We start from the raw sequence: 57100 nt of genomic DNA, 5'->3' as shown, positions 1-57100 counted from the left end.
CTGATCCATTTGATCTATATTCACATCCGCGCCAAACGCGCCTTGGACGAGATGAGGTCGCAGGTTCTCTATCCCGTATCGACCCTGAAATTCGTGATCATGTCGCTTGGGACGCTTGGTTTCTATGCCAATTACTGGTTCTGGCAGAACTGGCGTTGGTTGCGGCATGTGGACGATCAGGATGTCTCGCCTTTCTGGCGCGGGTTGGCTCTTGCGAACATCTGGAACTTCAGTCTTTTCCCGCACATCGCAGAACATGAGCCGGTTGGGCGACGTGCACTGGCACGATTGGCCATTCCTCTAGCCGCGATGTATGTGTTTCTGAATGCGACAGAGCACTTCCTGAACCGGGACGGCGCCTATCCCCTGTTGACGCCCATCGCTCTGATTCTAACGACGCTGGCTGTCGTGCCGTTTCAGCGCGAGGTCTTGCGCAAGAACGCCGAGAACCAGAAATGGGTCGCCCGGAATTCGCGCTTTGGATGGCAGGCGATTGTGACGCTGATCTTTTGGGCACCGATGCTTGTGTTTCTTGGCATTGGCGTATGGGACGGTCTTTAAGGACGTCCCCTTCCAAACGGGAACTGCGGTTCAGAGTGTCAGGTCGGATTTAGATCCCCAACATTGGGCTGCCATCAGGCAGGCTGGTGATCTGCGCGGCACTCATAGCACACGGCGAACGACACCAGCAGGGGGAAGCAATCCAGCGGGTGTTTCCACAGCTTCGGTGGTGTGGTTGAACCAAAACTCCTCGGTCGCTGTGCGGCGGGTGCGGATGCCTTCGGGCATGGTGCGTGTTTCCACTCCAGCCTTGTCCGCAAGAAGCCCAACCAGACGGTCTAACCCTTCTGCGTCTAACCATGCACCGCAATAACTGTGCCCCGCATCGCCAACCAGAACGGGCGCGCCAGCATCGGTATGCATCAAAACGGGCGCGGTGCCGTCCAGTTCTTCAAAGTAGCCCGTCACGGCACCACTGCCGTGAAGTCCGATTGGCATATCCGGGCGCAGGCTTTCTAGCCGCGATACTGTCACGTCCAGCCCGACTATCGCAGGCGGAAGTGGCACGGGGATCTGGAAGCCAGCGTCCCGTGCGCCTGTGCGGGGGCCATAGCAGACGTGGCCATCTGCCTTGGCAAGCGCCGCGCGCAGCCCGTCGGGCAAGTGCATCACGCCGGGGGCCATCACCAGCTTATAGCCTGCGAAATCCGTGTGGCTCGGAGGCACGATGTCCACCGTCACACCTGCTCGGCGCAGTGCCTTATAGTGCTCAAACACCAGCCCAAAGTAACTCAGCCCCGCGCCATGCGGTTGCGTGGCCCACGCCCAATCGGCGTCATAGTCAAAGACCAATGCGACCGGGGCTTGGGCGGGCTGGACATCTGGAACCTCGGCCAACTCTGTCGCGACCTGCTGTGCTTCCGCCATCGCAGGCGCGTCTTTGCTGTCGGGACGCAACAGGCCCGCGTGCAGTTGTTCCTGCGCGAAAGGGGCTTGGCGCCAACGGAAATAACACACGGCCTCGGCGCCGTGGGCGAAGGCTTCCCACGTCCACAGGCGAACCATGCCGGGCAGCGGTGACGGGTTATAGGGCGCCCAGTTCACCGGGCCGGGCTGTTGTTCCATCACCCACCAGCGGCCACGCCCAACGGCGCGATACAAATCGTGGTGGAAGGCTTGAAAATCCGGGTCGCCTTGGCGGGCATAAGCGCGTTGATGGGCGGCGTCTGCGCCCACGCGATCTTCCAGAAACCCCAAGGGATAGCTGTCCCATGTGGCGATCTCTAGATCCGCACCGACTGCGAAGTGGTCGAAATCTGTGATCCGCCCCATATAGTTATGCGACACCGGCGCGTCTGACTGCGCCTTGATCTCGTCCACCTGTACCTTGTTGAACGCCACCACCATGTCCGAGCTGTAGCGGCGGAAATCCTGCACATGGGCGGGGTTGGGTTCGGTCACGGTCAGGTTGGGCAGATCGACCTCGTCAAAGCTGCGATACTCCATCGACCAGAAGATATTGCCCCATGCGGCATTCAGCGCGTCAACGGACTGGTATTTCTGCGCCAGCCAGTCTTGGAACCCGACACGCGCGGCATCAGAATAGGAAACCGTCGTGTCATGGCACCCATATTCATTATCAGTCTGCCATGCGGCCACAAAGGGGGTCGCGCCGTAACGCTTGGCCATTAGGCGGGTGATGCGGCGGCTTTCCTCGCGATAGCCCAGATGACTGAAGCAGTAATGCCTGCGCGAGCCGAATTTGCGCGGGTTGCCGTCTGCGTCCACTGCCAGCATGTCCGGGTGCTTGTCGATCATCCAGCGCGGAGGCGTGGCGGTGGGCGTGCCCAGCACGACCTTCAGACCGGCCTTCCCCAGCACGACAATCGCGCGGTCCAGCCAATCCCAATGCAGGTCGCCGGGGGTCGGTTCGATCTTGGACCACGAGAACTCTCCGATCCGGATCCATGTCAGGCCCGCCTCGGCCATGCGGGCTGCGTCTTCCGCCCACATGTCTTCAGGCCAGTGTTCTGGGTAATAGCAGGTGCCAAGTGTGCGTTTCATGTTGTTCTCAGAGAATGACCCGATGTTCGGGTTGGCCAGTTAAGTTTGTGTCGATGGCAAAGGTCTTGCCTGCCATCTTGTCGCCCGACAGCCCGTCGGCGGCTGTAGTCACATAAAGGGTGCTCAGATCCGCGCCGCCAAAGCAAGGGCAGGATGCTTGCGTCGTGGGAACTGCGCGGGTTTCGATCAGGGTGCCGTTGGGGGCATAGCAGGCTACGCGGGATGCGCCCCATTGGGCATTCCAAAAGTTGCCGTGTGCGTCGATCACTGCGCCATCCGCGCCGAAATCTTCGTCACGCAAATCCAGGTAAACCTGCGGATCGCCCTTCGGCCAGCCCTCTGTGTCCAAAGCCTGCCTCATCACACGCCCGTCTTCGGTGTCGGTGAAATAGGCAGTCGAGCCGTCAGGGCTGAAACAGATCGCGTTCGATATGGTGATCTTGTCAAAAAGCCTGCGCAGCTCGCCGCGATAGAAGCGATGGATCGCTCCGGCGTTGGGTTCGGCGTTGTATCCCATCGTCCCGATCCAGAACCCGCCCTGCGGGTCCGCTCGTCCATCGTTCGAGCGGGTGACGGGTTTGTCAGCCTCAAGATCCACAAGTTTTTCGCGCTCTCCCGCTTCGATGTCGAACCGCCATAGTGCACTGGCACTTGCCATGATCAACGTGTCGTGATCCACCCAGCCAGCGGCAGAGACGCATTCGTCGAAAGCCCACGCCTGCTCTTCATCGCCGACCCGCGTCAGAAGGCGTTTGCCGAGGATGTCGAACCAGAAGAACTGAGCGCGCTCTGGGTGCCAGAACGCGCCTTCGCCAAGCGTGCAGATCGTGTCAGAAAAGACCCGCACGGTCATGACACCGCCGCGTCGTACGAGGCCACAATTTCGGCCGCCAACGCACCCACCTTTTCGGCAGAGTAGCCCGGTTTATAAATGTTCGACCCCAGCCCGAACCCGGTGATGCCAGCGCCCAGCCAGTCTGCGAAATCCGCAGGACCAACGCCGCCCACCGCATAGGTGTTGGTGCCTTTGGGCAGCACGGCGGACAGAGCTTTGAACCCGTCCAGCCCCAGCTTGAAAGCTGGGAAGAATTTCAAGCCATCCGCGCCGGATCGCAGGGCCAAGAATGCCTCGGTCGGGGTCAGGACGCCGGGATAGGACAACATGCCCTGCGCCTTGGTCTCGGCGATGACGTCGGGGTTTGCATCCGGCGACACAACCATCTGCGCACCGATCGAGGCCAGCCGCTGGACCGAAGCCACATCCAACACCGTTCCAGCGCCCACAAGCGCGCGGTCGCCAGCGGCCTGCACCATGCGTTCGATGCTGTCGAACGGGTCGGGTGAATTCAGAGGTACCTCGATCTTAGTGATGCCTGCATCGATCAGGGCGTTCAGAATATCGACAGCCTCGTCCGGCTGGATGCCCCGCAGAATGGCGATGATTTCGCGGCTCATGATTGGGTCCCTTTCACTTGTGCGAAGGCGGCGGTCAGGCCGGCCAATGTCAGTTTTTCAGCGTCCACGCAGCGCACCATGGCCGCCTGTGCATTCAAAGCAGTTTCATATGCGCGGGCGACGGGTCCTTCGCCCAGAATGACCACCTGTTGCCCTAACCAATAGGGCTTGGCTGCCGCCAATTCGGCCCCGATCAAAAGGGCAGACATGCGCGATTTTGCTTCGGCTGCGGGCATGTCGTTCAACAGCCCCTCGGCGCGTAGAGAAAAGAGCTTGGCAGCCAGATCAGCAGGGCGGGACATGGTGTCGGACAGCGCGTTTTTGAACGCAACCTCGTCCCAATCATCTGTGTCGACCGAATGGCGCAACACCGATTGCGAGGCCAGAAGGGCAAAGATCTCGCCCGTCATGAATGTGCGAAAGCTGACGATCTCTCCGGCACTGATATGGACCCATTTGTTGTGGGTGCCGGGCAGGCACAAGATGCCGTCGAAGTCGGGCTCGGACGCCAAGAACCCCGCGATCTGCGTTTCCTCCCCGCGCATCACATCTGCGGGGCTGGTCTGTTTTACGCCGGGCAGAATGCGGACGTTCCACTTGGCGGCGGGAGCAGGCGTGGCGGCTTCGCTTCCGGGCGGTGGGCAGGGCACCGCGACATAGGGCGCTTCGGTCCAACCTTGGCGCGATCCGGCCATACCGCAGACGATTACTGGCAGGGGTGTGCTGGCGGTGACATCGGACAGCAGTTCGTCCAACACAGGTTCGAATTGATCCTGAGATAGTCCACCCATACCCTTGTCGCAGTCGCGCCGGTCCAGAACACTCCCGTCCTGTGCCATCAGCCACGCCCGCATATGCGTCGTGCCCCAATCTACGGCGATCCAGTCTGGTGTCTGTCCCATGTGCTTCATCCTGTAACGACCACGCCCCCGTCCACGACCAGCGCTTGGCCTGTGATCATCCGGCTGGCCTTCGAGGCCAGAAACAGCACCGAGGACACGATGTCTTCTGGGTCCAGATGCTCTTTCAGGCATTGGCGTTCCAGATGTGCTGCAAGGGCTTCGGGCTCGGCCCACATGTCCAATTGCTTTTGGGTCAGAACCCAACCCGGTGCCAGCGCATTCACCCGGATCTTGTCTGGTCCAAATTCACGCGCCAAAGAGCGCGTCATGCCGTTGATCCCGCTGTTCGCGGTCGTGTAGGCCGGATAGCCGGAGTTCCCCATCATATAGCTGATCGAGGTGAAGTTGATGATCGCGCCGCCGCCTGCGGACTTCATGCCCTCCATCACCGCCTGACAGGCAAAGAAGTAAGCCTTCAGGTTGATGGCTTGCGCCCAGTCCCAGAAGTCTTCGGTCACTTCTTCGGTCGAGTGGCGCTGATCATTTGCGGCATTGTTCACCAGCGTAGTGATTGGGCCGTTCAAAGCCGCGCATTCAGCCATAGCCGACTTCAGCGCGGGAATGTCGGTGATGTCGCATTGCACAAAGTGAGGGCGGCTGCCGGTTTCAGCCTCCATCCGGTCAACAAATTCGGACGCATCCGAACGGCCCACAAAGCCCACCTTGGCGCCTTGACGCAGGAAGCCTTCGGTCAGCGCGGCGCCAATGCCTGACCCGCCGCCAGTGATGAAGACGGACGCGCCGTCGAGGTCATGAAAGGTTGCGATACTCATCAGTGGCTCTCTCGTGTGACGGGGCGGGTGTCTTTGCCCACAAGGAAATCAAGGTCCGCGCCATGTTCGGCCTGCATGACGGTGTCGATGTACAGCTTGGCATAGCCGCGGGTATAGTGCGGCTCGTCCGGTTGCCACGCCGCGCGGCGGGCGTCCAGTTCGGTGTCGTCCACCAATAACTCTAACGCCCCTTCCGAGGCGCTGACGCGGATGCGGTCCCCGGTTTTGACCAAGGCCAGTGTTCCGCCGGCTTGTGCCTCGGGCGAGACGTGCAAGATCACCGTGCCAAATGCCGTACCGGACATGCGCCCGTCCGAGACGCGGATCATGTCACGAACGCCTTCGCGAACCAGCTTTGCAGGGATTGGCATGTTGCCAACCTCGGGCATGCCCGGATAGCCTTTGGGTCCAGCGCCTTTCAGCACAAGGATCGTGTCAGGGGTTACTGGCAAGTCATCGCGGTCAATATTGGCTTTCATGTCTTCGATGGTCTCGAAAACATAGGCTTCGCCTTCGTGCTCCAAAAACGCATCGGTCGCGGCCGAAGGCTTAACGATCGCACCGTTGGGCGCAAGATTTCCGCGCAATACGCGCAGACCTGCCGCAGGTTTCACCGGGTCATCGAACGTCTTGATGACATCATCATTGTAGCATTCAGCACCGTCTGCATAAGCTGCGATATCCCCGGCAAGAACCGTCTTGGCGCTGCGCAGATGACCAGCCTTCGCCAACTCGTTCAGCACCACAGGCATCCCGCCCGCGTAACAGAAATCCTCCATTAAATACTTGCCCGAGGGCATGCAGTTGACCAGCAAGGGGATCTCGCTGCCCAGCTCAAAATCAGCAAGGTTCAGGTCAACGCCTACCCGCCCAGCCATTGCCAGAAGATGCACCACCGCGTTGGTCGAACCACCGACCGCAGCGTTGGCCAGAATGGCATTTTCAAACGCCTCTTTCGTCAGGATGTCCGAGGGCTTCAGGTCCTCGTCCACCATTTCGACGATCCGCTTTCCGGTCAGATGCGCCAGCGCCATGCGGCGAGCATCAACGGCAGGCAAAGCCGCGTTGGTCGGCAAGCTCATTCCCATCGCTTCGACCAGCGATGCCATGGTCGACGCCGTGCCCATTGTCATGCACACGCCTTTCGAGCGGCTCATACCACTTTCTGCTGCCATGAAATCCTGAAGGGTCATGTCACCCGCGCGCACCGCTTCCGAGAACTTCCAAACGTCTGTGCCAGACCCAATGTCCTTGCCCTTCCATTTGCCGTTCAGCATCGGACCCGAGCTAACCACAATGGACGGAAGATCAACGGATGCCGCACCCATCAACTGACCGGGGGTTGTCTTGTCGCACCCACCCAAAAGAACGACGCCATCAATACCATAGGCGCGGATCGATTCTTCGACATCCATCGCCAGTAGGTTGCGAAACAGCATGGCGGTGGGTTTCATCTGTGTTTCGCCCAGCGACATGACGGGGAATTCGACCGGGAAGCCGCCTGCCTCCCACACGCCGCGTTTCACACCCTCGGCCAGATCACGCAGACCCGAGTTGCAAGGCGTCAGTTCCGACCATGTGTTACAGATGCCAATCACCGGGCGGCCGTCAAACGCGTGATCCGGGAACCCTTGGTTTTTCATCCAGCTTCGATGGATAAACCCGTCTTTGTCCAGCTTTCCGTACCAAGCACGGTTGCGTCTGTCCTTCGTCATAGCTTTGTCCCTTCGATCACCCACATGTTCAGCGGGAATTGCCACGGCAGCGTCAGGCCGTGGTTCATAAGATACTGGCCGCTCAGTTCAACCGGGCCGGATTTCAGCGCCGGATTGCCGCGCGACAAAGCGGGTGCATCATCTCGGTTCACCAGCTCGATACGATAGGTCACATCCGGGGAAAGCCGGGTCAAGCACAACGGGCGCGGCGTGATTTGGGACGAAGTGTCAGCGACGCCCGCGAACACAACAAATCGGTCCCCGCCGTCTGACAATTGCTGTTCGGCGATCATCGATGGATCGGCGCTGTCCAGCCGCAGGATATCGGCGCGTGTCATCCAGTCACGATTGGCTTTCCACCACGCGGTCGCGTCGGTCAGAACGCGGGTTTCGTCGGCGGTCAGCTCGCGCGGGTCCATCTCGAACCCCATGTGCCGCTTGGCTGCCACCCAAGCGCGCATACGGATGTCGATCACCCTGCCTGACGTATGACAGTGACGCGGGCCAACATGGCTGCCGGTCACAGCCAAGGGCAGGAAAATCGCCGCGTTGTGCTGGATGCGCAGCCGTTCCAGCGCGTCGTTGCTGTCGGACAGCCAGACACGGTGGGTGCGTTCCAGAATGCCGAAATCAATCCGCCCGCCACCCGAGGCGCAGCTTTCGATCTCGACCTTTGGGAAGGCCGCACGCAGCCGGTCGATCAGCGCGTAAGAGCCACGAGTCTGCGCCGCGTCCGGCATCGGCAACACGCGGTTGTGGTCCCATTTGATATAGTCGATGTCGTGGGCGGACAGCACTGCACTGATCCGATCAAACAAGAAATCGCGGACTTCCGGCAGGGCCATGTTCAGCGCCTTTTGCTGACGGCCAAGGATTTGATCTTCGCCGCCCAGCGCCCAGTTGGGATGGGCGCGGTGGATGTCGCTGTCGGGGTTGATCATCTCGGGTTCAAACCAGATGCCAAAGCTCATGCCCAAACCGTGGACATGCTCGATCAGAGGGTTCAGACCGTCCGGATATTTGCGTTTGTCCACTTCCCAGTCAGACAGCGCGCGCGTGTCATCGTCGCGATTGCCGAACCATCCATCATCCAGCACGAAGCGTTCCGCGCCAAGCGCGGCGGCGCGGTCAGCGATCTCTTTCAACTCGGGCAAGTTGTGATTGAAATAGACCGCTTCCCAGCAATTGTAATGCACCGGTCGCGGGCGGTTTTTATCCGGGAAATCAACGATCTGATCGCGCAAATGGCGCTGGAACGCGACGGCACAACCGTTGATACCGTCATCCGAGAACATCGCGTAAAGCGGGGCAGACTTGAATTTCTTCTGGGCCACATGTTCCATCCGAGCGGCGTCGCCGAATTGGATCTGGCGGCGTCCATCGGGCAATTCCTCGGCCACCATTCGGTGCCCACCGGACCAACCATAATGAAACCCATAAGCATTACCGCGCGTGTTGGTCGCGCCGCGACAGGGCACGATCAGGCCGGGGAAGTGTTCATGGCCGGTGCGACCTGTGCGGTTCTCGCGATACCGGATGCCAGCCGACCACGGGGTGCGGTTCATCTGAAATTCGCCACACCAGCGGCCGGAAAAGTCGATGACCTCGTCTGATTGCTGCGGCCCGGGAAAAACCGGCGCAGAAAGCCAATGCAGGTGCAGGTCGTGATCAGCCTCGATTTCGGACTGAGCAACGATCATATGGGTCAGCGGGTTGATGGAAAACCGCGCCCGGTAGGTTAGCGTATTGGTCACGTCGCGATAGGTCAGAACAAGTCTGTCCTGACCTTCTTCAGCGCCTTCAAAACAGAACTTCGGCAGAAGTGGTGTCCCGTTCCCGTCACGCAGGATTAGCCCCGGCTGGCCGGGAAAGGTCCGGGTGGCCTCGGGGCAGATCGACAGTTCAGGGTTCTGGTCCAGCATTCCTCCGGTTACGTCCAGCATATGGGCTTGGGCGAGCGTTTCGAGGTCTTCGCCATCAGGCAACCGCGGCCCCCAATAGACGACCTCGGGAAGGTGTTCGCGATCAGCGGCCAGGACAAGGCTTTGGCGCCCGTCCTGAAGCGACCAAGTTCGGATCATTTAACGGCTCCAAGTGTTAGGCCTGCAATGAAGTGGCGCTGCATCAAGAAGAACATGGCAACGGGCGGCAATGCGGCCACGATGCTGCCAGCGCTCATCAAGTGATATTGCGCCACGAATTGCGAGTTGAAGGATGTGATGCCAGCGGTCACGGGCTGTGCGTCAGGGCCTTGGGTCAGCACAATCGCCCAGAAATAGTCGTTCCAGATGAAGGTGAAGATCAGAACCGACAGCGCCGCGATTGCGGGTTTCATCAGGGGCAGGACAATGTACCAGAAAATGCGCCATTCTGCGATGCCTTCGACGCGGGCGGCTTCGATCAGCTCGAAGGGCAGCGCGCGGATGAAGTTGCGCATGAAAAGCGTACAAAACCCGGTTTGGAATGCGATGTGGAACAGGACCAGACCCAGTTTGGTATCATAAAGACCCGCCGACACGGTCAGGTCGCGCACCGGCACCATCAGGATCTGGAAGGGCACGAAGTTGCCCGCGATGAACATGAAGAAGATCAAGAGATTTCCGCGGAAGCGATAGATGCCCAGTGCGAACCCGGTCATGCAGGACAGGGCCACCGCGCCGATCACCGTCGGCACCGTGATCAGGACCGAGTTCCACATGTAACGCGGCATATCGCTTTCAAGGAAAACCTTGCCGTAGTTCGTGAAGAACTCGACGGACGAAGGCATGCCCCAATAGTTGCCGTTGGTAAAGTCGGCCAACGGGCGGACCGAGAACAGCGCAACCGCCAGCAAAGGCAAAAGCCACATGATCAGCGCGAAAGGCACCAGCGCCTGATAGGTAATCTGCGCCCCGCGCGACCGTTTTTCGATTGGTGTAGGAAACATCGTCTTACCTCCGCGCTGCTTTTTCGTCTTGGTACATCGACCACAGGAAGTAGCCGATGAAGACCAGCATGATCAGGAACAGAACCACCGCAATGGCCGAGCCATAGCCCATGCGGAACCCATATTCGGACAGCGCCTTTTCAAACATGTAGAAGGACAGGACGCGGGTCGATCCGAACGGACCACCGTTTGTCATGATCGAGATCAGATCGAAGGACCGAAGCGCACCGATGATCGTCACCACGAAGGCGATGAAGGTGGCAGGTTTCAGTTGCGGCAGGATGACATGCCACAACATGCGCCAACCCTTGGCACCATCCAGTCGCCCGGCCTCGATCTGTTCAGGGTCCACGGCGTTCAGGCCCGTCAGATACAGGATCATGCAGTAGGCCGTCTGCGGCCACAGACCTGCAGCAATGATACCATAGGTGGCTGTGTTCGGATTGCCCAACACGCCGCCGCGAATATCGATGCCGAACAGCCCCGTAATGATGTCGAACAGCCCGTCATTGGGCAGATAGAACCAGCTGAACACCAGCCCCACGACCACTTGGCTAAGGACGAAGGGAAAGAAGAACAGCGACTTGTACAGGCGGATACCCACGATGGTCTGGTTCAAAAACAGCGCAATCAACAGCCCCGCCGGAATGGCCAGCAGGTACAGGGCCAGCCATTTGACGTTGTTCCAAAGCGAGATCTCGAACGCGCGGTCCGTCAATAGCTCTTGATAGTTGCCAGTGCCAACAAAGGTCGCCTCGCCCAGCCCGTCCCATTCATAGAGCGAAATGTTGAAGCTTTGGCCGATCGGGATGATCACATAGACCAAAAAGAACAACACGCCCGGCAACAGGAACATCAGCGGCGTCAACGTCATCCGATTGCGCCGAATCCAAGTCATTTCTGCATGTGCAGTTGTCATATCGCTCCTCCCGTGGACACGTCATGGGGAAACCCATTTGGGCTTGCCAATAGCGTGCAGTGTGAAAAAAAGGAGGGTGCCCCACGCATAGTAACGCGCAGGGCACCTTGGGGGATTACTTGTAGATACGCTTACGTGCGTCTTCCAAGCGGTTCAGGATGTCTTCCAGATTGTCCGGGAACACCATGAATTCCTGCAATCCTTCCATGCCGACAGAAGCCATTTCAGCGGGGAAGTCACGGTCGAAGAACTGAGCGATGCCGCCCGTTGCGTTCTGCGACAGCATCTCGAAGCCCTGCTGAAGGAATTCGTCGTCACCTACGGATGCGTTGGCGTTGATCGGCAGCTGGCCAAGGCCGTCTGCTGCGTTGATCTTCGACTGCACGTCGGGCGAAGTCACATACTGAAGGAAGGCGCGAGCCGCCTCTTTGTTCTGCGCACCCGATGCGATGTGGAACGTGTCAGTAGGGGCATCTTCACCCATCGGCACGTCTGCGATCTTCGGGAACTGATAGAAGTCGATCTGCTCGTCGGTCAGGCCAGCTTCACGCAGATGCGGTACCACGAAGTTGCCCATCAGGTAAGCAGTGGCTTCCCCGTTCACGAAGAAGGGCAAAGCTTCTTGCCAGCTATAGGTCTGGTGATCGTCGATGAAGGCGCCCATGTCGATCAGCTTGCGCCAGTTGGCAAAGGTCGCTCGCACCTCGTCCGAAGTCCATTCGGCTTCACCGGTGGCCAGCTTCATGTGGAAGTCAAAGCCGTTGGTGCGCATGTTCATGTAGTCGAACCAACCGCCAGCGGTCCACAGGAACTTCGACCCGATCGAGTAGCACTTGCGGCCCGAATCAAGGATCTTCTGACAGTTTGCGATTTCCTCGTCGAAGGTAGCGGGCTCGGTCAGGCCCAGCTCGTTGAAGATGTCTTCACGGTAATAGATGCCCCACTGATAGTAGGTATACGGAACGCCGTACTGCTTGCCGTCGATGGTCATCGCACCCTTGACCGAGTCCAGACCCGGCAGGTCGCCACCCTCGTACATGTCCGAGATATCTTCAAACAGACCAGCGTTCACATAGGGGGCCATACGGTTGGCCGCGTACCAGTTGATCACGTCGGGCGCATTTGCCGTAAGTGCGTTGCGAATCTGGCTTTTCCAGGCTTCGCGGTCCACCACTTCCAGCTCGACCGTCAGGTCGGGATGCATGGCGTCAAAGTCGGCTGCAAGACCTTCCATGATCGCGCGCGGTGCCGGGTTCGACATGTCCGAGATGATGCGCAGCGTGCCGGTTAGGTCAGCTGCAAAAGCGGACGTTGCCAGACCGGCGGTAACAGCAACTGCCGCAACAGATGCTTTCATTGATTTCAGCATTGGTTTCCTCCCAAGGGTTCTAGTCATTTTCAAGTTCCAAATAATGAAACTATCGTTCAACTATTGAAACTATGCGAAGCCTTCGCTACAGATGTCAATAGTTTCCTGCTGAGGACAGGAAGCAGGAGGAGATATTGATGGGCTCGCTTGAGACACCACCAGAAGCCGCTGGCGGCACGGTAGGAAAGGCATTGCATGTGCTGGATATGGTCGCAGGAAAGATGCGTCCGGTCCGGTTCAACGATGTGCTGGCCGAATCCCCCTATCCCAAAGCCACGCTGTATCGCCTGCTGCAAACCCTGACCACACAGGGGCTGCTCAGCTATGATGAAGAACGCCAGACCTATGCGCCGGGGATGCGCCTTGTACGCTTGGCGCATTCGGCGTGGCGCCAAAGCTCTCTGGCCCCGGTGGCACGTCCGTTCCTAGACGCTCTGTCGCGCGAGGTCGGCGAGACCATCCACTTGGCTCAGATCGACCGCGGCCAAGTGCTTTACGTCGACAAACGGAACGCCGACTTGCCAGTCGAGATGTTCTCGCAGGCGGGCAAGGTTGGGCCAGGCTATTGCACCGGCGTTGGCAAAGCCATGATGGCCTTTCTGAAGCCCGACGAACAAGACAGGGCCATCCAGAATCAGTCCTTCTTTAAGCACACGGAACACACGCTGGCTGACGCAGACGCCCTGCGCGCCGAGCTTGCCGAAATTCACGAAGACGGCGTGGCCTATGACCGGGAAGAACATGAACCCGGGATTATCTGCATTGCCGCGCCCATCCTGTCTTCGAATGCCCGCGTGATCGGGGCGATTTCGATCACAACCACCACTCACAAGTACTCGTTGGAATCACTGGACGATCTGCGTCCAGTGATTCTGAACACTGCAAATGAAATCGCCAAAGCTGCCGAAAACTGGCAGTTCCCAAGCTCGTAATCAGGAGAGTTCACCATGTCAGGCGTAACGCTCAAGAATGCCATTAAGAAATATGGCGACGTTCAGGTCATCCACGATATTGATCTGCAAATCGACAACGGCGAGTTCTGCGTCTTTGTTGGCCCGTCAGGCTGCGGCAAGTCCACGCTTTTGCGGATGATTGCGGGACTGGAAGAGACCACAGGTGGTGAAATCAGGATCGGCGAACGCGATGTAACCCATGTGGATGCGTCCGAACGCGGCGTGGCGATGGTGTTCCAAACCTATGCGCTGTACCCGCATATGTCGGTTGAAGAGAACATGGGGTTTGGCCTGAAGATGAACGGCCATCCCAAGGATGAAATCAAAGCCAAGGTCGGCGAAGCCAGCCGCATCCTAAAGTTGGACGACTATCTGAAACGCAAGCCCAAGGCGCTGTCCGGCGGGCAACGTCAGCGTGTTGCCATCGGGCGTGCCATTGTGCGCGGACCCGAGGTCTTCCTGTTCGACGAACCCCTGTCGAACCTAGATGCCGAGCTGCGCGTGGACATGCGTGTGGAAATCGCCCGCCTGCACAAGGAAATCGGCGCGACGATGATCTACGTGACCCACGATCAGGTCGAAGCGATGACGCTGGCCGACAAGATCGTCGTGCTGCGCGCCGGCCTGATCGAGCAGGTCGGAAGCCCGATGGATCTGTACAACGATCCCGACAACAAATTCGTCGCGGGCTTCATCGGCTCGCCTGCGATGAACTTTCTTGAAGGTGTCGTAAAGGACGGCGGCGTTGTGTTGGACAGTCTGGGCGGGCGTGTGGTGAACACCTCGGTCGCGCTTCCAGGCGACGGGTCGAAAGTTCTGGTGGGTGTGCGTCCGCAGCACCTGACCATCGAAGCAGGCGACGGCGGCGCGCGCCTTGATCTGCGCGAGCGTCTGGGTGGGGTGTCCTATGATTATCTGATCACCGGCAACGGCGAGAAGATCATCGTGGAAAACCGCACCGAAGACACGCTTCCCGAGGGCAGCAACGTGATCGTCGGCTTCGACGACGCGGATGCGATGTTCTTTGACGCAGGCACCGAACAGCGCCTGCGCTAAGCGCTAATCTTCAGGGCGGGCCTGAACGGGTTTCAGATCGCCCTGATAATGCACCAGCAAACCGCCCGTGAAGGGTGCGTGAAGCTTGACGTCAAAGTGGAACCGCCCATCACGCTCATACTCGCGCGCGTCCGAGATCGGCAGTAAAACGCGAGGCAAGGGCAGGGGACCGAACCGCCCTGACCGCACTGGATAATGCAGTGCGTTTTTGTCCACCCGGAGCCCTAGGAGAAAGCTGAACAGTCCAAAGCTTTCGGTCATCCCATCGGGCGTGGCCGCCAGACGCGATTTGAACCTGCTGGGTCCGAACCGGCGCACCCATGTCTCGCCCTTTGTGGTTCTGGTCTTGATGACCTCGACCTCGACGCTCTCTGAGGCTGCAGGGAACCCGAAGAACCATCCCAGAAACCCGGCCCAAACCCCGCGCCCACGTGTGACCGAGGCTTGCCCGCGCCAATGGCTGGCGTCTGTTGTCACATGGGTTGCGCGGACGGCGATGGGCAAGCGCTCGAAATCCGTTCCCAGAACCTGTTTGAAGATCGGCGCAGTGTCATCCGGCGCGAAATTGATGTCAGTCCCCGGATTGCTCATCGCAGCAGCCGTTTCTGGAACGCTGGATTTGGCAGTGCGCACATGTCGCCCCGCCCAAACAGGCGATAGCGGTTACGGGCAATGCGTCGGTACAGCCAATTGCGACCGGGCTTGGGCAGGACCTGCAAGACGCGGACCAACTTGCCCCAGCCGCCAAACGACGATCCCGCATGTAGGACGGCCTCGAAATCGACAAAGGCGTGCCCGCCTTCGATGAACATCCATGTGTCGGGATCTTTTGGGTCCAACCCATAATGGCGCATCAATGCAGCCCCAAGCGGCGTCTGAATGGGGCAAATCCGGACCACGCCCGAGCGATCCAGCCGATGGATCATCCGCGCCCCCCAGCTGCACAGCGCACATTCTGCGTCCATAACAGCGACCGGCGTGCTGTCGTCAAAATCCGGGACATTCGGATCGGATTGGTAAGAGTATTGCGTGGGCATGACCTTTCAACCATCGGCAATGAGACATCGTTCTGCAACAGGAAAGCACGCCAGAGATTGCGCAAAAAGGACGCAGTATGTCACGTGTCCTCTGGCCAAATCATGGCTGCACAGAACCTGCACATCTTGTGCAGATGGTCTGCATTTCGACCCGCCAGAGTGGTGCCAATCGAAAGGGAGACTGTGAATGCCAAAAGAGCTCGTTTTACGTGGAGTGCCCCACTCAATTGCAAATGATGGCTGGTGGCTGGCCAGCGAGACCACCGGGCCTTCGGGCGGGCGCCCCAGCGCCACAAACCCATGCCAAATGGCCGAGCTGCGGCCGTCGTGGGTGGCCAGTTTGGCGTTTCTAATCGGCTTGGGCGACGTTCTTTTCTGGGGCTATCTGCCGGGCGTTTCGGTGATCATCTTCGCGTGGGCCATCTTCGGCGTCTCGGTGATGCTTCGTCCCCTAGAGCGCCGGGTTCATCAGCCGATGGCCCTGTTGTTTTTGGCAAGCCTGCCGATGTTTGAACATGTGCAAGTCTTGTCATTTGCCTTTCTCGCCGCCGGGCTGGTTGGGGCTGTGGCATGGTTGCGCATTGCCCCGGGTCGCGCGCGCGAGTTATTGGCGATAGCCGCTTTGCGATTGGCTGCATCACTGCCAATCAAAGGGATGAAGGACCTAATCTGCTTTCTGCGCGCGATGGCCAAAGATTCAGGATCCCGAAGCTGTCCCTTGTGGTGCTCTGCCCCTCAGCTTTGGCGAAACTGGGCCTTCCCGCTTGGGGGCACATTGGTGCTGTTCGTTCTGCTGATCAACGCCAATCCCGTTCTTGAACGCACCCTATTGCAGGCGCTTCAAATCGACATCGACCTGTTTTCAATCGTGAAGCGGATCATGTTCTGGCTGGGTCTTGGGCTGCTGATCTGGCCCTTCTTGACCGCAACTGCCCCAAGTTCCGCCAATAAGACCAAAGCGGTGAAGACCCGAATAGGCTTCGGCCTGAACGCCGGATCAGTCTTACGTGCGTTGATCCTGTTTAATCTGTTGTTGGCAGTGCAAAGCATCATGGATGTCTCGATCATGCTGGTGGGTGCACATCTGCCGGATGGTATGAGCCACGCTTCATATGCCCATCGTGGTGCTTACCCGTTGTTGATAACCGCAATGCTGGCCGGAGCTTTCGCCTTGGCGGCGCAGCCCTTTTTGGCAGAACATCGGGCCCTGAAGCCTCTTATGCTGTTGTGGCTCGTTCAGAATGTGTTGCTAACGGTCTCGGCGCTGTTGCGGCTGGATCTTTATATTGACGCCTATGGGCTGACCTATATGCGCCTTTATGCGCTGATTTGGATGGGAGTGGTGGCGCTGGGTCTGGCGATGGTCGCGTGGCAAATCATGCGTGGGCATGCGTCGCAATGGTTGCTTCTGCGCTCGGCGATTTTAGGTGTGGGAGTGCTGTACATCTGCACGTTCATCAATTTCGCGGCGATTATTGCCACGGATTTCATGGAGCGTGCATCCAGCCATCGTCATTATGAGACACAGGATTGGCTGTATGTGTGCAGCCTTGGCCCAACGGCCTCGAAAGCCATTACCCTAGGATTGCAGGACGAAAGTGCCACTTGGGCCCCAGAGTGGTTTCACAGGTGTGCAAACCCGCAGCCTGTCGCCATGAACTGGCGGGAATGGGATTATCGCACGAGCCGCATAAATGGCTATCTTGCCAAGCACGTTGACCCGTGAAGACGCTGGATTTTTGACAAGATGGCGGGGGCTTATGACCCTAATGACACCCACAGCACTTTCGCATCTTCTTCGCTGGTTGAAATCAGCCCATGTCCCATCCGCGCGTCGTAATAGACGGAATCCCCAGCCTTCATTTCCAGCGGGCGATAATGCTCGGTCACCAGAACCAACTCGCCTGATAGGACGAACATGAATTCTTCACCGTTGTGGCGGATCCAGTCGTCGTACTCGGACACCTCGCGCGCCGTGACGGTCGAGATATAGGGCACCATACTTTTCGACGTCAGCTCGTTACACAGCAATTCATGTGTATAGGTTGGCGTTTTCTTGATTTCGCCTTGGCCAGCGCGGGTGTAATCTCGCCGCCCCGAGATGTCGGACTTGGCCGATTGCAGAAACAGTTGCGGGGTCTCAAGCCCTAAGGACTGCATCAGACGTCGGATGATGTCGAAGCTGGGCCGGGTCTGGTTGTTTTCGATCTTTGACAGGGTCGAGCGTCCGATGCCCGCGTCCCGCGCGACATCCTCCAGCGTCATGCCCTTGGCCTTCCGGGTCTCTCGAATCATGCGGCCCATAGCCTCGCCATCGGGGGCGTCTGTACGGTCATTCGCCCCTTGCGAGGGGCCGTTTGTGTCGCTGTCCACGCGTGTCTCTTTCACGTTTTATGTGTTTCCTACAGCTTAGTTACGGTCCCGAAAGCTGTCAAAGTATCCCGACGCACACTTTTCTTGCGGTACTGTAAAGGGTTTCCTATAAGAAACACAACATCCCTAATAGGAAACTTAGCCACAGGAGGCGCGGCCATGACCGACACCCCCAAACGCACCCCGCTTTATGACCTTCACGTCGAACTTGGCGGCAAGATGGTTGATTTCGCCGGCTGGGAAATGCCCGTCCAATACCCGATGGGGATCATGGGCGAACACAAACATTGCCGCGAGAAAGCCGCGCTGTTTGATGTTAGCCACATGGGGCAGGTGATCCTGAAAGGCGACGACATCGGGACGAAGCTGGAAAGCATCTGCCCGCAGGCCTATGCGACGCTGAAAGAAGGCAAGGCGCGCTATGGTTTCTTCACCAATGAAGACGGCGGCATCATGGACGACTTGATCGTCGCGAACGCGGGTGATCACTTCTTTGTCGTGGTGAATGCATCCATGCGTCATCAAGACATCCCGCATATGGCTGCTCATTTGGACGGTGTGGAAGTGACCGAGATCTTTGACCGTGCGCTGGTTGCCGTACAAGGTCCTAAGGCCGAGGACGTGGTGGGCGATCTATGCCCAGCCGCCCGTGATTTGACCTTCATGGAAACCACCGACGCCGACATCAACGGCGTCGAATGCCGAATCTCGCGTCTGGGCTATACCGGCGAGGATGGGTACGAGATTTCAATCCCGGAAGCTGATGCCGAAGCTATTGCGCGCGCATTCCTGGCCCATGACGATTGCGAACCCGCTGGTCTTGGCGCCCGCGACAGCCTGCGTCTGGAAGTCGGTCTTTGCCTTTATGGCAACGATATTGACCAGTCGACCTCGCCGATTGAAGCAAGCCTTGGCTGGGCCATCCAGAAGCGTCGAAAAGAAGAAGGCGGTTTCCCGGGGGCAGATCGCATCCAGCGCGAGCTGGCAGAAGGGCCCGCGAAAAAGCTGGTGGGCATCAAACCCGATGGCCGCGCGCCAGCCCGTCAGCATGTGGAAATTCAAAGCCTTGATGGCACCACAATCGGCGAAATCACCTCGGGCAGCTTTGGCCCAACTGTCGGTGGCCCGGTTGCTATGGGCTATGTCGCGAAGGGACATGGCGAGATTGGCGAAAAGGTGAACCTGATCATTCGCGGCAAGGCCCAGCCTGCCGAAATCGTATCGCTGCCTTTCGTGCAGCAGAACTACAAACGCTAAGACAAGGGACGTCCTGATATGACAACCTATTACTCGGAAGAGCACGAATGGATCACCGTGGAAGGCGACGTCGCCACCATCGGCATCACTCAACACGCAGCTGACCAACTGGGCGAGATCGTCTTCGTTGAACAACGCGAAACCGGCGACACGTTCGAAAAAGGTGACGAGATCGGCGTGATCGAAAGCGTGAAAGCCGCGTCTGAAATCTATGCGCCGGTCGATGGCGAAGTGATCGAGGCCAATGGCACTCTGGAAGACAATCCCGGTGGTTTGAACGAAAACCCCGAAGGCGACGCCTGGATCTATAAGGTCAAGCTGTCAAATGCTGGTCAGCTTGATGACCTGATGGATCTGGATGGCTATAAAGCCTTTATTGGTTAAGACCTGACCACCCGCCGGGCATTTGGCGGGTCATACCCACTGCACGAGGATCGCAAGATGGCGTTCAAACTGACCGATTACGAAGCCTATGATTTTGCCAACCGACGTCATATCGGCCCGTCTCCGACCGAGATGCGCGATATGTTGAAAGTCATTGGTTTCAAGACGCTTGATGAACTGATCGATGCGACTGTCCCGCCTTCGATCCGGCAGAAAGAGCCGCTGGACTGGGGTTCGGCCATGTCCGAGCGCGACGCGCTTTTCCACATGAAACAGGTGGCCTCAAAAAACAAGGTTCTGACTTCGCTGATCGGGCAGGGGTATTACGGAACAACGACGCCCGCGCCGATCCTGCGGAATATTCTGGAAAACCCGGCGTGGTATACGGCCTATACGCCCTATCAGCCCGAGATTTCGCAAGGCCGTCTTGAGGCATTGTTGAACTTCCAGACGATGGTATCGGACATGACCGGTCTGGAAGTGGCCAATGCGTCATTGCTGGACGAAGCCACTGCGGCGGCCGAGGCGATGGCCATGGCGCATCGCGGCTCGCGGTCGAAAGCCAACAACGCGGCGTTCTTTGTCGACAAGAACTGCCACCCACAGACCATTGCTGTGATTAAAACCCGTGCAGCGCCTTTGGGCATTGACGTTCAGGTGGCAGATCCCGACGCGCTGGACGCGGGCGCCGTGTTCGGCGCGATCTTTCAGTATCCGGGCACCGAAGGCCACGTGCGCGACTTCACCAACGAAATCGCTGCTCTGCACGAACACAAGGCAATTGCAGTTGTGGCCGCAGACATACTGGCGTTGGCGCTTTTGAAGTCGCCCGGCGAAATGGGGGCTGATATTGCAGTGGGTTCGACCCAACGTTTTGGCGTTCCCATGGGATATGGCGGCCCACACGCAGCCTATATGGTGACGACCGACAAGCTGAAGCGCGCCATGCCGGGGCGGATCATCGGCGTATCCATCGACGCGCGTGGCAACAAAGCCTACCGTCTGGCCCTGCAAACCCGCGAACAGCACATCCGCCGCGAGAAGGCAAATTCGAACGTCTGTACGGCGCAGGCTTTGCTGGCGGTTATTGCGTCTATGTACGCTGTGTATCATGGCCCTGATGGCATCAAAGCGATTGCGCAATCGGTGCACCGCAAGACCTCGCGATTGGCTGTGGGTCTGGAAGAGCACGGCTTTAAGGTCGAGCCCGAAGTGTTCTTCGACACCATCACTGTCGATGTCGGCCCGCTGCAGAAAACCGTCATGGAGGCGGCTGTCGCACGCGGCGTGAACCTGCGCAAAGTTGGCGAAACTCGTGTGGGTATCAGCCTTGACGAGCAAACCCGCCCTGAAACGTTGGAAGCGGTCTGGGGTGCATTCGGCATCGAGAAGAAAAACGACAAGTCGGATGTGTATTATCGCCTGCCGGACTATGCGCTGCGCGAAACGCCGTATCTGACCCACCCGATTTTCCACCTGAACCGCGCCGAGGCCGAGATAACCCGCTATATGCGTCGTCTGGCTGATCGCGACTTGGCGCTGGATCGCGCGATGATCCCGCTGGGGTCCTGTACTATGAAGCTGAACGCGACGATCGAGATGATCCCGGTCACATGGCCTGAATTCAGCAACCTGCACCCTTTCGTGCCGGTTGATCAGGCGCAAGGGTATCACGAGATGATCGCGGATCTTAACGACAAGTTGTGCCAGATCACAGGCTACGACGCGATTTCGCAGCAGCCGAACTCGGGCGCGCAAGGTGAATATGCTGGGCTTCTGACCATCCGCAACTATCACGCGGCGCGTGGCGAAGGGCATCGTAATGTCTGCCTGATCCCAACATCGGCCCATGGGACCAACCCGGCCACCGCGCAGATGGTGGGCTATAAGGTCGTGGCTGTGAAATCGGATGATGAAGGCAACATCGATCTGGGTGATTTCCGCGCGAAGGCCGTGCAGCATTCAGACAACCTTGCAGCCTGCATGATCACCTATCCCTCGACCCACGGTGTGTTCGAAGAAACCGTGCAGGAAGTCTGCCAGATCACCCATGATCACGGCGGTCAGGTCTATATCGACGGGGCCAATATGAACGCCATGGTCGGGCTGTCCCGTCCGGGTGACATTGGAGGTGACGTCAGCCACCTGAACCTGCACAAGACCTTCTGCATTCCGCATGGCGGGGGTGGCCCCGGCATGGGTCCGATCGGTGTGAAATCCCACTTGGAAGAACACCTTCCGGGTCACCCGGAATATGGCACGGCTGTTGGTCCGGTTTCGGCGGCGCCGTTTGGCTCGCCTTCGATCCTGCCGGTCAGCTGGGCCTATGTCCTTCTGATGGGCGGCGCGGGCCTGACGCAGGCTACGAAAGTTGCGATCCTGAACGCTAACTATATCGCGGCGCGTCTGAAGGACGGGTACAACATCCTCTATACCTCGAAGACGGGCCGCGTGGCGCATGAATGTATCCTCGACACTCGCCCGCTTGCGGACGAAGGCAACGTGACGGTGGATGATGTGGCCAAACGTCTGGTTGATAGTGGCTTCCACGCACCGACCATGTCATGGCCGGTTGCTGGTACGCTGATGGTCGAGCCGACCGAAAGCGAACCCAAGGCCGAGCTGGATCGTTTCTGCGACGCCATGCTGTCGATCCTGGCCGAGGCGCAGGACATCATCGACGGCAAGATCGATCCTGAAAACAACCCACTGAAGCACGCGCCCCACACGGTACGTGACTTGGTAGGTGAATGGGATCGTCCCTATACCCGCGAACAGGCTTGCTTCCCTCCGGGGAACCTTGGCGTGGACAAGTATTGGCCGGTGGTGAACCGCGTGGACAACGCTTACGGCGACCGCAATCTGGTCTGCACCTGCCCACCGATGGACGCTTACGAGGACGAGGTATAAGAACTTCTCTGCCTGCGAGGTTTTGAGCCAACTGCCCCAGCTATGCCGTTTCGCGGCCTAGCTGGGGGTTGGTGCAGGTTTTGACCAACTCAGCCACCCGCGCGGCATTGTCCTTCGCAACAGACCCGTCCGCGTGCTGGCGCGAGTTCTCGAACCCGATCCGACATTTTCCGCCTGCATGAACAGCGCGCAGAAGTGCGGGGGTTTCATTTTGACCAAAGGCGCAGACCGCCCAGTCGGGGGTCAGGCCGGTTTCTTTTAGCCAATTCAGGAATGGGTCTAGGTCCGCCGGATTTGATTTCTGTCCGACCGCGTAGCGACCCAGCACGAAGATCAATTGCAGGTCAGGAGCCGTCAGAAGGCCGTCGTCCAACACGTGGGTTAGAAGCTCGGCGTCCTCGACATTATAAAGGATGTGCTGCACCGCGATGCCGCGCTGGGCGCAGTCTTCATAGAACGCCCGCGTCACGTTATGCTCGTCCCGACACAGCTCGCGCACAGAGGCCGAAACCATGTTTGCGCCTGCGTTCAGCGCCACGTGGCGTTGGTGATCCGGTTCGTACATCCCGACGGCCTCGGTCGTGATTTGCACTGGGAAGTCGGGCATCTCGGCCTTGAACAACTTCAGCGCGTCGGCATAGGCATCTGCATCCAGAAGGTGCTGCCCCTTGGCGTCCCGCAGATGCAGATGCAGCCCGTCCACGCCCAATCCCTGACAGGCCTGTGTGGTGTCGAGAATCTCGGCTGGAGTCATCGGCAGGGCAGGGTGGTCAGCCTTGGTCAGACGCGCGCCGTTTGGGGCTAGCATGAGCTTCGGAAGCGGCGTCACAGGACTTGCTCCAACGACTTAGACAGTTTGCCCACCAGTTCGTCGATCTGATCGTCTGTGATGATAAAGGGCGGAGCCAACAACACGTGATCGCCATTCTGCCCGTCAATCGTACCGCTCATCGGGTAGCAAATTAAGCCGTTCTGGAACGCCTGTTTCTTCAGGCGACCAGCGGTGCCACGCCATGGATCGAAAGGCGTTTTGCTGTCGCGATCGGCCACGATTTCCAGACCACGGAACATGCCGCGTCCGCGGATGTCTCCGATATGTGGGTGCTGGCCGAACTCGGCGTGCAGGGCATCGTTAAGACGATCTCCCATCATGGCGGCACGCGCTACCATGCCACCTTCGGTCAGTTTGCGGACCACGGCGTCGGCGGCAGCAGCGGCCACCGGGTGCCCGATATAGGTGTGCCCGTGTTGAAAGAACCCGCTGCCCTGTTCAATCGCGTCATAGATTGCACCCGTGCACAGCATTGCGCCTATCGGCTGATAGCCCGCGCCAAGCCCTTTGGCGATGGTGATGATGTCGGGCGAAATCTCGTCTTGCTCACAGGCAAACAGAGTGCCCGTGCGCCCCATCCCGCACATGACTTCGTCAAGGATCAGCAGCACGCCATACTCGTCGCAAATCTCGCGGATCCGTTTGAAATACTCTTTGACGGCGGGCACTGCGCCTGCTGTGGCACCCACCACGGGTTCGGCAAGGAAGCCGATCACGGTTTCGGGCCCGACACGCAGGATCTCGTCTTCCAAGGTATTTGCGGCACGCAGGCCGTATTCCTCTTCCGTCTCGCCCGGCTCCCGCAGACGGTATTCATAGCACGGGTCGATATGGCTGGCCGACATCATCAGCGGATCAAATGGCTCGCGTCGCCACATGTTGCCGCCGGTGCCCAACGCGCCCAGCGTGTTGCCGTGATAGCTTTGCTTGCGGGCAATAAACCGGGTGCGTTGGGGTTGCCCAGTTTCGATCATGTACTGGCGTGAAAGCTTTAGCGCGGCCTCGACCGCTTCCGAACCGCCTGACACCAAATAGACTCTTTCGATTCCTTCAGGCGCGTGTGCAGCCAAACGGTCGGCGAGTGATTCTGCAGGTTCCGAGGTCAGAAAACCCGTATGTGCGAAGCTGAGTCTGTCGATCTGGTCATGCATCGCCTGCGCCACATCTGGGTCTGAATGGCCAAGGCAGGACACGGCCGCACCGCCCGACCCGTCAAGGTACTTATTCCCTTCGGAATCAATAATATAAATCCCATCCCCGCGCGTCGCGACGGGTGGATTTGACTTGCAGTGCCTTGGGAAAATATGTGACATGCCGCCCTCTGGATGTCTGCTGGATACTGTTCACATTGAAACAAAAAAGACAAAGTTTGACAATCCATGAAACAAAAGGAACACTGATCAGGTCCAAGCAGGGAGGCATCTGGACGTGAGCACAAGCGACAGCTTCGAACAGAGGCTTGCAGTGGCCTATGGCGACCTCAGCGGCGCATTGCGTTCTGCTGCGGATTATCTTGTGGCTAACCCGCTGGATGCTGTGTCACGCCCGCTGCGCACAGTCTCGCGCACCAGCGGCGTGTCGCCGGCGACGTTTTCAAGGCTGGCCAAGGCGCTGGACTATCCAAGTTTTGACGTGTTGCGCGATGAAATGCGCGACAAGATTGACCGTAAAGTGAACAATTTCGCGAATCGGGCCGGCCAGCTTCAGAAAGAGCATGGCGACGGCGCGTCAAACTTCCTTCATGCGCATTTCGCCGCCTGTCAGAACAACCTAAAGCTGACAATGGCGAATCTGAATCCCGACGAAATCGCGGCCGTTTCCGACGTTTTGTCGGGTGCGCGGAAGGTTTTGTTGCTGGGTGCGTTGGGATCGACAGGAGTCGTCGAATACCTTTCTTATATGGCTAATTTCTGTTCAGACAACTGGACATTGGCCAACCGAATGGGGGCGTCTTTGGGCGGAGCCTTGTCAGGCCTCGATAAACGTGATGCACTACTTATTGTAACCAAGCCGCCGTTCGCCGTTTCCGTGATCAAGGCCGCCAGGCTTGCGCGCGAGTTAGGGGTTTTTGTCGTGGTGATCACCGATACGCATACATGTCCCGCGTTGGAACACGCATCGGCGAGCTTTGTTGTCTCGACCGAAAGCCCTCATTTTTATTCATCCTATGTGTCCACGATGTTCCTGTTGGAAACCATCGTCGGCATGGTGGTTGGTCGTGCGGGTGTTGCCGCACAGGACCGCATCGCAGAAGTCGAGCTTCACAACCGGCAGCTGGCCGAGGTGTGGAGCGAGTAAATAACATCAATCAAGGGAGAAAACTGATGTTCCAAGGATTCAAAATTGCGTTTGCAGGGATTGCTGCCACGGCAGTGATGGCACCTGCGGCATTCGCAGAAGAATTCATCACCATCGGCACCGGTGGGGTTACCGGTGTTTACTATCCAACCGGTGGCGCGATCTGCCGTCTGGTGAACAAGGGCCGCAAGGATCACGGCGTGCGCTGCTCGGTCGAATCGACCGGCGGTTCGGTTTACAACATCAACACCATTCGCGAAGGCGAGCTGGAATTTGGTGTGGCCCAGTCGGACTGGCAGTACCACGCCTATAACGGCACCTCGAAGTTTGAAGATGCTGGCAAGTTCGAAGGCCTGCGCGCGGTGTTCTCGGTCCACCCCGAGCCCTTCACCGTCGTGGCCCGTGCAGATGCAGGCATCAAGACCTTCGAAGATCTGAAAGGCAAACGCGTCAACATCGGCAACCCGGGTTCGGGTCAGCGCGGCACCATGGAAGTTCTGATGGAAGCCATGGGTTGGACCTCGGATGACTTCGCATTGGCGACCGAACTGAAAGCAGCCGAGCAGTCGGCAGCCCTGTGCGACAACCAGATCGACGCCATGGTCTATACCGTTGGTCACCCCTCGGGTTCGATCCAGGAAGCCACCACCGCGTGTGACTCGGTTCTGGTTGAAGTGTCCGGCGACGTTGTGAACAAGCTGGTTGAAGACAACTCGTTCTATCGGACCGCCACGATTCCGGGCGGCATGTACCGTGGCAACGACGCTGACACCGCCACCTTCGGTGTGGGCGCAACCTTCGTAAGCTCGGACGCTGTGTCGGAAGATGCCGTGTATGCGGTTGTTTCGTCGGTAATGAACAACATCGAAGACTTCAAAGGCCTGCACCCTGCATTCGCCAACCTTGACCCCAAGGAAATGGCAACCGCTGGTCTGTCTGCGCCTCTGCACCCGGGTGCCGAGAAGTACTATAAAGAAGCTGGCATCATCGAGTGATCTGCCGCTTGTAAGTCATACATCGGGGGGCGCCCGTCGCCCCCCGGTTCCTCGATCCGGCACAAGATCGGACGCTTAAAAGAGTATGAACCAACAAGGTCACCGCAGTGACCGAGGGAGAGAACAAATGTCCACGAAAGAGGAACGCGCGCTTAGCGAAGAAGAGCTGCAAGAGCTCGTCGCCGCCAGCGATACGGGTGCCCGAAGCCCGCAAGGTTCGGTGGGGCTGATGATCGCCGCCGTCGCGCTGATCTGGTCAATATTTCAGGTGCTTCTGGCCTCGCCCGTGGCACCTTATGTGTTGCCCGGAGATCTGATCAACAACTCGCGCCAGTTCCATCTGGCATTTGCCATTTTCCTGTCCGCAATGGCCTATCCGTTGTTCAAGTCCAGCCCCCGCGACTATATCCCGTGGTATGATTGGCTGCTTGGCTTGGGAGGCGCGTTCTTGGCGCTTTACGGCTATTTCTTCTACGAAAAAATCGTTGCGAATGGCGGTCTGGCAGACCAAACCGACGCCTATATGGCGCTGGCCGGTCTGACCTTCCTGTTCATCGCAGCTTACCGCACGCTGGGTCCCGTCATGGTGGCTTTGGCAATCGTATTCCTTTTCTATGTCTTCTTCGGCTCGTCCGAGGTCGTGCCCGACCAGATCCGCTGGGCGGGCGCGTCACTTCGCAAAGCAATGAGCCATATGTGGATCACGTCTGAAGGTGTCTTTGGTATCGCGCTGGGCGTGTCGACCAAGTTCGTTTTCCTGTTCGTTCTGTTCGGTGCCCTTTTGGACCGTGCCGGTGCAGGCAACTATTTCATCAAGATGGCGTTTGGTGCCCTTGGCCACCTGCGCGGCGGCCCTGCAAAAGCCGCTGTTGTCGGCTCGGCCGCGACCGGCCTGATCTCGGGCTCGTCGATTGCAAACGTTGTGACCACTGGTACCTTCACCATCCCACTGATGAAGCGCGTTGGCTTCTCGGCTGAGAAGGCTGGCTCGGTCGAGGTTGCCTCGTCCGTGAACGGTCAGATCATGCCACCCGTCATGGGCGCAGCCGCGTTCCTGATGGTCGAGTATGTCGGCATTTCCTATGTCGAGGTCATCACCCACGCCTTCCTTCCCGCAATCATTTCCTACATCGCGTTGGTCTACATCGTGCACTTGGAAGCGGTGAAAAACAAAATGCCGACCATCGGCAACAAGGTTGTGTCGATGGGCAAAACCATCGGCGGGATGTTCGCCTTCTTCGCGGGCTTTGCGCTTCTGTGCTATGCCACGCAGTACCCGGTGGGCTGGATCGTATCCTTGTTCCCCGAGGGCTCGGGCTGGGTTCTGTCGATCCTGCTATTCGTCATCTATGTGGCGCTGATTTATCTGGCCGCGCAGGTTCCTGATCTGGAACCCGATGATCCCAATGCCGAAGTGGTCGAGCTGCCGGACGTCGCCAAGATCTATAAGTCGGGTCTGTACTATCTGCTGCCGATCATCGTTCTGGTTTACTTCCTGATGATCGAACGTAAATCGCCCGGCCTGTCGGCCTTCTGGGCAACCTTCCTGCTGTTTGGCATTCTGCTGACGCAGAAGTCGTTCAAAGCGTTTTTCAGGGGCGAAAGCAATCCTGCTGGTCGCCTGCGTGATGGCGTGATGGACCTGATCGAAGGCATGATCGACGGTGCACGCAACATGATCGGTATTGGTCTGGCGACCGCCACGGCGGGTATCATCGTGGGCACTGTATCGCTGACCGGTATTGGTCAGGTGATGGCCGATTTCGTCGAGTTCCTGTCCGGCGGCAACCTGATCCTGATGCTGGTCTTCGTGGCGATCCTGTCACTGATCCTTGGGATGGGCCTGCCGACCACGGCGAACTATATTGTTGTGTCCTCGTTGATGGTGGGCGTGGTTGTTGAACTGGGCGCGCAGTCCGGCCTTGTTGTGCCGCTGATCGCTGTTCACCTCTTCGTTTTCTATTTCGGGATCATGGCGGACGTGACGCCCCCTGTGGGGCTGGCAAGTTTCGCGGCGGCAGCTGTGTCGGGTGGTGACGCCATCCGCACCGGTTTCACCGCGTTCTTCTATAGCTTGCGCACGGTGGCCTTGCCGTTTGTCTTCATCTTCAACACGGACCTTCTGTTGATTGATGTGACGATCACGCAAGGGATTATCGTCTTCATTGTGGCGACCATCGGTATCCTTGTCTTTACGGCGGGCACGATGGGCTTTTTCCTGACGAAGTCGCGCATCTGGGAAACCGTTGCGCTTCTGGTGGTGGCCTTCGCGCTGTTCCGTCCGGGCTTCTTCATGAACCAGATCCAACCGCCCTTCACGCAAATCGCCCCCGCTCAGATCGAGCAAGCGATTGGTGATGCTACCCCCGGTGATCCGCTGCGCGTGGTGATCTCGGGTCCTGACTTTGACACGCTTGAGGTGAAGGATCTGACCGTGGTTCTGAACGTGCCTGAAGCCGAAGGCGGCGCGGCCCGTTTGGATGCGGCCGGGATTGCCTTGATGCCGGAAGGGGACGTGATGCGGATTGACGAACCTATGTTCGGTACGCCGCTGTCCGACAAGCTGTCTACCTTCGATTTCTACGGGGATGACCCGGTTCAGATCTCGGCAGTACAGGCACCTTCGAACCAATTGCCGAAAGAGTTGATCTTCATCCCAGCCCTGCTGCTGCTTGGCCTTGTGGCCTTCCTGCAGTCGCGCCGCGCCAAGGAAGAAGATATCATGGAAGGAGAAGTGGCATGACCAAGACCATTCTGTGTGCCATTGATATCAACCGCCCCAAAGCCGAAGCAAAGGTTCTTGAGCAAGCTTTCAAACTGGCACAGGCCGAGGATGCTCAGCTTGATGTGATTACGGTCGTTCCTGATTTCGGGATGAGTGTGGTCGGAGCATTCTTCGACGAGAGCCACGCGCAGAAAGCGAAAGACAAAGCGCATGCGCTTCTGTCTGAAATGGTAGAAGACACCATAGGGGCCGAGGCGAACGAGAAAGTTCGTCACATCATCGGGGTTGGCAAAGCCTATCACGTCATCTTAACCACTGCTGACGCTGATGGTGCGGATTTGATTGTACTGGGTGCGCATAAGCCAGAAGTTTCGGATTACCTTCTTGGGCCGAACGCGGCACGGGTTGTACGCCATTCGACTTGTTCGGTCTATGTGGTGCGTGGTTGACGCGAACTGTTTATTGAAATCTGAAACGGGCGTGGTTCAGACCGCGCCCGTTTTTTGTTGGGCTTCCCCTTAGCCCGCGGGGCTTTTACAAAGACCAAGACGCCTTCGGGCCAAACAGGGGCAATGGGGCAGCGATGCGCTTTCGGCAAGATATGCAAAGCAGGATCCTTCTTCCGGGAAAGGGCGGAACCGTGCAGGCACAGCGCGCGGCGCATGCCATTGAGCGTCTTGTTGAGGGTCTAAAGGCCGGAGCCAGCATTCGCGCCCGCCAAGTGGTGGACGACCCGATCGAGGTTTGGAAAGCTAACGATGGTCAGCAGGTTTTGCAATGCCAAAGCTCTGGTTCCAGCGGTGCGCCGAAAACCATTCAGCGCAGCCCTGAAAGTTGGATTGCCAGTTTCGAAGTCACGCGGAGTCAATTTGGAGCGGGGGCCGATACGCCCTATGCGGTGTTGGGTGAGCCGGGGCATTCGTTGGTGCTGTTCGCCATATTGGAAGCCCTGCATCTGGGTGCAGACTTGTCGGTTCTGACCGGGTTGTCGCCACGGGCGCAGGTGGACGGGCTGGCGGCGGGCGAGGCGCAAGTGCTCTATGCCACGCCTGCGCAGTTGCGGTTGCTTTTGAAAGCGCAATCCGCCTCGCTTCCTAAGATGAAGCTGGTGTTTTCAGGGGGCGGTAAGCTGGACCCTGACACGGCAACAGCTCTGGCCGCTTTGTTCCCCAACGCGCAGGTCCACGAGTTCTTTGGCGCGTCCGAAACCAGCTTCATGACCATCGCGCCTGTGGCCACGCCCATAGCCTCGGTCGGGCGGGCATATCCCGGCGTAGAAATCGAGTTGCGGGATGCGGATGGTCACCCGGCGGGACAGGGCCCGGGCGAGTTGTGGGTGAAAAGCCCGTATTTGTTTCAATGCTATGTCGATGGCGACAGCCCGGACACCAAACGCCAAGACGGCTTCCTGACCGTGGGCGAGATGGCGCGGCAGGACGCTGACGGTTTTGTTTACCTTCTGGGCCGCAAATCCCGGATGGCCACCGTGGCCGATCACAATGTCTTTCCCGAGGTGGTCGAGGCGGAAATCGCAAAGCTCAGCACCGCGCGTTCGGCGGTGGTTCCGGTGCCCGATGCCGCGCGCGGGCAGGTGCTGGTCGCTGTGATTGAGGGGACAGGGTGTGACGACATGGCGGCCAAAATCAAAACCCGCTGCCGCGATGCGCTGGGTGCTCCGTCAGCACCGCGTCAGGTGCTTTTTGTGGATGCTCTGCCAATGCTGCCCGCCGGAAAGCCGGATTTGAAAACGATAGAAAAACTTGCAAGGGGTCAGGGATGACAAGCGCTTGGATCATAGCCGCCCGCCGTACGGCGGTGGTGCCGCGCGGTGGTGCCTTCGCTGCGCTGGACATCCACGACTTGGCTGCGCCGGTGATCCGGGATCTGCTAAAGCGCGCGAGGGTGGTACCCGAAGAGGTCGGCGAGGTCATCTTGTCGAACGCGTTGGGCGCAGGCGGCAATCCCGCGCGGGTTGCAGCTTTGGCGGCTGGGCTGCCGGAAAGCATTGGAGGGCTGACCATCGACCGTCAATGCTGCGGCGGGTTGGACGCTGTGATTCTGGCGCAAGCCATGGTGCAATCGGGGCAGCATGATGTGGTGGTCGCGGGCGGTGCGGAAAGCTATTCCCGCAGGCCGCTGCGGTCGCGCACCTTCGCGGATGGGCGCGATCCCGAACCTTATGATCAAGCCCAGTTCACCCCGTGGCCTGACCGCGACCCGGATATGGCCGAAGCGGCCGAGGCGTTGGCAATGAAGCTGGGCATATCGCGTCAGGCGCAGGATGAGTGGGCCGTCGCCAGCCATCAGGCCGCGCTAGGTGGTATGCAGTCGGATCAAATCGTTTCTGTCGCAGGTCAGGACACAGACGCCTTTACCCGCGACCTGACCGCACGCCTATGCGCCCGCGCGCCGGTGGTGGCTGGCAGCGTGACATCTGCCAACATGGCCGTTGCAGCGGATGGGGCGGCGTTCGTGCTGGTTGTCTCAGACCGCGTGGCGCGGAACCTTTCGGCTCCGAAGATCCAGATCGAGGCAGGCTCCAGCCTTGGCGGCACGCCCGACCTGCCCGGCATCGCTCCGGTGGCCGCGATCAACACCGCTTTGGCCCGCGCGGACCGCACAGCCGACAGCCTGACCGTGGCCGAGATCATGGAGGCTTTCGCGGTTCAAGCCATTGCCTGTCAGGAGGGCGCAGGCCTTCCGCGCGATATAGTCAACCCGAACGGGGGCGCTTTGGCTCGTGGTCATCCCATCGGCGCGTCTGGCGCGATCATAGCAGTGGGTCTGTATCACGAACTTTTGCGCAAGGGGGGGGCAGGCGTCGCTGCCATTGCTGCAGCGGGGGGCTTGGGCAGCGCCTTGGTTCTGTCTGCGCCTTAATCGTCGAAGCCGTGAAAGCTGGTAAACACCTCGAGCGCGTCACGTTCCGTGCGGAACTGGTTCACCGGTGCAGCCTCATCCCGTTTGCCGACAGCGATGCCGCAAACGACCAACTCGTCTTTGGGTAAATTCAGGTGGTCGTGCACCACATGCCCATAATTGGCCAACGCACCGATCCCGGTTGCGCCGAAGCCCCGATCCTCGGCCGCCAGTAAAAAGGACATGATGGACATTCCCAGATCCATGAAACAGCCCTTGCCCATGCCCCTTTCAATCGTGACGACCACGCCCACCGGCGCATCAAAGAACGCATAGTTGCGTGCGAACTGCGCCCGCCGTCCGGCGATATCGCGTTTGGTGATCCCCAGCGCCTGATACAGCGCGTATCCAGCGGCGCGTTGACGAGCTTTCAGATCGGCAGGCATTGGGACCGGGAAATAGGAATATTCGCTGATCGGTTGTTCGTTCCGGTCCAGCGCGTCATGCAGGGCACCCGTCAGCCCGGTCATCGCCGAGCCCGTCAGAACGTGAAACTTGCCCGGTTGCAGATTGGCCCCACTGGGAGCTTTCCTGGCCGCCTGACAAATCTGCTCTAGATCCGATTTGGGCACTGGATCCTTGGTGAAAGCACGCACGGAATGGCGGCGCGAAATAAGGTCTTGAAACGGGCTTTGCATAGGTTTGGATGTGCCTTGCGGGGCTAAGGGCTGTCAAGCGCGGGGTGAATCGTCTCTGCACTGGTTGGCCGGTGAAGAATGCCGAAATGACGCTACGTTTTCGCCGATTGCGGATCGTTGCGACGTGAATTCGAAATATACGCCCCGAAATCGCCACATTAATTTTACATTTGTTGGAGTGTCCAATTTTCCAGAAAACCTAATAATTACAATAAAATATTTTTGATATTCTGGAAAAATTTTCAATAAAATCGCACATAGTTAAACAATTTTACACAAAATCTGTTGTTTAGATGTGTCTAATCCTCCAGTTTTCAAGGCAAGCCGGGAGTAAACCTTATGGTGCGTTCCCAGCCACGCGTATCGCTCGCGTTTGGAGGAAAATCTGGGAGGAACCTGAATGTCGTCGCAAGCCACGGCTGATAAGACCTATGCTCCGTCAAAGGAGTTTGTCTCGAACGCGCATATCGATGCCGCAAAATATCAAGAGATGTACGCCGCATCGGTCAACGATCCCGAAGCCTTCTGGGCCGAGCAGATGACACGTCTGACATGGACCAAGACGCCGACCAAAATTAAAAACACAACCTTTGCGCACCCTGATGTGTCGATCAAATGGTTCGAAGATGGCGAGCTGAATGTCTCGGCCAACTGTATTGACCGCCACCTGGAAACCCGTGGCGACCAGGTCGCAATCATTTGGGAATCGGACGATCCCAACCTTGATAAAAAGATCACGTACAACGAACTGCACGAGAAAGTCTCGAAGCTGGCCAACGTGATGAAGGGCATGGGCGTCAAGAAAGGCGACCGCGTCGTTCTTTACCTTCCGATGATCCCGGAAGCTGCGTATTCGATGCTGGCTTGTGCCCGTATCGGCGCGATCCACTCGATCGTTTTCGCGGGCTTCTCGCCCGAAGCTCTGGCCGCACGTGTTGAAGGCTGTGGTGCCTCGCTGGTGATCACGGCTGACGAAGCCCCCCGTGGTGGCCGCAACACCCCACTGAAAACCAACGTTGATGCGGCTCTGGCCCATGGCAATCTGGGGTCAACCCCGGTTCTGGTGGTCGAGCGCACCGGCGGCGACGTGCCGATGGTGGATGGCCGCGACCATTCCTACACCGCGCTGATGGCAGACGCCTCGGCTGATTGCGCGCCCGAGGCTATGAATTCGGAAGATCCGCTGTTCATCCTCTACACTTCGGGTTCGACCGGCCAGCCGAAAGGCGTCCAGCACTGTAGCGGTGGCTACCTGCTGTGGGCTGCAATGACCCAAGAATACGTATTCGATTATCACGAGGGCGACATCTATTGGTGTACCGCTGACGTAGGCTGGGTCACCGGCCACAGCTATATCGTCTATGGCCCCTTGGCCAATGGCGCGACCACGCTGATGTTCGAAGGGGTTCCGACCTATCCGGATGCGGGTCGTTTCTGGGCTGTGTGTGAAAAGCACAAGGTGAACCAGTTCTACACCGCGCCGACCGCGATCCGCGCCTTGATGGCGCGTGGCAACGAGTTCGTCGAGAAATACGACCTGTCGGACCTGAAAGTGCTGGGCACTGTGGGCGAACCGATCAACCCGGAAGCTTGGAACTGGTACAATGATGTTGTGGGCAAAGGGAATTGCCCCATCGTTGATACGTGGTGGCAGACGGAAACAGGTGGTCACTTGCTGACCCCGCTGCCCGGCGCGACTGCAACCAAGCCCGGCTCGGCCACCACGCCTTTCTTCGGGGTACAGCCTGTAATCCTTGAGCCCACCACTGGCGAAGAGATCGCTGATACCGAAGCCGAAGGCGTATTGTGCATGAAAGACAGCTGGCCCGGCCAGATGCGCACGGTATATGGCGACCACGACCGTTTCGTAGCGACTTATTTCGCTGACTACAAAGGCTACTACTTCACTGGTGACGGCTGCCGCCGCGATGCGGATGGTTACTATTGGATCACCGGTCGTGTGGACGACGTGATCAACGTATCGGGTCACCGCATGGGGACTGCCGAAGTGGAAAGCGCTCTGGTTGCCCACGCCAAGGTCTCCGAGGCTGCCGTTGTTGGCTTCCCGCACGATATCAAGGGGCAGGGCATCTATTGCTACGTCACCCTGATGGATGGCGAGGAATACACCGACGATCTGAAGACCGAGCTGCGCAACTGGGTTCGTCAGGAAATCGGCCCGATTGCCAGCCCCGATCACATTCAGTGGGCTCCGGGCCTGCCGAAGACCCGTTCGGGCAAGATCATGCGCCGTATCCTGCGTAAGATCGCCGAGGACGACTTTGGATCGCTGGGCGATACTTCGACTTTGGCCGATCCGTCGGTCGTGGACGACCTGATCGACAACCGCATGCACAAGGCGGGCGCATAATGGACGCAGCGACAACAACCGCCGCACCCGTTTTGATCCTTCTCGGCCCTCCGGGCGCCGGGAAGGGCACTCAGGCCCGGATGCTGGAAGACAAGTTCGGACTTGTTCAGCTTTCGACCGGAGATCTTTTGCGTGCAGCCGTCGCAGCAGGGACCGAAGCTGGCCTTGCTGCGAAAGCCGTTATGGAAGCAGGTGAATTGGTCTCGGACGAGATCGTGATCAACATTCTGCGTGACCGTCTGGCAGACGCCGATTGCGCCCGCGGCGTGATCCTTGACGGTTTCCCCCGCACCACCATTCAGGCCGAGGCGTTGGACGCCCTGCTGGCGGAAAGCGGACAGAAGATTAACGCAGCCATCAGCCTTGAGGTCGATGACGCTGCAATGGTGACCCGCATCTCGGGCCGTTACACCTGTGGCGGTTGTGGCGAGGGGTATCACGACGAGTTTAAGCAGCCCGCCAAAGAAGGCGTCTGCGACAAATGCGGCGGCACGGACATGAAACGCCGGGCCGACGATAACGCCGAAACCGTGGAAAGCCGCCTTGTGGCCTACCACGCACAAACGGCACCGCTCATTGCCTACTACGGGGGCAAGGGCAGCCTGCAGAAGGTCGATGCCATGAAGGCCATCGATACCATTGCGGGCAATCTAAATGGGATCGTTCAGGAGGCGATCGCATAAGAAAGGGAAGGATGGGGTCGCATGTGCGGCCCCGTTGGAGGAACTTCACAGGGAGGAGGCTTCATGGCCGACAACTCATCAAACGACGCCTATTGGTCCGCCAATTTGCGCATCATTGTGATCAGCCTGATTATCTGGGCGATCGTATCATTTGGATTCGGCATTCTGCTGCGCCCGATGCTGTCCGGCATCGCAGTCGGCGGAACCGATCTTGGTTTCTGGTTCGCACAGCAAGGTTCGATCATTGTCTTCTTGATTTTGATCTTCAACTACGCGTTCCGCATGAACAAGCTCGACCGTGAACACGGCGTAGACGAAGAATAAAGGGGCCAGAAACAGATGGATCAGTTTACACTTAACTGGCTGTTTATCGGTGCGTCCTTCGCGCTGTATATCGGCATCGCAGTTTGGGCCCGTGCGGGCTCTACATCAGAATTCTACGCCGCTGGGCGTGGTGTTCACCCGGTTACCAACGGTATGGCGACGGCTGCTGACTGGATGTCGGCTGCTTCGTTCATTTCGATGGCTGGCCTTATCGCCTTTACCGGCTACGACAACTCGTCGTTCCTGATGGGCTGGACCGGCGGCTATGTGCTGCTGGCGCTGCTTCTTGCGCCTTACCTGCGTAAGTTCGGAAAGTTCACCGTGTCGGAATTCATTGGTGACCGCTTCTACTCGCAGACGGCTCGTATCGTGGCAGTTGTCTGTTTGATCGTGGCTTCGACCACCTACGTTATCGGTCAGATGACCGGCGTTGGTGTTGCGTTTGGTCGCTTCTTGGAAGTAGACAACACAACCGGTCTGCTGATCGGTGCTGCTGTTGTGTTCGCCTACGCCGTTTTCGGCGGAATGAAGGGTGTTACTTACACGCAGGTTGCTCAGTACGTCGTGCTGATCACTGCGTACACCATCCCGGCGATCTTCATCTCGCTGCAGCTGACCGGCAACCCGATCCCGGCCCTTGGCCTGTTCGGCGAGCACGTCGCCTCGGGCGAGCCGCTTTTGGCGAAACTGGACAGCCTTGTGCAAGAGCTTGGCTTCGCCAGCTACACCGGGCACCATGCTGACACGCTGAACATGGTTCTTTTCACACTGTCGCTGATGATCGGTACTGCCGGTCTGCCGCACGTGATTATGCGTTTTTTCACCGTACCGAAAGTAGCGGATGCACGCTGGTCGGCTGGTTGGGCGCTGGTGTTCATCGCACTTCTGTATCTGACGGCCCCGGCTGTTGGTGCAATGGCACGTCTGAACCTGATCACTACGGTCTTCCCTCAGGGGACAACTGAAGCCTCGATCGACTATGAAGCACGTCCGGACTGGATTGCGACATGGGAGAAAACCGGCCTTCTGAAATATGAAGACAAAAACAACGACGGTAAGATCCAGTGGTACAACGACAAGTCGGAAGCATTCGCAGCGACTGCAACCGAGCGTGGCTGGTCAGGTTCTGAATTGAGCGTGAATCGTGACATTCTGGTTCTGGCCAACCCTGAGATTGCCAACCTGCCAGGTTGGGTGGTTGCTTTGGTTGCTGCTGGTGGTCTGGCTGCTGCTCTTTCGACGGCTGCTGGTCTGCTTCTGGCAATTTCGTCGGCTGTGTCGCACGACCTTATCAAAGGTGCGATCAACCCGCAGATCTCGGAAAAAGGAGAGCTTCTGTCAGCACGTATCGCGATGGCTGTTGCAATCGTTGTGGCAACCTATCTGGGTCTGAACCCACCGGGCTTTGCAGCACAAACCGTGGCACTTGCCTTCGGTCTGGCCGCTGCGTCGATCTTCCCGGCACTGATGATGGGTATCTTCTCGACCAAGATCAACAACACCGGTGCTGTTGCAGGCATGATCGCGGGTATCTCGGTTACCCTGATCTACATCTTCCTGCACAAAGGCTGGCTGTTCATCCCGGACACCAACAGCTTCACCGATGCTGATCCGCTTCTGGGCACCGTTAAGTCGACTTCGTTCGGCGCAATTGGTGCGGCGATCAACTTCGCGGTTGCTTACATCGTGTCGGGCATGACCAAGCCTCTGCCGGCAGAGATCAAAGAGCTGGTTCAGTCGGTTCGCGTTCCGCGCGGCGCTGGTTCGGCTCAGGATCACTAAGTTGGTTCTGGCGGGTGGCCCGCTGCGGTGACCCGCCCCTTTTAAATTTGTCCCGTCCGGTGTCTTATCGGGCGGGACTAACTTTTCAAGAAGGCAGCAAATATGCCCCTGAGCCAAGATCAGGTTTTTCGTTTCCTGAAATCCGTTCACCCCTATGATGCCCTGACTGCGGATGTGGTCGAAAACCTAGTACCGAAGCTTCAAGGGCGCGCCGTGTCTGCAGGCGAAAGCATCTATGATCTTGGAGATGACCTGCCAGGCGTGTTCATCATCCACGAGGGCGAGGTCGAGGTCCGCGATGCGAACGGTTCGATCGTATCGCATCTTGGGCTGCGCAACTCTTTTGGGGAACGCGGATTGTTGCGCGACGGCAAGGCCGCCACATCGGCGCAGGCTGTCACCGACGGCACGCTTTTGATCCTGCCGGTCGCGCAATTCCATTTGTTGATTGCTTCTGAAGAAAAGGTGAAACGGTTCTTTGACCGCTCGCGCGCGGATCGGGTCAATAAACAGGACCAGCAGGACCTTGTGACCACGCAAGTGGACACGCTGATGGCCGCGAACCCCGTCACCTGCACCGCGTCAGCCTCCGTGCGAGAGGCCGCTATCCTGATGCGCGACAAACGGGTCTCATCCCTGTGCGTGACCGAGGGCGACGCCCTGACTGGCATCCTGACCACGCGCGATATGTCCGGCAAAGTGCTTGCCGAGGCGCTGCCCGTAGACACGCCAGTCTCGCAAATCATGACGCCCAACCCGATCACATTGGCCCCGTCGGCCATCGGTTCGGACGTGCTGCACGTGATGATGGAGCGTCGCATTAGCCAAGTTCCCATCGTCGAGGGCGGCAAACTGGTCGGCATCGTCAGTCAAACTGACCTAACCCGCTTTCAGGCCATCAGCTCGGCCGAGCTGGTACGCGAGATCGCACAAGCGAACACTGCCCAGGAAATGCGCAAGGTTACGGCCCGCATTCCGCAGCTTCTGGTGCAACTGGTCGCCGGTGGAAGCCCGCACCAAGTGGTCACGCGCCTGATTACTGACATCGCAGACATCTGCACCCGTCGCCTGCTGACGCTGGGCGAGGCCAAGCTGGGCCCGGCCCCGGTGCCCTATCTTTGGGCAGCCTGTGGGTCACAGGGCCGTCAGGAGCAGACCGGCGTGTCGGATCAGGATAACTGCATGATTTTGCACGATGATGTGACGGATGCAGACCGCGAGGGATACTTTGCCGATCTGGCCAAATTCGTCTGTGACGGTCTGGATGTCTGTGGCTATTTCTATTGTCCCGGCGACATGATGGCGACCAATCCGCGTTGGTGCCAGCCACTTTCGGTCTGGAAGGATTACTTCGACGGTTGGATCTCCAAACCAAGCCCCGAGGCGCAGATGCTGGCCTCGGTCATGTTTGATCTGCGGCCGATTTCTGGGGACGTGCGGCTGTTTGAAGGTCTTCAGAAAGACACGCTGGCTGCTGCTGCCAAGAACTCGATCTTCGTGGCGCATATGGTCTCGAATTCGCTGAAACACACGCCGCCGCTGGGCCTTTTGCGCGGCTTTGCCACGATCCGTTCGGGCGAGCACAAGAACCAGTTGGATATGAAGCATAACGGTGTCGTGCCGATCGTTGATCTTGGTCGCGTCTATGCTCTGCAAGGCAAGCTGACCGAAGCCAACACCCGCGCCCGGCTGGAAGCTGCAATCCACGCAGGTACGCTTAGCCAATCGGGCGGGCAGGATCTGCTGGATGCTTATGACCTGATCGCAGATACGCGGCTTGAACATCAGGTTGCCGAAGTTAAAGCCGGCGGCAAGCCGGACAATTATCTGTCGCCCTCGGACCTGTCCGAGTTTGAACGCAGCCACCTGCGCGATGCCTTTGTTGTGGTGAAATCCATGCAAAGTGCCATCGGGCATGGGCGCGGCATGTTAGGCTGACACCAAGACGGGAGAAAATAGAATGTTCTTTGAGATGGTCGCCACATTGGTGTCGGGGGTTGCTGGCGCGGGTGTCGTGCTTGTATTGAACAAGATCAGCGGCGGACGCCTACCGAAATGGGCCATGCCCGTGGGCGCAGGTCTGGCGATGATCGTCACCACGATTGCCAATGAATACGGATGGTATGACCGTACGCGAGATACGCTGCCCGAAGGCATGGTCGTTGTGGAAACGGTTGAAAATAAGGCGATCTATCGTCCGTGGACCTATGTGAAACCCTTCACCGAACGCTTTATCGCACTGGATGAACCGTCCTTGCGAACCCATGATGCAAAACCCACAATGCGCATGGCGGACACGTATTTCTTCGGTCGCTGGTCGGCGCCTGAAAAGATGGTGATGCTGGCCGATTGCGAGGCAGGCAAACGTGCACCTTTGATCGACGGTGTCACCTTTGATGCGGATGGAAATGTCACCGGCGTCGATTGGTTCGCCCCCGACGAAGGGGATCCTCTGGTCACGGCGATTTGTAAGCTCGAGGCCTCGTGATGCAGATCCTGACCAAGCTTTCCCTGCGCTTTCGTATCTTCTTGTTTTTCGCCTTTCTGGCAGCGGCTTCGGTCTTGTTGGTTCTGGGCGCATTGCTGGTCGGGGCCGGTCGCTCCACGCCGGATGACATCGCGGCAGGATTTGTCTTTGCCGGGGTGCTTGCAGGTTTCGGTCTTCTGGCATTGATCGCCGGCGTTTGGTTTCTATTTGACGAAAACGTAGCCCGCCCCATCGAACGCTTGGCCACCGGGCTTCGATCTCGCGCCCATGCAGGCAGTGGCGGCGTCGACACTCACGCGGCGCGCTTTCTGGGCGATCTGGCCCCCGCCGCCGAGGCCGTGTCCGAACAGCTGATGAAATCCACCATGGATCAGGCCAGCATCGTTGCCGCCGAAACCCAACGTCTGTCCGATGACAAGGCCCGCCTGACCGCGCTTTTGTCTGAAATTCCGGTCGCCATGGTGCTGATCAACCCAGCCCACCAGATCGTGCTGTATGACCAACAGGCCGCGTCCGTTCTGTCGCAAGTCAGCCCTGCGCGTCTGAATGCCTCGATCTTTGATTACTTCCAACGCGGCCCCTTCTTGGCGGCCTATGACAAAATGATCTCGACCGGGCTCGAGCAGAGCTTTTCGGATCTGTCGGCAGCAAATGGTCTGCAGTTCGATGCGCGCCTGAAGCCGCTTGCCCCCGGCGAAGGCTATCTTTTGATGATCGACGACGCCCACGCCACCATCGCGCCAGACGAAGGCCGGCCGGTCGTTTTTGACTTCGATCTGATGGAGGGTCAGGCCACCGACGACCTTATGAAAATGAGCCTGCGCGATCTGACATATGTGGTGTTTGATACTGAAACCACAGGGCTCTTGCCGCACAAGGACGAGATCGTACAGATCGGTGCCGTGCGCGTGGTGAAGGAAAAGATCGTTCCCGGTGAGGTGATCGACCAGCTTGTTGATCCAGAAATGCCGATCCCACCAGCGTCGACCAAAGTGCATCATGTGACTGACATAATGGTGGCGGGGAAACCGACCATTCGCGAGGCGGGGAAGGCTTTTCACGATTTCTCGCGCGGGGCGGTGTTGGTGGCCCACAACGCGCCCTTCGACATGGCGTTTTTGCGGCGTCATGCGGACAATTGCGGGGTCGACTGGACCCATCCCATTTTGGATACGGTGCTGCTGTCGGCAATGATCTATGGCACGACCGAAGTCCACACACTGGACGCGCTTTGTGACCGTTTGGGCGTGGTGATCCCGCCCAAGCTGCGCCACACCGCGTTGGGTGACGCCCAGGCCACTGCCGAGGTTCTGTGCAAGATGCTGGCGATGCTGCATTCCAAAGGGATCGAGACGCTGGGCGGTGCGATTGCCGAGGCGAAACGGCACAAGCGGCTTCTGGAAGACTTGAATTAAAGCAGAGGTTTAGCGGCTTTCATTCGCACCCATCCGCCGTTCCAGCCAGCGTACGCCTGCCGAAATGATCAGGACCAGTACCAGATATTCCAGAATTAACAGGGTGTAGATCTCAAGTGGGCGGTATTCTGTCACAACCAGTTCGTTTGCGCGCCGGGTCAGTTCCTGCATCCCGATGACCGATGCAAACGCCGACATCTTCACAATATAGATAAACTGGTTGGCCAAGGGCGGCAGGATCCGACGCACTGCTTGCGGCAAGATGACATAACGCATCGCCTTTGCGCGGCTAAGCCCAATGGTCTGGGCAGCCTCGGCCTGACCGCGGGGGACCGATTGGATGCCCGCGCGGAAGATCTCGGCGGTGAAGGCGCTGTCTGACAAAGCCAGCGTAATCACGGCGCCCCAGAACGGGTCAATCGAGATGCTGATCCCCATCCCGCGCATCACGACGGGCAGGCCATAGAAAACCCAAAACAACATTGGCAGTAGGGGGATAGCTCGGATGAACTCCACATAGATCCGGTTGGGCAACCGCAGCCAGCGATTCTGTGCAAAGGCCGGAAGCGCCACCAGAAGCCCGATGATGATCGAGGCGACTGCCGCCAGAACCGAAATCTGGATGGTCGAGGTGAAGCCACGGATCAGGAAGCGGATATTGGTCCATCCGGTGTCCGTTGTAGGGTCAATGACATACCAGCCCCATGTGCCGGGGGCCGCCGAACACGCGGTCAAAAGCAGCAGAGAAGAAAGCAGGGCGATTGTTCGAAAATTCATATCAGCGCCCTTAGTGCTTCAGGATCTTATCAAGGAAAAGTGCGAAACGGTCTGATTCTGGCGCTTTGAACACCTGTTCCGGTGCCCCAACCTCGACGATCTCGCCCGTGTCCATGAAGGCAATCCGGTCAGCGACACGGCGGGCGAAACCCATTTCATGTGTCACGCAGATCATTGTCATTCCATCGGCGGCCAGATCCTCCATGACCTCCAAAACTTCGGCAATCATCTCGGGATCCAGTGCTGAGGTCGGCTCGTCAAACAGCATCAGCTTTGGCTCCATGCACAAAGCACGCGCGATGGCGACGCGTTGTTGCTGTCCACCCGACAATTGCGCGGGGCGTTTGTCGGCCTGTTCAGGGATGCGCACGCGGTCCAGATAGGCGCGCGCGCGCGCCTCGGCATCGGTTCGTGACAGGCCAAGCGCCTTCACCGGGCCAAGTGTCAAATTGTCCAGAACGGACAGATGTGGAAACAGGTTAAAGCTTTGAAAAACCATGCCTATGTCGCCGGGTCGTTGAGCGTTGATCGTCCCACCCTCAAGGCGAATATCACCTTCCTGATGGGTTTCCAGCCCGGCCAAAAGACGCACAACGGTCGATTTTCCGGACCCAGAAGGGCCGCAGATGACCAATTTCTCGCCAATCTCGACCGTCAGCGAGATATCACGCAGGACCTGAAAGTCGCCATACCACTTTGAAACGCCTGTCATTTGAACGGCGGTGCAAGTCTGATTTTTGTTCTTCACTTGTTCCCCGCGACGTTTTTTGTTCAATTGATCGTTACAGGTGATCCATTCCCTATACGATCACGTAATCTAGATGGATGAAATCGAATAATTTTAACCGCCAGAAGGACACGGTGTGATGAACTTTTTGAGAACTATCGGGGCGGGGTTGCTGGCCCTAGCGACACTGACAGGGGCCGCTTCGGCACAGTCTGCATTGAACGAGATCCTGTCAGGCGGCGTTCTGAAGGTGGGAACGACAGGTGACTGGAACCCCATGTCGGTGCGAGATCCGGCGACTGAAAGCTACAAGGGCTATGACATTGACGTCATGACCGAGCTGGCGAAAGACCTAGAAGTGAAGCTTGAATTCGTACCGACGGATTGGAAAACGCTGGTGAATGGCATTGTTGCCGGGAACTATCATATGACCGGCTCGGCCTCGATTTCGCCGTCGCGGATGAAGGTTGCGGGCTACTCTGATCCGTATATCTCGGTCCAGATTTTGCCCTTTACTACATCGGACAAGCTGGCGGGTTTTGATGGCTGGGATGCGATCAACAAGCCCGAGGTGAAAGTGGCGACCACGCTGGGTACGTCGTTCGAGAAAATGGTGAAAGAATGGTTCCCGGACGCGGATATCAAAGTGGTGGAAGCCCCCGCGCGCGGCTATCAAGAGGTTCTGTCGGGTCGTGCAGATGTGTTCATCACATCGAATATCGAAGGGGCGACGCTGACGCAGAAGTTCCCGCAAGTCACCGCCATTCCGGTAGAAGCCCCACGCGCACCGACACCGATTGCAATGCTTTTGCCGCAGAACGATCAGGTCTGGATCAACTATGTGAACAGCTGGATCAAGCTGAAGCAGGAAAAGGGCTTCTTCGACGAAATCGCTGCGAAGTGGGGCCTGCAGTAAGCACGCTGCCAACGAACAGAGAAGGCCGGGTGGTTGCCCGGCCTTTTTTCATCGAAGCGGTGCAGTTTGGTACAGCTTCACTTTGGTCCCGCCGTGATCAATCGGAGGGCTAGGCGGTTGAAACGGCAAGCCCGTCGCCTTGGCCAATCCGCCATCCGAGGTGATGATCGCAACGCGCCATCCCTTGAACCGTTCTTGGAACACTTTACCCATAGAACCGTAAAGAGCGAAGAGCAGCTTTTTGTTGCCGATCCGCCCACCATAAGGGGGATTCACGATGATCAGGCCGGGTTCTGTGTCCGGACGGGTAACGTCGCTGATCGAGGCCTCGGAAAACTGGCACATGGCCGCAACACCCGCACTTTCGGCGTTCTTCTGGCTGTTCGCAATCGCACCGGCATTCCGGTCTGATCCGAAAAATCGAACATTAGTGGGTAGTGAGGGGGCATCCGCAACTTTCAGAATTTGAAACGCCTCGGCATCAAAATTTGCAAGTTTTTCAAAGGCAAACCTGCGATCACGACCGGGTAGAAGTCCGGCCGTCATCTCGGCTGCTTCGATTAGAAAAGTGCCTGATCCGCACATTGGGTCCAAAACGGGCTCTGCTCCGTCAAATCCAGCGGCACGCAGAAAGAGAGCAGCCAGATTCTCACGCATGGGCGCTTTGCCAGTCGCGGTTTTGTGGCCGCGCTTGTGCAGGCTTTCGCCCGAGCTGTCCAAACTGATGGTTACAAGATTGTCGTCGATCCGCACTTTGATGACTAACGCCGCGTCCTTGCTGATCGGCGCGCCCAGTGTCTCAGTAATCGCCCGCTCAACCCGCTGAGCTGCGCCTTTGTGATGATAGATTTTCGAGCGCTTGCAGACGGCCTCGACCCGAATGGGGGTATCCGAACGCAGCACATCGCCCCACGGAAACTTGCGCGCGCGTTTATCAAGCTGCGCCATGTGGAAGGCGCGAAATTCGCCCAGTCGGACCAGCACACGGGTGGCACCGCGCAAGGTCAAGTTGGCGCGCCAGACCTCGGACCAGCCGCCGCGCGTGGTGACGCCGCCGGGGCTGACTGTGGGTGTGGCGAACCCAGCGGCGCGGGCCTCATCCGCTAAGGCAGGCTCAAGACCCGGCGGGGCGACAAGAAAAATTTCGAGATCATCGGTGTTCATGGGGTCTTCTACCCCAAGCGCATCAGGGCAGCGAGCGAAATGCGCGCCCCTTAGCCAAGTTCATCCGTCGGGATCAGTGGAAAGAACTGCCCGTCCGACCAGACGCCGAACCAAGATGCGCCATTGTGATCCGCAGCCACGCCTTGATCAATCAGACGATAGAAAGTCTTGCGATCAATCAGTGCCTCAAGTCCCGCGCGGACCTCGATATAGGGGCAGGGGGCGTCGAACGTGCAACCCAGCCTCAGGGGGTGATCGGGCCCCGCCGTCACGCTGTCGCCCACATGGGTGGTGAAGCTCAGGTGCAAGTCCCGACCTTCGCCCGTGACCTCCATATCGGTGGCGACGAAGGGGGCGTCTTCAACCGTGATGCCCCATTTTTCGACGGGCGTGACAAGGAAAAACCTGTCACCTTCGCGTTTCAGGATCGAGGAGAACAACCGCACCAAACCCTCGCGCCGAATTTCGCCGCCTTCATGAAACCAAGTGCCATCGCGCGCAATCCGGATGTCAATTTCGCCGCTGTAATCCGGAGTCCAAAGATGCACGGGGGGCAGGGATTTCCTAGCCTCGGACCCGACGGCTTGCGATACGGCGTCTGCGTTAAACACCCGCTTTTTCGCCGATTTTCCAGCGCTTGGCGAATTTGTCATTTGGTCCCCGTCTGAATCTAGCCTTTAATGAACTTAGTCATCACGCAAAGGAATTGCCATGCAGAACGAAGATCTACTGAGCGATGTCGAAGCCCTTGGCACCAAACTTGCCCAGGCGCGCCAGATGGTGGGGCGTCGGATTATGGGGCAGGATCAGGTTGTGGATCTGACACTGGCGGCGATCTTGGCAGGCGGTCACGCATTGCTGATTGGCCTGCCCGGGCTGGGCAAAACGCGGCTGGTGGAAACCCTTGGCACGGTTATGGGTCTGCATGACGGGCGGATTCAGTTCACGCCGGACCTGATGCCGTCGGATATTCTGGGCGCAGAAGTGTTAGAGGAAAGCGACACCGGAACGCGCTCTTTCCGCTTCATCAAAGGGCCGGTTTTCTGCGAACTTCTGCTCGCAGACGAGATCAACCGCGCCAGCCCACGCACGCAGTCCGCGCTGTTGCAAGCGATGCAGGAACACGAGGTATCGGTCGCAGGGCAGACGCATGATTTGGGCGCGGTGTTCCATGTGCTCGCCACGCAAAACCCGTTGGAGCAAGAGGGTACATACCCGCTGCCCGAGGCGCAGTTGGATCGATTTTTGGTGCAGATCGACGTGGATTACCCAGATCGTGATGCGGAGCGGGACATCCTACTGGCAACCACCGGGACCGAAGACGCGAGTGTTGCGCCCGTGTTCAGCCGAGACGATTTGATCGCCGCGCAGACATTGTTGAGGCGGATGCCGGTGGGCGAAAGCGTGGTAGAGGCTATATTGGATTTGGTCCGCGCTTGTCGCCCCGACGATCCGGGCGCTCCGCAGATTGTGCGCGACAATGTCAGCTGGGGTCCGGGTCCGCGCGCCACGCAGGCCCTTATGCTTTTGGCCCGCGCTCGGGCGCTTTTGGACGGGCGGTTGGCACCTGGCATTGACGATATCCACGCGCTGGCTGCCCCGGTGCTAAGCCACCGGATGGCTTTGGGTTATGCCGCGCGGGCCGAGGGGCTGGCCTTGTCTGATGTCATCGGACAAACGGTCGCCCAAGTGCTGCAAACCGAGGTCGCCGCGTAATGTCCGACGCCGCCCCCATCCAGCTTCGGTCCCGGGCCGAAGCCTTGGCGGCGCGCCTTCCGCCCCTTTTGGTCGACGCGCAGCACTTGGCACAATCCATCGAATTGGGTGAACATGGCCGGCGGCAATCTGGTCTGGGCGAGGCGTTTTGGCAGTTTCGCCGTGCGCAACCGGGGGATCCGTCGCATCGGATCGACTGGCGTCGATCGGCGCGGTCGGACCGGCATTATGTGCAAGAGAAAGAATGGCAGGCGGCGCATTCGGTGCAGATCTGGGTGGATCCGTCCACGTCTCTGACGTTTTCGTCGGACTCGAAGTTGCCAGAAAAGCGCGCTCAGGCGCAGGTTATCGCGCTGGCGCTTGCCGCGCTTTTGCTGCGCGGGGGCGAGCGGGTTGGCCTTTTGGATGGTGTGCATCGACCGGGACGTGGGCAGATGGCACTGGCGCGGATGGCCGATCAGATGTTGCGCAATGACGCGCCTCTGAAAGATGCCTATGCCGTCCCGCGCGCGCGGCAAGTGGTGTTTTCTGACTTCCTTGGTCCGCTCGACGCCACCCGAGATTTTGTGGGCGCGGCGCAGGATCGCGGGCAGAAGGGCGTCTTGTTTCAAGTGCTCGACCCGATGGAGGAGGTGTTTCCCTTTCATGGTCGCGTGTTGTTTCAAGATGTCGCCGGGGCGCTGATCCACGACACGCGCGAGGCCGCAGACCTGCGTACTCGCTATCTGGACCGGCTTGCACGACGCAAGGCCGAACTGTCCGAGTTGGCAAAACGCGCGGGCTGGCGATTTCACAGCTATCATACGCAAGACCCGGCCAGCGCCGCGCTTCTGTGGTTGTGGAACGCGATCGGAGGCCCAAGGTGAGCGTGTTCGGCATAGGGTTCACTGCGCCCCTGCTTCTGCTGGGGCTGATTGCGCTGCCGGTGATTTGGTGGCTTCTACGCGCGGTGCCTCCTGCGCCGCGCAAACAGGTTTTCCCGGCGGTCACGCTGCTTTTGGGGCTGGAAGACAAGACTGCGCAGGCGGATCGCACGCCGTGGTGGCTTTTACTTTTACGACTTTTGGCGATTGCTGCGATAATCATCGGTTTTGCAGGTCCGGTCCTAAATCCTGATGACGCGCCGGCCCGTGATGGGCGGCTTTTGGTATTTGTGGATGACTTCTGGCCGGCGGCCTCGGACTGGTCCCAACGGATGCGCGTGATCGAGGCGCGGCTGGATCAAGCACAGGCTGCGGCGCGACCAGTGGCCATTGTTATGGCAAGTAAAGCAGAGGCGCCGGGCGTTGATGAAGGCGCGGATTGGCAGTCTGCGGATGTTTGGAAAAATACCGTACCCGGCCTGTCCCCCGTGGCATGGGATGCAGGATACGAATGGGCTTTGGACTGGGCGCAAGCTCTGGGAGCTACGGATGTCTTATGGATTTCCGACGGGGTCGCGCGTGATGGGCGTGACGCGATGGCTACACAATTCGAACAATTAGGTGCGCTGGAGGTGCTCGAGCCACCCTCCGCACGTCTTGGCCTTCTGCCTGCTGAATTAGACGGCGGTGATGTGGTGCTTTCGGTCCTCAGCACTGCGCCCCGGCCGACGCAAGAGCTTACCCTTGAAGCGCTTGGCCCCGACCCCGAGGGTGTCGAGCGTGTGCTTTTGTCCGCGCCGTTCTCGTTTGAAGATGGGGTCGATCGGGCCGATCTACGCCTGACTGTCCCAAGTGAATTGCGCAACCGGATCAACCGGTTTCAGATCGCGGATTTTCGCGCTGCAGGGGCTATAACGCTGGCCGATGACAGTCTGCGCCGCCGCAAGGTCGGGCTGCTGAACACCACTGGCGAACGCGAGGGGTTGGAGCTTTTGTCACCACTTCACTACCTTCGCGAGGCGCTGGCAACCACCGCCGAAACCATCGAATTGCCCGCCCTGACCGAGCTGATCAAGGCGGGGCCTGACGTGATCATCTTGCCGGATGTGGCGACGTTCTCGGACACCGACCGCGCTGGGCTGACTGACTGGATAGAAGATGGCGGGCTTTTGTTGAGGTTCGCGGGGCCTCGGCTGGCGGCTGCGGATTTGGGGCAAGGGGTCGAAGACGCCTTGCTGCCCGTTCGGCTGAGATCAGGCGGTCGTGTCGTCGGCGGCGCGATGAGCTGGGGGGATCCCCGCACGCTGGCACCTTTCGGGGAAAACTCGCCTTTCTTTGGCCTGCCGATCCCTGATGACGTACGGGTCGAGGCGCAAATCTTGGCCGATCCCGGCCCGGATCTGGCGGACCGCGCCATTGCCACCCTGTCCGATGGCACCCCCATCGTGACCCGCCGTGAGCTGGGGGTGGGGCAGGTCGTGCTGTTCCATGTCTCGGCCAATGCAGAATGGTCGTCGCTGCCGTTCTCGGGGCTGTTCGTCCAGATGCTGGAACGCCTGGCCGTGTCGTCCCAAGGCAGCGCGCGCGTTGGCGTGGCGCTGGAGGGCACGACTTGGGTTGCGACCCATGAACTTGACGGGTTCGGGCAGTTGTCGCGGCAGGACGCCGCCGTCGGAGTGCCGGGAACAAAGCTGTCGGATCCCGCCAGTCCCGACCTTGCGCCGGGACTTTATGCGGATGGGGACAGGGTGCAGGCTGTGAATGTGTTACGTGCGGACAGCGTGCTTGAGCGCGCCGCTTGGCCCGCGCATATCACGCCCCGCTGGCAAATAGACGAGACCCGGCAAGAGTTCGGTCCATGGCTACTGGCGTTGGCGCTTTTGTTGGGGGCGCTGGATGTGCTGCTAACTTTGTGGTTGGCGGGGCGGCTATTGCCAACTGCGCGGCGGGTTGCGACGGGTGTCGTGGCGGGGCTTGCGTTGTTTGCCATGGCGCAAACCGCAGACGCGCAGACCGACTTACGGACCGACACGCCGCCCAGCGTCTTGGACGCGGCCAGCATCGTCACCCTTGCTCATGTCAAAAGCGGAGACCCCGCCGTCGATCAGATCGCCAAAGCAGGGCTTCTGGGCCTGTCTGACCAGCTTTACCTGCGCACCTCGGTCGAACCCGCCAGCCCAGTGGGCGTGGATATCGAGGTTGACGACCTATCGGTCTACCCGATGCTGTATTGGCCCCTGACCGACACGACTCCTGTGCCCAGTCCCAACGCGATCTTGCGCCTGAAACGCTATTTGGCCACCGGGGGGCTGATCCTGTTTGACACGCGCGATGCGGGCACCGGGGGCAACTCGCCCGCCAGCCGCCAATTGCGCGCGGTGGCACTGCCGTTAAACCTGCCTTTGCTGGATCAGGTGCCACATGACCACGTGCTGACGCGCAGCTTTTATCTGCTGCAAGAGTTTCCCGGCCGCAATCGTGGTCCCGTCTGGGCCGAAGCCCCACCCCCTGATGCTGAACGGGCCGAAGGTATGCCGTTTCGAAATTTAAACGACGGTGTGACGCCGGTGATTGTTGGCGGCAACGACTGGGCCAGCGCATGGGCTATTCGCGACGATGGCCGCCCGATGTTCCCAGTAGGCCGCGGGCAAGCGGGCGAAAGGCAAAGGGAAATGGCAGTGCGTTTTGGGGTCAATCTGGTGATGCATGTACTGACCGGGAACTATAAATCCGATCAGGTCCATGTGCCCGCTTTGCTGGAAAGGTTGGGCGAATGAATGCGATGTCGCTTCAGTTTGCGCCCGGCCTGCCGTGGCCGCTGATCGCCGTTTTGGCGGTGGTCGCGGTGCTGACATTGTCAGTCGCATTGTGGCGCGGCCTGCCCGGTTGGGCCTTGCGGGCGGTAGCGGCTTTGGTGCTTCTGGCGGCATTGTGTGGCCCGTCACTGCAACAGGAAGAACGCGACCCTCTGACAGACCTTCTGTTGGTGCTTCAGGATGACAGCGCCTCGCAATCCCTGTCCGACCGGCCCGCGCAAAATCAGGCCGCACGAGACGGTCTTCTGGCGCAGATCGAGGCACGCTCGGGGGTCGAGCCGGTGTTCCGCACGCTATCGGACCTTGCCCCGCAATCCGAAGGGGCCGAGGACAGCACGCGTCTGATGACCGCCCTGAAACAAGCGCTGGCAGAGCTTCCGGCCAATCGCCTGGCAGGCGTCGTGTTGATCACCGATGGCGTGGTGCATGACTTGGAAAGCGCGCCCGGTGTAGCGGTGCCAATGCACGCTATGATCTCGGGGCGGGACGCGGATTGGGATCGGCGGCTTAGCGTTTTGGATGCACCCGCCTTTGCCATTCTGGGTGAAGAGATCGAGCTGCGCCTGAAGGTTGAAAGCCTGGGCAATGTCCCCGACGCCACCACCCCGGCCTTCCTTTCGCTTTCCCATGATGGCGACCCGATCGCGGACGTGCCAGTCATGGGAAACGACGAGGTTATCATCCCCCTGACGCTGACCCATGCGGGCCGGAACCTGATCCACGTGACATTGCCCGTGGGCGCGGGCGAATTGACGGGTCGCAACAACGAAGTGGTGATCGAGCTGAATGGCGTGCGCGACCGCCTGCAAGTGCTTCTGGTCTCGGGGACGCCGCATCCGGGGACGCGCACATGGCGCAACCTGCTGAAATCCGACAGCGCGGTCGACCTGGTGCATTTCACCATTCTGCGCCCGCCCGAAAAGCAAGACGGTGTGCCGGTGAACGAACTTAGCCTGATTGCCTTCCCCACGCAGGAATTGTTCATCAACAAGATTGATGAATTCGATCTGATTATCTTCGACCGTTATCAATTACGGGGCATTCTGCCCGGCGGCTATCTGGCCAGCGTGCGCGACTATGTGCAGCGCGGCGGGGCGGTGCTGATCGCAGCCGGGCCGTCGCTGGCCAGTGCTGACAGCATCGCGCGCACGGGGCTTTCTGACATCTTGCCAGCCGCGCCCACAGGACGGTTGTTCGAGGAGCCATACAAGCCCTCTGTCACCGAAGACGGGCTACGCCATCCGGTCACGCGCGAGCTGTTGCAGCACGCACCGGTTGGGGGCTGGGGGCCATGGATGCGCCATGTCGAGGTCTCGCCCCAAAGCGGCCATATCATTCTGTCGGCGGCGGACGATGCGCCGCTTTTGATGGTGGATCGCAGCGTCGAGGGACGGGTGGCCTTGCTGGCATCCGACCACGCATGGCTGTGGGCGCGGGGACATCAGGGCGGGGGGCCTCAGTTAGAGCTGCTACGCCGTTTAGCCCATTGGCTGATGCGCGAGCCGGAGCTAGAGGAAGAGGCGCTGACAGCGGTCGCGACCGACGAGGGGTTGCTGATCCGACGCAACACGATGCAATCTGAGTTGCCCGAGGTGACGGTGACTACGCCTGCCGAAGATACCGCCAGCGTCACTCTGTCCGAAGGGGATTTGGGTGTGTTTGAAGCACCGTTTGCCAGCGACGCTACCGGGCTGTTCCGCGTGACGCAGGGTGATTTGTCCACGGTCGTGGTGCGCGGCGCGGCCACCTCGGTCGAGTTCAGCAACCCGTTGGCGCGCAGCGATCAGATCAAGCCGGTTCTGGCTGCCACGCGTGGGGACGCCAAGCGTATCGAGGTCGGGTTGCCCAATTTACGGGCTGTGCGCGCGGGGCAAGTTGCCTCGGGCCGGGGGTGGTTGGGATACACCCCCCGCGACGCTTATGTCACCACGGCGATCCGGTTGCGGCCCTTGGCTCCTCCTGCGCTTTTTTTGGTGCTGGCTGCATTGGCTTTGGTGGCTGCGTGGTTGATCGAAGGGCGCGGAGGTGCGGCCCGTCGTAACGACTGAACGATCAGGTATCCGGCTGCATCAAAACCGAGCGGGAATGGGACGCAAACTCGCGCCGCCACAGTACCGCAAAGGTAAATCCCGTCGCGACGAACAGGCTGATCGGTCCAATCAGCCACGCCAACGCCGCCATCGAGAAATAGACCGAACGCAGCCCCCGATTGAAACTGCGCGCGGCGGTGATGTTGATCTCGCCCGCCTTGCGCGCGCGGGGCAGGGCGGTCGGGTCGGTTTCGTCATTGGGAACCGATGCCATGACCACGGCGCAATAGCCAAACAGCCGGTAAGACCAGACAAACTTTAGAAACGCATTGGCCAGAAACAGCATGACCAGAAGGATCTTCACCTCCCACACCAATTCGGGTGCGCTGGTTTGGGTCAGGTCTTGGGCCACACCGCGCAGCCGTTCGGTATTGCCTAGAAGCGCTAGCCCACCACCCGTGGCAATCATCGTGGCCGAGGCGAAGAAACTTGCCCCTTGCCGAAGGTCAGACAGGATGGCGCTGTCAAAAATGCGCGGTTGGCGGGTGATGAATTGAACCATCCAGTCGTGCCTATACTGCGCCACGATTTTCGAGACGGACTGTTTTTCTTTGGTCGGGCTTTCAATGCGCAGCCCGATTGCAACCCAAGCCAGCAAGATCAGGGCCACAGCGGCCAAATCCAGCATGGAAAACAGTGTGAAACGGTCAGCAAAACTCATGCTTCACGCATACGCCGTTCCTAATGGTTGCTAAAGTGAAAAATTGGTTATATTTTCTTACCAATTCTAAATCGTGGGGATATTCCATGCAGATGCCGACACCAGATCAAGGGATCGTTGCGCGCAAAGATCACATTGTGAAACGTCTTCAGGCTGTGCTGCCCGAAGGGGCTGTGGTGCATGACCCAATCCAGACCCGCGCCTATGAATGCGACGCGCTGACGGCATATAAGTGTCCGCCGCTCTGCGCTGTGTTGCCGGCCTCGACCGACGAGGTGTCGGCGGTGATGCGCATCTGTCACGAGGAAGGCGTGCCCATGGTGCCGCGTGGGGCCGGGACGTCTTTGGCCGGTGGTGCGCTGCCCACCGCAGACAGCGTGATCCTTGGCGTGGCGCGTCTGAATGACGTGTTGGAAACGGACTATGACAATCGGTTTATCCGCGTGCAGTCGGGCCGCACCAATCTGTCCGTCACGGGCGCGGTCGAGGAAGACGGTTTCTTTTACGCGCCCGATCCCTCCAGCCAATTGGCTTGCGCGATTGCGGGCAATATCGCGATGAACTCGGGCGGGGCGCATTGCTTGAAATACGGCGTGACCACCAACAACCTGATGGGCGTGACCATGGTCATGGCCGATGGCGAAGTGGTTGAAATCGGCGGCGCGCATCTGGATGCGGGCGGGTTGGACCTGTTGGGGCTGATCTGCGGATCCGAAGGCCAGCTTGGCATCGTGACCGAGGCAACTTTGCGCATCCTCGCCAAGCCCGAGGGGGCACGCCCTGTGCTGGTTGGGTTCGATTCAAACGAAGTTGCCGGCCATTGCGTGTCCGACATCATCAAATCCGGCATCCTGCCCGTCGCGATCGAGTTCATGGACCGGCCCTGCATCCGCGCGACCGAAGCCTTCGCGGGCGCGGGGTACCCTGATTGCGAAGCGCTTTTGATCATCGAGGTCGAGGGCTCGGACGCCGAAATTGACGACCAGCTAAGCCGCATCGTTAAGATTGCCAAACGCCACAACCCGGTCGAAGTGCGCGAAAGCAACTCGGCCGAAGAAAGCGCGAAAATTTGGCTGGGGCGTAAATCGGCGTTTGGCGCGATGGGGCAGATCAACGACTATATGTGTCTGGATGGCACGATCCCCGTCAATGAGCTGCCCTTGGTCCTGCGCCGCATTGCCGAGATGAGCAAAGACTATGGGCTGGACGTGGGCAATGTGTTCCACGCGGGCGACGGGAATATGCACCCTCTGATCCTGTTTGACGCCAACAAACCCGGCGATCTTGAAAAATGCGAGGCGTTTGGTGCGGATATTTTGCGGTTGTGTGTCGAGGTTGGCGGATGTCTGACCGGTGAACACGGCGTGGGCGTCGAAAAGCGCGATCTGATGACGTCGCAATACAACGATGGCGATTTGGAAGTTCAGCTTCAGGTGAAAGACGTGTTCGATCCCGGTTGGCTTTTGAACCCCGCCAAGGTTTTCCCCCTGAAGGTCACCGAAACCCGACGCGCCGGATAGGGGCTCAGCGCCGCTTCCAAGATATTCGAGATATGAACATGAGCCACTCGCCAACAAGTGAACAAGACCTGTCCGACCTGATCAAAGCCACGGAGGAGCCGATCCGGGTCGTGGGCGGAGGGACGCGCGACATTGGTGCGCCGGTCGAGGGCGCAGTTCTGTCGACTTCGGGGCTGTCAGGTGTGACGCTGTATGAACCGGGCGCGATGACGCTGGTGGCGCAAAGCGGGACGCCGGTGGACGAGATCAACGCGCTTCTGGCCAAGGAAGGGCAGCGGCTGGCGTTCGAGCCGAGCGACCTGCGCGGGCTGCTTGGTACCAAAGGCGCGTCGACCATAGGCGGGGTTGTCGCAGCCAACGCCTCGGGCCCGCGTCGCATTCAGGTCGGCGCCGCGCGGGATTTCTGTCTTGGCGTGCGGTTCGTTGATGGGACAGGCCGCGTGTTAAAGAACGGTGGCCGCGTGATGAAGAACGTGACCGGCTATGATTTGGTCAAGCTGATGGCAGGCAGTTGGGGCACGCTGGGCGTGCTGACCGAAGTGAGCCTGAAGGTGATGGCCATTCCCGAAGCCGAAGTAACCCTGGTCGGCGAAGGCCAAACGCCCACGCAGGCTGTGGAAAGCCTGTCAGCAGCGCTTGGGTCACCCTTTGATGTGACCGGGGCGGCGTTCGCTGACGGGAAGACTTTTGTACGGATCGAGGGGCTTGAGGCCTCGGTCAGCTACCGCGCGGCCGAGCTGGCAAAGACTGTTTTGCCCGGGTTTCAGTCCGTGGTGGGCGTGGCCTCGTCCAAGATTTGGACGCAGATCCGGGATGTTAGCGCGTTCGCAGGGCTTGAAGGTGCGGTTTGGCGTGTCTCGGTTAAGCCATCGGATGGCCCGCGTCTGGTCGCCGCGCTGGACGGTCTTGCGCCACAAGCGATCTATGACTGGGGCGGCGGACTGGTGTGGCTGCGCATCTCGGATCAACCCGATGCAGGGGCCGCGCGTGTGCGAGCAGAATTGGCCAAGCTGGGCGGACACGCGACCTTGGTTCGCGCGCCAATGGATGTGCGCGCGACCGTTCCCGTGTTCCAGCCCGAACCCGCCCCCATCGCGGCGCTGGCCAAGGGGCTTCGCCAGAAATTTGACCCGCGCGGGATTGTTAATCCCGGCCTGATGGGAGCCTAAGTCATGCAGACCCATTTCACGCCCGAGCAGCTGAAAGACCCCGCCATCACCCGCGCGAACGAGATCTTGCGGTCCTGCGTCCATTGCGGGTTTTGCACCGCGACCTGCCCCAGCTATCAGGTGCTGGGGGACGAGTTAGACAGCCCGCGTGGCCGGATTTATCTGATCAAGGATATGCTGGAAGCAGGACGCCCCGCCGACAAGAAAACGGTCGAGCATGTGGACAAATGCCTGTCCTGTCTGGCCTGCATGTCGACCTGCCCGTCGGGCGTACATTACATGCATCTGATCGACCACGCCCGCGCGCATATCGAAAAGACCTATAAGCGGCCCTTGCTTGACCGGCTCTTGCGTTGGACGTTGGCGCAGGTGATCCCCTATCCGGGGCGCTTCCGGCTAGCGATGCAGGGTGCAAGACTGGCGCGACCTTTGTGTAAATTCATGCCCGATCCCCGGCTTGAGGCGATGTTAGAGATGGCACCGCCGAAACTGCCGCGTAAATCTGCCAATGACGCGCCGCAGGTATTCCCCGCTAAGGGCGAACGTAAGAAACGAGTGGCCCTGCTGACGGGCTGTGCGCAGAAGGCACTGGATACGGATATCAACGATGCCACCAT

Annotated in this window: 49 protein-coding genes (2 of these 49 running past the window's edge); 28 read left to right on the top strand and 21 right to left on the bottom strand. The window is 59.0% G+C overall.

All coding sequences use genetic code 11. The features are described 5' to 3' along the window. On the top strand, positions 1-561 hold the 3' portion of the coding sequence (locus ACXAH3_RS10965; protein ID WP_474862121.1) for a DUF3857 domain-containing transglutaminase family protein. Its footprint begins 2037 nt before the window's first position; only the last 561 of its 2598 coding nucleotides appear in the window; the start codon falls outside the window, past its left edge; its stop codon occupies positions 559-561. Positions 562-663: 102 nt separating this feature from the next. Here ACXAH3_RS10965 and ACXAH3_RS10960 read toward each other — a convergent pair whose 3' ends face one another. The 10 genes from ACXAH3_RS10960 to ACXAH3_RS10915 all read right to left on the bottom strand — a co-directional run bounded on the left by ACXAH3_RS10960 (position 664) and on the right by ACXAH3_RS10915 (position 12624). Further along, on the bottom strand, positions 664-2565 hold the full coding sequence (locus ACXAH3_RS10960; protein ID WP_474862120.1) for a beta-galactosidase: 1902 nt from the start codon (positions 2563-2565) through the stop codon (positions 664-666). Between the two features lie 7 nt (positions 2566-2572). Continuing rightward, positions 2573-3418, bottom strand: a complete 846-nt coding sequence (locus tag ACXAH3_RS10955; protein ID WP_474862119.1) for an SMP-30/gluconolactonase/LRE family protein — start codon at positions 3416-3418, stop codon at positions 2573-2575. Next, positions 3415-4020: a 2-dehydro-3-deoxy-6-phosphogalactonate aldolase gene (locus ACXAH3_RS10950; RefSeq protein WP_474862118.1), complete on the bottom strand. Its 606-nt coding sequence runs from the start codon at positions 4018-4020 to the stop codon at positions 3415-3417. Before ACXAH3_RS10950 ends, ACXAH3_RS10955 begins: the two co-directional genes overlap by 4 nt. Beyond that, complete coding sequence (locus tag ACXAH3_RS10945) at positions 4017-4922, bottom strand: 2-dehydro-3-deoxygalactonokinase (RefSeq protein WP_474862117.1); 906 nt, start codon at positions 4920-4922, stop codon at positions 4017-4019. Before ACXAH3_RS10945 ends, ACXAH3_RS10950 begins: the two co-directional genes overlap by 4 nt. A gap of 5 nt (positions 4923-4927) precedes the next feature. Further along, positions 4928-5695: an SDR family NAD(P)-dependent oxidoreductase gene (locus tag ACXAH3_RS10940; protein ID WP_474862116.1), complete on the bottom strand. Its 768-nt coding sequence runs from the start codon at positions 5693-5695 to the stop codon at positions 4928-4930. After that, positions 5695-7410, bottom strand: coding sequence for an IlvD/Edd family dehydratase (locus ACXAH3_RS10935; RefSeq protein ID WP_474862115.1), 1716 nt, complete (start codon positions 7408-7410; stop codon positions 5695-5697). Before ACXAH3_RS10935 ends, ACXAH3_RS10940 begins: the two co-directional genes overlap by 1 nt. Beyond that, a complete protein-coding gene (locus tag ACXAH3_RS10930) occupies positions 7407-9491 on the bottom strand; it encodes an alpha-galactosidase (RefSeq protein WP_474862114.1) in 2085 nt (694 codons plus the stop codon). Before ACXAH3_RS10930 ends, ACXAH3_RS10935 begins: the two co-directional genes overlap by 4 nt. After that, entirely contained in the window at positions 9488-10336 is an 849-nt protein-coding gene (locus tag ACXAH3_RS10925) for a carbohydrate ABC transporter permease (protein ID WP_474862113.1), read from the bottom strand. Before ACXAH3_RS10925 ends, ACXAH3_RS10930 begins: the two co-directional genes overlap by 4 nt. 4 nt (positions 10337-10340) lie before the next feature. Beyond that, positions 10341-11255: a carbohydrate ABC transporter permease gene (locus ACXAH3_RS10920; RefSeq protein WP_474862112.1), complete on the bottom strand. Its 915-nt coding sequence runs from the start codon at positions 11253-11255 to the stop codon at positions 10341-10343. Positions 11256-11370: 115 nt separating this feature from the next. Next, a complete protein-coding gene (locus tag ACXAH3_RS10915; protein ID WP_474862111.1) occupies positions 11371-12624 on the bottom strand; it encodes an ABC transporter substrate-binding protein in 1254 nt (417 codons plus the stop codon). A 137-nt stretch (positions 12625-12761) separates the two neighbouring features. Between ACXAH3_RS10915 and ACXAH3_RS10910 the strand changes: the two genes are divergently transcribed. Together ACXAH3_RS10910 and ACXAH3_RS10905 are read left to right on the top strand one after the other, a co-directional pair. Beyond that, a complete protein-coding gene (locus tag ACXAH3_RS10910; protein ID WP_474862110.1) occupies positions 12762-13556 on the top strand; it encodes an IclR family transcriptional regulator in 795 nt (264 codons plus the stop codon). Positions 13557-13571: 15 nt separating this feature from the next. Then, positions 13572-14633, top strand: a complete 1062-nt coding sequence (locus ACXAH3_RS10905; protein WP_474862109.1) for an ABC transporter ATP-binding protein — start codon at positions 13572-13574, stop codon at positions 14631-14633. Positions 14634-14636: 3 nt separating this feature from the next. Here ACXAH3_RS10905 and ACXAH3_RS10900 read toward each other — a convergent pair whose 3' ends face one another. Together ACXAH3_RS10900 and ACXAH3_RS10895 are read right to left on the bottom strand one after the other, a co-directional pair. After that, positions 14637-15224: a DUF4166 domain-containing protein gene (locus tag ACXAH3_RS10900; RefSeq protein ID WP_474862108.1), complete on the bottom strand. Its 588-nt coding sequence runs from the start codon at positions 15222-15224 to the stop codon at positions 14637-14639. Further along, positions 15221-15670, bottom strand: a complete 450-nt coding sequence (locus ACXAH3_RS10895) for a thiol-disulfide oxidoreductase DCC family protein (RefSeq protein ID WP_474862107.1) — start codon at positions 15668-15670, stop codon at positions 15221-15223. Before ACXAH3_RS10895 ends, ACXAH3_RS10900 begins: the two co-directional genes overlap by 4 nt. 187 nt (positions 15671-15857) lie before the next feature. On the opposite strand from ACXAH3_RS10895, the gene ACXAH3_RS10890 reads away from it, so the two are divergent. Beyond that, a complete protein-coding gene (locus tag ACXAH3_RS10890; RefSeq protein ID WP_474862106.1) occupies positions 15858-17396 on the top strand; it encodes a DUF4153 domain-containing protein in 1539 nt (512 codons plus the stop codon). A gap of 32 nt (positions 17397-17428) precedes the next feature. Here ACXAH3_RS10890 and ACXAH3_RS10885 read toward each other — a convergent pair whose 3' ends face one another. After that, positions 17429-17965, bottom strand: a complete 537-nt coding sequence (locus ACXAH3_RS10885) for a helix-turn-helix domain-containing protein (RefSeq protein WP_474862323.1) — start codon at positions 17963-17965, stop codon at positions 17429-17431. A gap of 237 nt (positions 17966-18202) precedes the next feature. On the opposite strand from ACXAH3_RS10885, the gene gcvT reads away from it, so the two are divergent. From gcvT to gcvP, 3 genes are read left to right on the top strand one after another with little or no spacing between them, the layout of a single operon-like run. Then, the gene (gene gcvT / locus ACXAH3_RS10880; protein ID WP_474862105.1) at positions 18203-19300 is read left to right on the top strand and encodes a glycine cleavage system aminomethyltransferase GcvT; all 1098 of its coding nucleotides are present in this window, start codon (positions 18203-18205) and stop codon (positions 19298-19300) included. An 18-nt stretch (positions 19301-19318) separates the two neighbouring features. Further along, positions 19319-19684: a glycine cleavage system protein GcvH gene (gcvH, locus tag ACXAH3_RS10875; protein ID WP_474862104.1), complete on the top strand. Its 366-nt coding sequence runs from the start codon at positions 19319-19321 to the stop codon at positions 19682-19684. A gap of 57 nt (positions 19685-19741) precedes the next feature. Then, positions 19742-22594 (top strand): aminomethyl-transferring glycine dehydrogenase, encoded by a 2853-nt coding sequence (gcvP, locus tag ACXAH3_RS10870; RefSeq protein ID WP_474862103.1) that lies wholly within the window; start codon positions 19742-19744, stop codon positions 22592-22594. A gap of 40 nt (positions 22595-22634) precedes the next feature. Here the strand turns inward: gcvP and ACXAH3_RS10865 are convergent, their stop codons facing one another. After that, positions 22635-23423, bottom strand: coding sequence for a beta-keto acid cleavage family enzyme (locus tag ACXAH3_RS10865; RefSeq protein ID WP_474862102.1), 789 nt, complete (start codon positions 23421-23423; stop codon positions 22635-22637). Further along, the gene (locus ACXAH3_RS10860; protein ID WP_474862101.1) at positions 23420-24739 is read right to left on the bottom strand and encodes an aspartate aminotransferase family protein; all 1320 of its coding nucleotides are present in this window, start codon (positions 24737-24739) and stop codon (positions 23420-23422) included. The genes ACXAH3_RS10865 and ACXAH3_RS10860 overlap by 4 nt, the downstream gene beginning before the upstream one ends. 115 nt (positions 24740-24854) lie before the next feature. On the opposite strand from ACXAH3_RS10860, the gene ACXAH3_RS10855 reads away from it, so the two are divergent. The 6 genes from ACXAH3_RS10855 (at position 24855) to ACXAH3_RS10830 (ending at position 32324) form a co-directional block, all read left to right on the top strand. Next, positions 24855-25724: a MurR/RpiR family transcriptional regulator gene (locus ACXAH3_RS10855; protein WP_474862100.1), complete on the top strand. Its 870-nt coding sequence runs from the start codon at positions 24855-24857 to the stop codon at positions 25722-25724. Between the two features lie 26 nt (positions 25725-25750). Next, positions 25751-26719 (top strand): TAXI family TRAP transporter solute-binding subunit, encoded by a 969-nt coding sequence (locus ACXAH3_RS10850; protein ID WP_474862099.1) that lies wholly within the window; start codon positions 25751-25753, stop codon positions 26717-26719. A 127-nt stretch (positions 26720-26846) separates the two neighbouring features. Beyond that, positions 26847-29462, top strand: a complete 2616-nt coding sequence (locus ACXAH3_RS10845) for a TRAP transporter permease (protein WP_474862098.1) — start codon at positions 26847-26849, stop codon at positions 29460-29462. Then, a complete protein-coding gene (locus ACXAH3_RS10840) occupies positions 29459-29893 on the top strand; it encodes a universal stress protein (protein WP_474862097.1) in 435 nt (144 codons plus the stop codon). The genes ACXAH3_RS10845 and ACXAH3_RS10840 overlap by 4 nt, the downstream gene beginning before the upstream one ends. 134 nt (positions 29894-30027) lie before the next feature. Then, a complete protein-coding gene (locus ACXAH3_RS10835; RefSeq protein WP_474862096.1) occupies positions 30028-31224 on the top strand; it encodes an AMP-binding protein in 1197 nt (398 codons plus the stop codon). Next, positions 31221-32324 (top strand): thiolase family protein, encoded by a 1104-nt coding sequence (locus ACXAH3_RS10830; protein ID WP_474862095.1) that lies wholly within the window; start codon positions 31221-31223, stop codon positions 32322-32324. Before ACXAH3_RS10835 ends, ACXAH3_RS10830 begins: the two co-directional genes overlap by 4 nt. On the opposite strand, the gene ACXAH3_RS10825 is transcribed toward ACXAH3_RS10830, so the two are convergent. Further along, on the bottom strand, positions 32321-33001 hold the full coding sequence (locus tag ACXAH3_RS10825) for a nitroreductase (RefSeq protein ID WP_474862094.1): 681 nt from the start codon (positions 32999-33001) through the stop codon (positions 32321-32323). The two genes, ACXAH3_RS10830 and ACXAH3_RS10825, sit on opposite strands and share 4 nt — an antisense overlap. 400 nt (positions 33002-33401) lie before the next feature. On the opposite strand from ACXAH3_RS10825, the gene acs reads away from it, so the two are divergent. The 7 genes from acs (at position 33402) to ACXAH3_RS10790 (ending at position 42064) form a co-directional block, all read left to right on the top strand. Continuing rightward, positions 33402-35372, top strand: coding sequence for an acetate--CoA ligase (gene acs / locus ACXAH3_RS10820; RefSeq protein ID WP_474862093.1), 1971 nt, complete (start codon positions 33402-33404; stop codon positions 35370-35372). Continuing rightward, a complete protein-coding gene (locus tag ACXAH3_RS10815) occupies positions 35372-36055 on the top strand; it encodes an adenylate kinase (RefSeq protein ID WP_474862092.1) in 684 nt (227 codons plus the stop codon). The genes acs and ACXAH3_RS10815 overlap by 1 nt, the downstream gene beginning before the upstream one ends. A 63-nt stretch (positions 36056-36118) precedes the next feature. Beyond that, positions 36119-36379 carry a DUF4212 domain-containing protein gene (locus ACXAH3_RS10810; protein ID WP_142852272.1) on the top strand — a complete coding sequence of 87 codons (261 nt, stop codon included), beginning with the start codon at positions 36119-36121 and terminating at the stop codon, positions 36377-36379. 15 nt (positions 36380-36394) lie between these two features. Further along, positions 36395-38161 (top strand): sodium:solute symporter family protein, encoded by a 1767-nt coding sequence (locus ACXAH3_RS10805; RefSeq protein WP_474862091.1) that lies wholly within the window; start codon positions 36395-36397, stop codon positions 38159-38161. 102 nt (positions 38162-38263) lie between these two features. Then, complete coding sequence (locus tag ACXAH3_RS10800; RefSeq protein WP_474862090.1) at positions 38264-40099, top strand: putative nucleotidyltransferase substrate binding domain-containing protein; 1836 nt, start codon at positions 38264-38266, stop codon at positions 40097-40099. A 22-nt stretch (positions 40100-40121) separates the two neighbouring features. Beyond that, complete coding sequence (locus tag ACXAH3_RS10795; protein WP_474862089.1) at positions 40122-40649, top strand: hypothetical protein; 528 nt, start codon at positions 40122-40124, stop codon at positions 40647-40649. After that, positions 40649-42064: a 3'-5' exonuclease gene (locus tag ACXAH3_RS10790; RefSeq protein WP_474862088.1), complete on the top strand. Its 1416-nt coding sequence runs from the start codon at positions 40649-40651 to the stop codon at positions 42062-42064. Before ACXAH3_RS10795 ends, ACXAH3_RS10790 begins: the two co-directional genes overlap by 1 nt. 9 nt (positions 42065-42073) lie before the next feature. On the opposite strand, the gene ACXAH3_RS10785 is transcribed toward ACXAH3_RS10790, so the two are convergent. Continuing rightward, entirely contained in the window at positions 42074-42841 is a 768-nt protein-coding gene (locus ACXAH3_RS10785; RefSeq protein WP_474862087.1) for an amino acid ABC transporter permease, read from the bottom strand. A 10-nt stretch (positions 42842-42851) separates the two neighbouring features. After that, complete coding sequence (locus ACXAH3_RS10780; RefSeq protein ID WP_474862322.1) at positions 42852-43553, bottom strand: amino acid ABC transporter ATP-binding protein; 702 nt, start codon at positions 43551-43553, stop codon at positions 42852-42854. Positions 43554-43707: 154 nt separating this feature from the next. Here ACXAH3_RS10780 and ACXAH3_RS10775 point away from each other — a divergent pair, with 154 nt between their 5' ends. Further along, entirely contained in the window at positions 43708-44484 is a 777-nt protein-coding gene (locus ACXAH3_RS10775; RefSeq protein WP_474862086.1) for a transporter substrate-binding domain-containing protein, read from the top strand. Between the two features lie 48 nt (positions 44485-44532). Here ACXAH3_RS10775 and ACXAH3_RS10770 read toward each other — a convergent pair whose 3' ends face one another. Together ACXAH3_RS10770 and ACXAH3_RS10765 are read right to left on the bottom strand one after the other, a co-directional pair. After that, positions 44533-45648: a THUMP domain-containing class I SAM-dependent RNA methyltransferase gene (locus ACXAH3_RS10770; RefSeq protein WP_474862085.1), complete on the bottom strand. Its 1116-nt coding sequence runs from the start codon at positions 45646-45648 to the stop codon at positions 44533-44535. 50 nt (positions 45649-45698) lie between these two features. After that, a complete protein-coding gene (locus tag ACXAH3_RS10765) occupies positions 45699-46301 on the bottom strand; it encodes a DUF1285 domain-containing protein (RefSeq protein WP_474862084.1) in 603 nt (200 codons plus the stop codon). 58 nt (positions 46302-46359) lie between these two features. Between ACXAH3_RS10765 and ACXAH3_RS10760 the strand changes: the two genes are divergently transcribed. From ACXAH3_RS10760 to ACXAH3_RS10745, 4 genes are read left to right on the top strand one after another with little or no spacing between them, the layout of a single operon-like run. Further along, positions 46360-47364, top strand: a complete 1005-nt coding sequence (locus tag ACXAH3_RS10760; protein ID WP_474862083.1) for an AAA family ATPase — start codon at positions 46360-46362, stop codon at positions 47362-47364. Next, positions 47364-48230, top strand: a complete 867-nt coding sequence (locus ACXAH3_RS10755; RefSeq protein WP_474862082.1) for a DUF58 domain-containing protein — start codon at positions 47364-47366, stop codon at positions 48228-48230. The genes ACXAH3_RS10760 and ACXAH3_RS10755 overlap by 1 nt, the downstream gene beginning before the upstream one ends. Then, the gene (locus ACXAH3_RS10750; protein ID WP_474862081.1) at positions 48227-51004 is read left to right on the top strand and encodes a DUF4159 domain-containing protein; all 2778 of its coding nucleotides are present in this window, start codon (positions 48227-48229) and stop codon (positions 51002-51004) included. The genes ACXAH3_RS10755 and ACXAH3_RS10750 overlap by 4 nt, the downstream gene beginning before the upstream one ends. Beyond that, positions 51001-53091, top strand: coding sequence for a hypothetical protein (locus ACXAH3_RS10745; RefSeq protein WP_474862080.1), 2091 nt, complete (start codon positions 51001-51003; stop codon positions 53089-53091). The genes ACXAH3_RS10750 and ACXAH3_RS10745 overlap by 4 nt, the downstream gene beginning before the upstream one ends. A gap of 4 nt (positions 53092-53095) precedes the next feature. Here ACXAH3_RS10745 and ACXAH3_RS10740 read toward each other — a convergent pair whose 3' ends face one another. Next, positions 53096-53794, bottom strand: a complete 699-nt coding sequence (locus tag ACXAH3_RS10740) for a DUF599 domain-containing protein (protein WP_474862079.1) — start codon at positions 53792-53794, stop codon at positions 53096-53098. Positions 53795-53880: 86 nt separating this feature from the next. On the opposite strand from ACXAH3_RS10740, the gene ACXAH3_RS10735 reads away from it, so the two are divergent. The 3 genes in view from ACXAH3_RS10735 to glcF are tightly spaced (at most 38 nt apart) and all read left to right on the top strand, a layout consistent with a single transcriptional unit that may run on beyond the window. Then, positions 53881-55314 (top strand): FAD-linked oxidase C-terminal domain-containing protein, encoded by a 1434-nt coding sequence (locus tag ACXAH3_RS10735; RefSeq protein ID WP_474862078.1) that lies wholly within the window; start codon positions 53881-53883, stop codon positions 55312-55314. 38 nt (positions 55315-55352) lie between these two features. Continuing rightward, complete coding sequence (gene glcE / locus ACXAH3_RS10730; RefSeq protein ID WP_474862077.1) at positions 55353-56483, top strand: glycolate oxidase subunit GlcE; 1131 nt, start codon at positions 55353-55355, stop codon at positions 56481-56483. A 3-nt stretch (positions 56484-56486) separates the two neighbouring features. Beyond that, positions 56487-57100, top strand: the 5' portion of a protein-coding gene (glcF, locus tag ACXAH3_RS10725; RefSeq protein WP_474862076.1) for a glycolate oxidase subunit GlcF. The gene runs 676 nt beyond the window's last position; the window shows 614 of its 1290 coding nt (coding positions 1-614); the start codon lies at positions 56487-56489; the stop codon falls past the right edge of the window.

The sequence above is a fragment of the Aliiroseovarius sp. ABM4_368 genome (assembly GCF_056161205.1).
Note: the sequence above shows the minus strand (reverse complement) of the source record. Positions and strands in the feature narration are given on the sequence as shown.

What these genes read in the sequence shown, in the direction of transcription:
- ACXAH3_RS10915 (WP_474862111.1), bottom strand. Translation starts at nt 12,624, where the DNA reads ATGCTGAAATCAATGAAAGCATCTGTTGCGGCAGTTGCTGTTACCGCC.
- gcvH (WP_474862104.1), top strand. Translation starts at nt 19,319, where the DNA reads ATGACAACCTATTACTCGGAAGAGCACGAATGGATCACCGTGGAAGGC.
- ACXAH3_RS10955 (WP_474862119.1), bottom strand. Translation starts at nt 3,418, where the DNA reads ATGACCGTGCGGGTCTTTTCTGACACGATCTGCACGCTTGGCGAAGGC.
- ACXAH3_RS10920 (WP_474862112.1), bottom strand. Translation starts at nt 11,255, where the DNA reads ATGACAACTGCACATGCAGAAATGACTTGGATTCGGCGCAATCGGATG.
- ACXAH3_RS10840 (WP_474862097.1), top strand. Translation starts at nt 29,459, where the DNA reads ATGACCAAGACCATTCTGTGTGCCATTGATATCAACCGCCCCAAAGCC.
- ACXAH3_RS10780 (WP_474862322.1), bottom strand. Translation starts at nt 43,553, where the DNA reads ATGACAGGCGTTTCAAAGTGGTATGGCGACTTTCAGGTCCTGCGTGAT.
- ACXAH3_RS10925 (WP_474862113.1), bottom strand. Translation starts at nt 10,336, where the DNA reads ATGTTTCCTACACCAATCGAAAAACGGTCGCGCGGGGCGCAGATTACC.
- ACXAH3_RS10850 (WP_474862099.1), top strand. Translation starts at nt 25,751, where the DNA reads ATGTTCCAAGGATTCAAAATTGCGTTTGCAGGGATTGCTGCCACGGCA.
- ACXAH3_RS10825 (WP_474862094.1), bottom strand. Translation starts at nt 33,001, where the DNA reads ATGCAAAGCCCGTTTCAAGACCTTATTTCGCGCCGCCATTCCGTGCGT.
- ACXAH3_RS10755 (WP_474862082.1), top strand. Translation starts at nt 47,364, where the DNA reads ATGTCCGACGCCGCCCCCATCCAGCTTCGGTCCCGGGCCGAAGCCTTG.
- gcvT (WP_474862105.1), top strand. Translation starts at nt 18,203, where the DNA reads ATGACCGACACCCCCAAACGCACCCCGCTTTATGACCTTCACGTCGAA.
- ACXAH3_RS10860 (WP_474862101.1), bottom strand. Translation starts at nt 24,739, where the DNA reads ATGTCACATATTTTCCCAAGGCACTGCAAGTCAAATCCACCCGTCGCG.
- ACXAH3_RS10740 (WP_474862079.1), bottom strand. Translation starts at nt 53,794, where the DNA reads ATGAGTTTTGCTGACCGTTTCACACTGTTTTCCATGCTGGATTTGGCC.
- ACXAH3_RS10800 (WP_474862090.1), top strand. Translation starts at nt 38,264, where the DNA reads ATGCCCCTGAGCCAAGATCAGGTTTTTCGTTTCCTGAAATCCGTTCAC.
- ACXAH3_RS10885 (WP_474862323.1), bottom strand. Translation starts at nt 17,965, where the DNA reads ATGATTCGAGAGACCCGGAAGGCCAAGGGCATGACGCTGGAGGATGTC.
- ACXAH3_RS10775 (WP_474862086.1), top strand. Translation starts at nt 43,708, where the DNA reads ATGAACTTTTTGAGAACTATCGGGGCGGGGTTGCTGGCCCTAGCGACA.
- ACXAH3_RS10935 (WP_474862115.1), bottom strand. Translation starts at nt 7,410, where the DNA reads ATGACGAAGGACAGACGCAACCGTGCTTGGTACGGAAAGCTGGACAAA.
- ACXAH3_RS10910 (WP_474862110.1), top strand. Translation starts at nt 12,762, where the DNA reads ATGGGCTCGCTTGAGACACCACCAGAAGCCGCTGGCGGCACGGTAGGA.
- ACXAH3_RS10930 (WP_474862114.1), bottom strand. Translation starts at nt 9,491, where the DNA reads ATGATCCGAACTTGGTCGCTTCAGGACGGGCGCCAAAGCCTTGTCCTG.
- ACXAH3_RS10900 (WP_474862108.1), bottom strand. Translation starts at nt 15,224, where the DNA reads ATGAGCAATCCGGGGACTGACATCAATTTCGCGCCGGATGACACTGCG.
- ACXAH3_RS10745 (WP_474862080.1), top strand. Translation starts at nt 51,001, where the DNA reads ATGAATGCGATGTCGCTTCAGTTTGCGCCCGGCCTGCCGTGGCCGCTG.
- ACXAH3_RS10795 (WP_474862089.1), top strand. Translation starts at nt 40,122, where the DNA reads ATGTTCTTTGAGATGGTCGCCACATTGGTGTCGGGGGTTGCTGGCGCG.
- ACXAH3_RS10845 (WP_474862098.1), top strand. Translation starts at nt 26,847, where the DNA reads ATGTCCACGAAAGAGGAACGCGCGCTTAGCGAAGAAGAGCTGCAAGAG.
- ACXAH3_RS10830 (WP_474862095.1), top strand. Translation starts at nt 31,221, where the DNA reads ATGACAAGCGCTTGGATCATAGCCGCCCGCCGTACGGCGGTGGTGCCG.
- ACXAH3_RS10765 (WP_474862084.1), bottom strand. Translation starts at nt 46,301, where the DNA reads ATGACAAATTCGCCAAGCGCTGGAAAATCGGCGAAAAAGCGGGTGTTT.
- ACXAH3_RS10770 (WP_474862085.1), bottom strand. Translation starts at nt 45,648, where the DNA reads ATGAACACCGATGATCTCGAAATTTTTCTTGTCGCCCCGCCGGGTCTT.
- ACXAH3_RS10950 (WP_474862118.1), bottom strand. Translation starts at nt 4,020, where the DNA reads ATGAGCCGCGAAATCATCGCCATTCTGCGGGGCATCCAGCCGGACGAG.
- ACXAH3_RS10810 (WP_142852272.1), top strand. Translation starts at nt 36,119, where the DNA reads ATGGCCGACAACTCATCAAACGACGCCTATTGGTCCGCCAATTTGCGC.
- ACXAH3_RS10805 (WP_474862091.1), top strand. Translation starts at nt 36,395, where the DNA reads ATGGATCAGTTTACACTTAACTGGCTGTTTATCGGTGCGTCCTTCGCG.
- ACXAH3_RS10895 (WP_474862107.1), bottom strand. Translation starts at nt 15,670, where the DNA reads ATGCCCACGCAATACTCTTACCAATCCGATCCGAATGTCCCGGATTTT.
- ACXAH3_RS10815 (WP_474862092.1), top strand. Translation starts at nt 35,372, where the DNA reads ATGGACGCAGCGACAACAACCGCCGCACCCGTTTTGATCCTTCTCGGC.
- ACXAH3_RS10735 (WP_474862078.1), top strand. Translation starts at nt 53,881, where the DNA reads ATGCAGATGCCGACACCAGATCAAGGGATCGTTGCGCGCAAAGATCAC.
- ACXAH3_RS10960 (WP_474862120.1), bottom strand. Translation starts at nt 2,565, where the DNA reads ATGAAACGCACACTTGGCACCTGCTATTACCCAGAACACTGGCCTGAA.
- ACXAH3_RS10905 (WP_474862109.1), top strand. Translation starts at nt 13,572, where the DNA reads ATGTCAGGCGTAACGCTCAAGAATGCCATTAAGAAATATGGCGACGTT.
- ACXAH3_RS10760 (WP_474862083.1), top strand. Translation starts at nt 46,360, where the DNA reads ATGCAGAACGAAGATCTACTGAGCGATGTCGAAGCCCTTGGCACCAAA.
- glcE (WP_474862077.1), top strand. Translation starts at nt 55,353, where the DNA reads ATGAGCCACTCGCCAACAAGTGAACAAGACCTGTCCGACCTGATCAAA.
- ACXAH3_RS10945 (WP_474862117.1), bottom strand. Translation starts at nt 4,922, where the DNA reads ATGGGACAGACACCAGACTGGATCGCCGTAGATTGGGGCACGACGCAT.
- ACXAH3_RS10835 (WP_474862096.1), top strand. Translation starts at nt 30,028, where the DNA reads ATGCGCTTTCGGCAAGATATGCAAAGCAGGATCCTTCTTCCGGGAAAG.
- acs (WP_474862093.1), top strand. Translation starts at nt 33,402, where the DNA reads ATGTCGTCGCAAGCCACGGCTGATAAGACCTATGCTCCGTCAAAGGAG.
- gcvP (WP_474862103.1), top strand. Translation starts at nt 19,742, where the DNA reads ATGGCGTTCAAACTGACCGATTACGAAGCCTATGATTTTGCCAACCGA.
- ACXAH3_RS10790 (WP_474862088.1), top strand. Translation starts at nt 40,649, where the DNA reads ATGCAGATCCTGACCAAGCTTTCCCTGCGCTTTCGTATCTTCTTGTTT.
- ACXAH3_RS10785 (WP_474862087.1), bottom strand. Translation starts at nt 42,841, where the DNA reads ATGAATTTTCGAACAATCGCCCTGCTTTCTTCTCTGCTGCTTTTGACC.
- ACXAH3_RS10940 (WP_474862116.1), bottom strand. Translation starts at nt 5,695, where the DNA reads ATGAGTATCGCAACCTTTCATGACCTCGACGGCGCGTCCGTCTTCATC.
- ACXAH3_RS10890 (WP_474862106.1), top strand. Translation starts at nt 15,858, where the DNA reads ATGCCAAAAGAGCTCGTTTTACGTGGAGTGCCCCACTCAATTGCAAAT.